Source organism: Pseudomonas sp. NPDC087814, assembly GCF_044742865.1.
GTDB lineage: Bacteria > Pseudomonadota > Gammaproteobacteria > Pseudomonadales > Pseudomonadaceae > Aquipseudomonas.
Genome location: NZ_JBIUVK010000010.1, coordinates 1 through 57671 on the forward strand (window position 1 = coordinate 1; position 57671 = coordinate 57671).

The 57671-nt window shown below is 61.7% G+C and carries 45 protein-coding genes (1 of these 45 running past the window's edge); 17 read left to right on the forward strand and 28 right to left on the reverse strand.

The genetic code is table 11. The features are described 5' to 3' along the window. Window positions 1-357: 357 nt before the first annotated feature. Genes ACIOMR_RS10645 through ACIOMR_RS10670 form a run of 6 tightly spaced genes read right to left on the reverse strand, consistent with a single transcriptional unit; the run spans window position 358 to window position 7618 of the window. Window positions 358-1755 (reverse strand): sigma-54 dependent transcriptional regulator, encoded by a 1398-nt coding sequence (locus tag ACIOMR_RS10645; protein ID WP_003216481.1) that lies wholly within the window; start codon window positions 1753-1755, stop codon window positions 358-360. Then, window positions 1745-3523, reverse strand: coding sequence for a HAMP domain-containing sensor histidine kinase (locus ACIOMR_RS10650; protein WP_177027747.1), 1779 nt, complete (start codon window positions 3521-3523; stop codon window positions 1745-1747). The genes ACIOMR_RS10645 and ACIOMR_RS10650 overlap by 11 nt, the downstream gene beginning before the upstream one ends. Continuing rightward, window positions 3523-4647: a GNAT family N-acetyltransferase gene (locus ACIOMR_RS10655; protein WP_003216477.1), complete on the reverse strand. Its 1125-nt coding sequence runs from the start codon at window positions 4645-4647 to the stop codon at window positions 3523-3525. Before ACIOMR_RS10655 ends, ACIOMR_RS10650 begins: the two co-directional genes overlap by 1 nt. A gap of 16 nt (window positions 4648-4663) precedes the next feature. Further along, a complete protein-coding gene (locus tag ACIOMR_RS10660) occupies window positions 4664-5530 on the reverse strand; it encodes a carboxylesterase (RefSeq protein ID WP_003216475.1) in 867 nt (288 codons plus the stop codon). Then, window positions 5527-6921, reverse strand: coding sequence for an aspartate aminotransferase family protein (locus ACIOMR_RS10665; protein ID WP_003216473.1), 1395 nt, complete (start codon window positions 6919-6921; stop codon window positions 5527-5529). The genes ACIOMR_RS10660 and ACIOMR_RS10665 overlap by 4 nt, the downstream gene beginning before the upstream one ends. After that, on the reverse strand, window positions 6914-7618 hold the full coding sequence (locus ACIOMR_RS10670; protein WP_008435530.1) for an MtnX-like HAD-IB family phosphatase: 705 nt from the start codon (window positions 7616-7618) through the stop codon (window positions 6914-6916). The genes ACIOMR_RS10665 and ACIOMR_RS10670 overlap by 8 nt, the downstream gene beginning before the upstream one ends. Before the next feature lie 229 nt (window positions 7619-7847). On the opposite strand from ACIOMR_RS10670, the gene ACIOMR_RS10675 reads away from it, so the two are divergent. Next, the gene (locus tag ACIOMR_RS10675) at window positions 7848-8618 is read left to right on the forward strand and encodes a MipA/OmpV family protein (RefSeq protein WP_401193965.1); all 771 of its coding nucleotides are present in this window, start codon (window positions 7848-7850) and stop codon (window positions 8616-8618) included. Window positions 8619-8821: 203 nt separating this feature from the next. On the opposite strand, the gene ACIOMR_RS10680 is transcribed toward ACIOMR_RS10675, so the two are convergent. Both ACIOMR_RS10680 and ACIOMR_RS10685 read right to left on the reverse strand, forming a co-directional pair. Next, window positions 8822-9475 (reverse strand): DsbA family oxidoreductase, encoded by a 654-nt coding sequence (locus tag ACIOMR_RS10680; RefSeq protein ID WP_003216466.1) that lies wholly within the window; start codon window positions 9473-9475, stop codon window positions 8822-8824. Between the two features lie 62 nt (window positions 9476-9537). Then, a complete protein-coding gene (locus ACIOMR_RS10685) occupies window positions 9538-10557 on the reverse strand; it encodes an alpha/beta fold hydrolase (RefSeq protein ID WP_032899419.1) in 1020 nt (339 codons plus the stop codon). Window positions 10558-10760: 203 nt separating this feature from the next. On the opposite strand from ACIOMR_RS10685, the gene ACIOMR_RS10690 reads away from it, so the two are divergent. Together ACIOMR_RS10690 and metR are read left to right on the forward strand one after the other, a co-directional pair. Further along, entirely contained in the window at window positions 10761-16337 is a 5577-nt protein-coding gene (locus ACIOMR_RS10690; protein ID WP_401193968.1) for a dermonecrotic toxin domain-containing protein, read from the forward strand. 96 nt (window positions 16338-16433) lie between these two features. After that, window positions 16434-17351 (forward strand): transcriptional regulator MetR, encoded by a 918-nt coding sequence (gene metR, locus ACIOMR_RS10695; protein WP_003216460.1) that lies wholly within the window; start codon window positions 16434-16436, stop codon window positions 17349-17351. Between the two features lie 48 nt (window positions 17352-17399). Here metR and ACIOMR_RS10700 read toward each other — a convergent pair whose 3' ends face one another. The 5 genes from ACIOMR_RS10700 to ACIOMR_RS10720 form a co-directional block, all read right to left on the reverse strand. Further along, complete coding sequence (locus ACIOMR_RS10700) at window positions 17400-17810, reverse strand: NUDIX domain-containing protein (RefSeq protein ID WP_177036176.1); 411 nt, start codon at window positions 17808-17810, stop codon at window positions 17400-17402. Window positions 17811-17858: 48 nt separating this feature from the next. Continuing rightward, window positions 17859-19205 carry an HD domain-containing phosphohydrolase gene (locus ACIOMR_RS10705; RefSeq protein WP_177122513.1) on the reverse strand — a complete coding sequence of 449 codons (1347 nt, stop codon included), beginning with the start codon at window positions 19203-19205 and terminating at the stop codon, window positions 17859-17861. A 182-nt stretch (window positions 19206-19387) separates the two neighbouring features. Then, window positions 19388-19660, reverse strand: coding sequence for a type B 50S ribosomal protein L31 (locus ACIOMR_RS10710; RefSeq protein ID WP_003216453.1), 273 nt, complete (start codon window positions 19658-19660; stop codon window positions 19388-19390). Between the two features lie 100 nt (window positions 19661-19760). Then, complete coding sequence (locus ACIOMR_RS10715; RefSeq protein WP_003216451.1) at window positions 19761-21086, reverse strand: APC family permease; 1326 nt, start codon at window positions 21084-21086, stop codon at window positions 19761-19763. A gap of 228 nt (window positions 21087-21314) precedes the next feature. Beyond that, on the reverse strand, window positions 21315-22136 hold the full coding sequence (locus ACIOMR_RS10720; RefSeq protein WP_003216449.1) for a carbon-nitrogen hydrolase family protein: 822 nt from the start codon (window positions 22134-22136) through the stop codon (window positions 21315-21317). 93 nt (window positions 22137-22229) lie between these two features. On the opposite strand from ACIOMR_RS10720, the gene ACIOMR_RS10725 reads away from it, so the two are divergent. From ACIOMR_RS10725 to ACIOMR_RS10740, 4 genes are all read left to right on the forward strand, one after another. Next, window positions 22230-22994, forward strand: coding sequence for a LuxR C-terminal-related transcriptional regulator (locus ACIOMR_RS10725; RefSeq protein WP_003216446.1), 765 nt, complete (start codon window positions 22230-22232; stop codon window positions 22992-22994). Between the two features lie 144 nt (window positions 22995-23138). Further along, entirely contained in the window at window positions 23139-24758 is a 1620-nt protein-coding gene (locus ACIOMR_RS10730) for an FMN-binding glutamate synthase family protein (protein WP_003216444.1), read from the forward strand. A gap of 66 nt (window positions 24759-24824) precedes the next feature. Next, a complete protein-coding gene (locus ACIOMR_RS10735; RefSeq protein WP_003216439.1) occupies window positions 24825-25121 on the forward strand; it encodes a cupin domain-containing protein in 297 nt (98 codons plus the stop codon). A 143-nt stretch (window positions 25122-25264) separates the two neighbouring features. Beyond that, complete coding sequence (locus ACIOMR_RS10740; protein ID WP_102606052.1) at window positions 25265-26389, forward strand: OpgC family protein; 1125 nt, start codon at window positions 25265-25267, stop codon at window positions 26387-26389. 45 nt (window positions 26390-26434) lie between these two features. On the opposite strand, the gene ACIOMR_RS10745 is transcribed toward ACIOMR_RS10740, so the two are convergent. Further along, window positions 26435-27847 (reverse strand): amino acid permease, encoded by a 1413-nt coding sequence (locus ACIOMR_RS10745; protein ID WP_401193977.1) that lies wholly within the window; start codon window positions 27845-27847, stop codon window positions 26435-26437. 657 nt (window positions 27848-28504) lie between these two features. Between ACIOMR_RS10745 and ACIOMR_RS10750 the strand changes: the two genes are divergently transcribed. The 3 genes from ACIOMR_RS10750 (at window position 28505) to ACIOMR_RS10760 (ending at window position 37550) form a co-directional block, all read left to right on the forward strand. Continuing rightward, complete coding sequence (locus ACIOMR_RS10750; protein ID WP_032899435.1) at window positions 28505-28963, forward strand: REP-associated tyrosine transposase; 459 nt, start codon at window positions 28505-28507, stop codon at window positions 28961-28963. 253 nt (window positions 28964-29216) lie between these two features. After that, window positions 29217-32309: a transglycosylase domain-containing protein gene (locus ACIOMR_RS10755; protein WP_401193980.1), complete on the forward strand. Its 3093-nt coding sequence runs from the start codon at window positions 29217-29219 to the stop codon at window positions 32307-32309. Between the two features lie 135 nt (window positions 32310-32444). Next, window positions 32445-37550 (forward strand): NEL-type E3 ubiquitin ligase domain-containing protein, encoded by a 5106-nt coding sequence (locus ACIOMR_RS10760; RefSeq protein ID WP_401193983.1) that lies wholly within the window; start codon window positions 32445-32447, stop codon window positions 37548-37550. 13 nt (window positions 37551-37563) lie between these two features. Here the strand turns inward: ACIOMR_RS10760 and ACIOMR_RS10765 are convergent, their stop codons facing one another. Genes ACIOMR_RS10765 through ACIOMR_RS10805 form a run of 9 tightly spaced genes read right to left on the reverse strand, consistent with a single transcriptional unit; the run spans window position 37564 to window position 45233 of the window. Then, complete coding sequence (locus tag ACIOMR_RS10765; RefSeq protein ID WP_008435561.1) at window positions 37564-38535, reverse strand: fimbrial protein; 972 nt, start codon at window positions 38533-38535, stop codon at window positions 37564-37566. Between the two features lie 36 nt (window positions 38536-38571). After that, the gene (locus ACIOMR_RS10770; RefSeq protein ID WP_087692798.1) at window positions 38572-39105 is read right to left on the reverse strand and encodes a fimbrial protein; all 534 of its coding nucleotides are present in this window, start codon (window positions 39103-39105) and stop codon (window positions 38572-38574) included. An 11-nt stretch (window positions 39106-39116) separates the two neighbouring features. After that, on the reverse strand, window positions 39117-39596 hold the full coding sequence (locus ACIOMR_RS10775) for a fimbrial protein (RefSeq protein WP_003216426.1): 480 nt from the start codon (window positions 39594-39596) through the stop codon (window positions 39117-39119). Between the two features lie 14 nt (window positions 39597-39610). Further along, a complete protein-coding gene (locus ACIOMR_RS10780; protein ID WP_003216424.1) occupies window positions 39611-40108 on the reverse strand; it encodes a fimbrial protein in 498 nt (165 codons plus the stop codon). A 10-nt stretch (window positions 40109-40118) separates the two neighbouring features. Continuing rightward, the gene (locus tag ACIOMR_RS10785) at window positions 40119-40700 is read right to left on the reverse strand and encodes a fimbrial protein (protein WP_003216422.1); all 582 of its coding nucleotides are present in this window, start codon (window positions 40698-40700) and stop codon (window positions 40119-40121) included. A 21-nt stretch (window positions 40701-40721) separates the two neighbouring features. Continuing rightward, window positions 40722-41474 (reverse strand): fimbria/pilus periplasmic chaperone, encoded by a 753-nt coding sequence (locus ACIOMR_RS10790; protein ID WP_008435565.1) that lies wholly within the window; start codon window positions 41472-41474, stop codon window positions 40722-40724. Next, a complete protein-coding gene (locus ACIOMR_RS10795) occupies window positions 41471-44083 on the reverse strand; it encodes an outer membrane usher protein (protein WP_158244083.1) in 2613 nt (870 codons plus the stop codon). The genes ACIOMR_RS10790 and ACIOMR_RS10795 overlap by 4 nt, the downstream gene beginning before the upstream one ends. A 16-nt stretch (window positions 44084-44099) precedes the next feature. Continuing rightward, window positions 44100-44660 (reverse strand): fimbrial protein, encoded by a 561-nt coding sequence (locus ACIOMR_RS10800; RefSeq protein ID WP_023659209.1) that lies wholly within the window; start codon window positions 44658-44660, stop codon window positions 44100-44102. Window positions 44661-44711: 51 nt separating this feature from the next. Beyond that, entirely contained in the window at window positions 44712-45233 is a 522-nt protein-coding gene (locus ACIOMR_RS10805; RefSeq protein ID WP_401193991.1) for a fimbrial protein, read from the reverse strand. Between the two features lie 540 nt (window positions 45234-45773). Here ACIOMR_RS10805 and ACIOMR_RS10810 point away from each other — a divergent pair. Together ACIOMR_RS10810 and ACIOMR_RS10815 are read left to right on the forward strand one after the other, a co-directional pair. Then, window positions 45774-46322 (forward strand): PadR family transcriptional regulator, encoded by a 549-nt coding sequence (locus ACIOMR_RS10810; protein ID WP_003216412.1) that lies wholly within the window; start codon window positions 45774-45776, stop codon window positions 46320-46322. Further along, complete coding sequence (locus ACIOMR_RS10815; RefSeq protein WP_401193995.1) at window positions 46319-47068, forward strand: siderophore-interacting protein; 750 nt, start codon at window positions 46319-46321, stop codon at window positions 47066-47068. The genes ACIOMR_RS10810 and ACIOMR_RS10815 overlap by 4 nt, the downstream gene beginning before the upstream one ends. Window positions 47069-47139: 71 nt before the next feature. Here ACIOMR_RS10815 and ACIOMR_RS10820 read toward each other — a convergent pair whose 3' ends face one another. Both ACIOMR_RS10820 and ACIOMR_RS10825 read right to left on the reverse strand, forming a co-directional pair. Beyond that, window positions 47140-47781 carry a Pr6Pr family membrane protein gene (locus ACIOMR_RS10820; RefSeq protein ID WP_003216408.1) on the reverse strand — a complete coding sequence of 214 codons (642 nt, stop codon included), beginning with the start codon at window positions 47779-47781 and terminating at the stop codon, window positions 47140-47142. A 1-nt stretch (window position 47782) separates the two neighbouring features. Then, window positions 47783-48019: a VF530 family DNA-binding protein gene (locus ACIOMR_RS10825; RefSeq protein WP_003216406.1), complete on the reverse strand. Its 237-nt coding sequence runs from the start codon at window positions 48017-48019 to the stop codon at window positions 47783-47785. Between the two features lie 378 nt (window positions 48020-48397). Here ACIOMR_RS10825 and ACIOMR_RS10830 point away from each other — a divergent pair, with 378 nt between their 5' ends. Next, entirely contained in the window at window positions 48398-50416 is a 2019-nt protein-coding gene (locus ACIOMR_RS10830; protein ID WP_003216404.1) for a TonB-dependent receptor, read from the forward strand. Window positions 50417-50558: 142 nt separating this feature from the next. On the opposite strand, the gene ACIOMR_RS10835 is transcribed toward ACIOMR_RS10830, so the two are convergent. Further along, entirely contained in the window at window positions 50559-52583 is a 2025-nt protein-coding gene (locus ACIOMR_RS10835) for a c-type cytochrome (protein WP_401194000.1), read from the reverse strand. A gap of 222 nt (window positions 52584-52805) precedes the next feature. Between ACIOMR_RS10835 and ACIOMR_RS10840 the strand changes: the two genes are divergently transcribed. The 4 genes from ACIOMR_RS10840 to ACIOMR_RS10855 all read left to right on the forward strand — a co-directional run bounded on the left by ACIOMR_RS10840 (window position 52806) and on the right by ACIOMR_RS10855 (window position 55468). Beyond that, window positions 52806-54008, forward strand: coding sequence for a pyridoxal phosphate-dependent aminotransferase (locus tag ACIOMR_RS10840; RefSeq protein WP_401194003.1), 1203 nt, complete (start codon window positions 52806-52808; stop codon window positions 54006-54008). 147 nt (window positions 54009-54155) lie between these two features. Then, window positions 54156-54410: a type II toxin-antitoxin system prevent-host-death family antitoxin gene (locus ACIOMR_RS10845; RefSeq protein WP_087692805.1), complete on the forward strand. Its 255-nt coding sequence runs from the start codon at window positions 54156-54158 to the stop codon at window positions 54408-54410. Continuing rightward, window positions 54407-54661 carry a Txe/YoeB family addiction module toxin gene (locus ACIOMR_RS10850; RefSeq protein WP_087692806.1) on the forward strand — a complete coding sequence of 85 codons (255 nt, stop codon included), beginning with the start codon at window positions 54407-54409 and terminating at the stop codon, window positions 54659-54661. The genes ACIOMR_RS10845 and ACIOMR_RS10850 overlap by 4 nt, the downstream gene beginning before the upstream one ends. Window positions 54662-54763: 102 nt before the next feature. Then, window positions 54764-55468 (forward strand): hypothetical protein, encoded by a 705-nt coding sequence (locus ACIOMR_RS10855; RefSeq protein ID WP_003216395.1) that lies wholly within the window; start codon window positions 54764-54766, stop codon window positions 55466-55468. Window positions 55469-55590: 122 nt separating this feature from the next. On the opposite strand, the gene ACIOMR_RS10860 is transcribed toward ACIOMR_RS10855, so the two are convergent. Further along, a complete protein-coding gene (locus ACIOMR_RS10860; protein ID WP_401194008.1) occupies window positions 55591-56676 on the reverse strand; it encodes a pyridoxal phosphate-dependent aminotransferase in 1086 nt (361 codons plus the stop codon). Window positions 56677-56825: 149 nt separating this feature from the next. Continuing rightward, window positions 56826-57671 carry the 3' portion of a c-type cytochrome gene (locus tag ACIOMR_RS10865; protein ID WP_401194011.1) on the reverse strand. 597 nt of this gene lie beyond the right edge of the window, so the window shows 846 of its 1443 coding nt (coding positions 598-1443); its start codon lies beyond the right edge, outside the window; the stop codon is at window positions 56826-56828.

Below are 57671 nucleotides of genomic sequence, written 5' to 3' on the forward strand. Positions count from 1 at the left end.
ACGATGACGCGGGCATTCTGAATGAACGCGGCGCTCTCAGGTTTTTCGCGAGCAAGCCCGCTCCCACAGAAAAGCAGATCTGTTTTCGCTCTGGTTTTTGCTTTTGCTTTTAACACTCAAGCCGGCCGGGAGGCCGCTGTGCTTTTGCTTTTGATCTTAGGCACCCCGTCAACCACGATGGCCGGAGTGCGGGCATGCCGAGCCTAAGCGAGGCACGAGTGGCGGGGCAAAGACCTTTTACTTTTGGCTGGGCCGGCATTCCGGGCGTTTGCCAAAAGTGAGCCGCTGTAAGAGCGGAACCATAAGTCGCCGTTACCTAAATAACGGATATGCCCCCAAGCAACCGCTCAGCGCCCCCTAGCGAACAATCTTGTCCACCTGAATCCCCAGCTTCTTCAACCGATACCAAAAACTGCGCTCGGAAATCCCGATCTTCTGCGCCGCCGCAGCCTGCACCCCGTTGCTCTCCTGCAACGCAGCCATGATGTAAGCCTTCTCTACCTCAGCCAGCGCCGCATCCAGATCCTGCGGCACACCCGGCCCGTTGCTGAGTATCGCGCCCACCCCATCCTCAGCAGGCGTCGAAGCAAACAGATACGCCGGCAAATCAATATCCTCGATCACCGGCGTCGCCGCGACAATGGTCGCCCGCTCCACACAGTTCTGCAGCTCACGAATATTGCCCGGCCAGGAATACGCCGCCATGGCCTGCAACGCCTCGGGGCTGAAACCGGTGATGCGTTTGCCCGCCGTGGCACTCAAGGTCTGGGCAAAGTGCCGGGCCAGCGGCGCGATATCTTCCACCCGCTCACGCAAGGCCGGCAGCGGAATCGGAAATACGTTCAAGCGGTAGTAAAGGTCTTCACGAAACTCTTTGTTCGCCACCGCATCCAGCAAGTTCTTGTTGGTGGCAGCGATCACTCGCACATCCACCTTGCGCTCGCGCGGGTCACCCACCGGCTCGATCACCCGCTCCTGCAAGGCCCGCAGGATTTTCGCCTGCAACGCCAACGGCATGTCACCCACTTCATCGAGAAACAACGTGCCCTTGTCGGCCTGCATGAAGCGCCCGACCCGATCCGCCACGGCGCCAGTGAAGGCGCCCTTGCGGTGGCCGAACATCTCGCTTTCCAGCAAACCTTCGGGGATTGCCGCGCAGTTGACCGCCACAAACGGCTTGTCGGCGCGGTTGCCGTGCTTGTGAATGGCGCGGGCGACCATCTCCTTGCCGGTGCCGCTTTCGCCCGTCAGCAGCACCGTAGCGTTGCTGTCGCGCACCGAGTCCACGGCGTGCAGCACGCGGCGAAACGCCGGGCTGTCGCCCACCAGGCTGTCGAACTGCGCATGTTCATCCAACTCGGCACGCATGCGCGCGTTGTCGCGCATGATGTCGCGAAACTGCAGGGCCTTCGCCACCGTGATGTCCAGCTCGTCGATATCGAAGGGCTTGGCGATATAGTCGTAGGCGCCGTTGCGCATCGACTGCACCGCGTTCTTCACGGTGCTGTAGGCGGTCATCACGATCACCGGCAGTTGCGGGTAGCGCACCTTGATTTCCGCCAGCAGCGCCGGCCCGTCCATGCCGGGCATGCGCCAGTCGCTGATCACCAGGTCGATGTCTTCCTGCTCCAGCACCTTGAGCGCGTGCAGGCCGTTGCCGGCGGTAAACACCTGGATCCCGCTCTGGCTCAAGGCCGACGAAAGCAAGTCACAGAGCTTGGGTTCGTCGTCAACTACCAATACGTTATGCGTCATCACCATCCTCATCATCGCCGTCGTCTGCACCCTGGGCCGGAATGTACAGGCTGAAGGTGGCGCCGGCATCTGTCTCGCTGACACATTCGATGCTGCCGTCATGACTTTCCATGATCGAGAACACTTTGGCCAGACCCAAGCCCGTGCCCGAGGCCTTGGTGGTGACGAATGGTGTGAAGATCCGCTCGATCATGTCCGGCGCAATGCCCTCGCCGGTATCGCCGATGCTGATCACCGTATTGCCGCCCACGCTGTGGATGCCCAGGGTCAGGCGCCCGCCTCCGGGCATGGCGTCGATGGCGTTGAGAATCAGGTTCAGGCACGCCTGCTTGAGCTGCTTGGCATCGGCATAAATCGTCGCGCCGGGAGCCGCATCATCAATTTGCGCGTCGATGTTATGGGTCGCAAGCTCAGGCCCGCAGAAGCCGAGGATCTCCTCCACCACCGGGCGTGCCGCCTGCACGGTGCGCAGCGGTGCACTGGGTTTGGCGAAGTCGAGGAATTCGGTGATCAGGTCGTTGATCCGGCTGACTTCGCTGATCACGTATTCGAGGTGACGCTTGTCGGTTTCCGGCAAATCGGCGCGGCGATGCAGCAACTGGGTGGCCGTCTTGATAATGCCCAGCGGGTTGCGAATTTCATGGGCCAGGCCCATCGCGACTTCGCCCAGTGCATGCAGGCGGTCGCGGCGGCGCAGTTGCGCTTCCAGGTGATGCAACTCACCGAGGCGCTCGGTCATGTGGTTGAAGGTGCTGCTCAGTTGCGCCAACTCGTCGCCGCCGCTGACCGCCACACGGTGCTGATAGTTACCCGAGATCACCGCGCTGACGCCTTCGGACAGATCCCGCAATGGCCGCGTCAGGCGCTGGGACACCAGCATGCCCGCACCAAGGGACAACGCCGAGCTGAGCAGGAAGATCAACACGAACAGATTGCTCTGGTTCACCAGGCCCACCAGGCTGGTATGGCGCAGCAAGCCACTGAAGATCACCCCTTGCAGCTCGCCGGCATCGTTGAAGATCGGCCAGTACAAACCGCTGTAGTTGTTGGTGAATTGTTCGCTGGGTTGCTTGGTGCTGCGCAGCGCGGATTCGATACTCGAAGGAATCCGCGTGGGGTGATCGACGAAGCGCTGGGTGGAGAAAATCTCCGAAAACCCGGTGGGGTTGGCCAGGTACAAACGCAGGTCGAGGGAATGCACATCGGCCACGCTGGTCAGGAAACTGCTGTCCAGATAAGTGGCCACCAGCAGTTGATAATCGACGCCGTCCTCGCTGGTCTCGAAGGTGGACACCACAACCCCGGTGGTCACGCCACCCACTTCGACCGTCTGCAACACCGCATTACTGGCCAGGTTTATTTGCTTGACGATGTCGTCGGCGGCGGTGGTAAACACGATTTTGTGGTCACTGCTGCGGATCAGCGCGACCACGTCGATGTCGGTGGCGGCGGCAATATCAGCGGTCAGCTTGTCGTGTTTCTCGGCCTGGCGCGACGACGGCGGCTTGGTGTAGCGCAGGAACAGTTGGGCGACCCGGGCGTTGTCGTGGAGGATGTCGCCGATCTCGTCCTTGACGATCTTGGTCGACTCCTGCAGCCAGATACGCACGTTACTGTCGAAGATCTGCGACAACGTCGTGGCGGCCAGCTCCGCCGCGATCATCGTCGGAATTACCGTCACCAGCCAGAACGCCAACACCAGCTTGCGCTGGACGCTCCAACGCGAAATGGCAAAGGGGCGGGCTTTTTGGCGGGTCTTGTTGATCATCAGGTTTCGCTTATCGCAGCAGCCATGGCAGGGTCGGATCGATCCGGTCGGAGAAACACTTTTGCAACGAACAGCGCACGGTTGACCAGCCAGTTACGGTGGCGGAAAAACATGCTGTTGCCCTGGAACTCGCAGCCCAGCAGCAACTTGCTGGCATAGCCGGCCTGACCACATTCATATAACGCAATATCGTTGCGAATACAGTAGTCGATGTTGGTTAACCAACTGCGCACCGCCAGGCTGTATTCGCGACTGTAGTCACTGTCTTCGCCGAAAAACTTGTCAATCAGGCGATCCCGGTTAAGCAGGATCAGGTTGAACGCCACCAGTTGCTCGTCCACCCAATAAAGCACACAGACCGCACGTTCCTGCAGCTGTTCAAGGATACCGGTGAAATAGCCTGCCGGCAGTCGCTCGAACTGCAGGTCGGAGCGTTCCAGGGTGGCCTCATACAGCGCCATGATGCGCGGCAGTACGTCGTCGATGTTGCGTCGCCACTCGACACGCGGGCCCGGCGCACGCAGTTTGCGGCGCAGGTCCTTGCGGGTGGCTTTGTCCAGCGAACCGAGGTAGGCGTCCACTGAACCAAAAGGGATCGGCAACAAGGCCGTTGGCAGGCTGGGCATGCTCTGGAAACCCGCGCCAAGGCAGCTGTTTGACCAGCCTTCGTCCCTGGTCGGTGCATCCTTGACCGCCACCAGCCCGACGCCGAACGTATCGGCATCCTGGCGCGCGGCAGCGAGCAATTGCGCAAGCAGAGCCTCGCGCCCTGATTCGGCAACGTGGCTGGCGATGCCCGCATTGCACTGCTCCGCCACCGGCGAGCCGATGGCATACAGGCCCAACTTCAAAACACCCGGCCACAGTCGCTCCAGGCGCTCGGTAAAGCGCTTGCCTACGCCTGACACGGTGGTGTCCAGGCGATACCGCGTGATGAACGCCGGTGCGACCGCCACCAGCCTTGCATCGTCAAACACCGCGAGGTAGCGCCACTGAAAGTCATCAATAGCGGCGTTTTCCACGGCCACGTAATAGTCCCAATCCTCCAGGGCATCGGGAAAACAGTCGTTCCAGGCACTGCGTTCGATGGCCCGAATGGTCGAAAAGGCTTGGGCGGTGATCACGTCAAATCCTTAGGGTTCAAGCCAGCTGTCGATAATCTTCAGGTGCCTCTGTGGCGTGTGCGTGCTGCCCGACAAACTCGGCACTCAACTCGATCACCCGACGGTATTGCAGGTCGACGGTGATCATGTGGTAGCAGTTGTCCAGCAGGATCTTGGTCACGGGGCCGCCGAGATGGCGTTCCACGTAATCGGCGTTCCAACGGCTGGTGATGTCATCCTCGATGGAATGCAGCACCAGGGCCGGGGTCTTGATCGATGGCATGAGCTTCTTCACCACGGCATTCATCCAGTGCAACTCGCGCACCGTGACGCCCTCCATGGTCAAGAGACCCGCCTCGCTGCTCTCCCCTTCCTTCATCTGCCGCTCGACGATCGCCCGCAGGCGCTCGTTCTTGATGCCGTAGGGCGGCTTTTCAGTAAAGCGGAACAGGCGCACACCGAAGGGAATACGGATCAGCAAGGGCGTGATGAACGCCATCTTGTTGATGCTCCAGCCGTCGTACTTCAACGTCGTGGAGTACATCAGCAAGCCGGCAACCTGGCCGGGGAACTGCGACGCCACGTACATCGACATCACCGCGCCCATCGACAAGCCGCCGACGAATACCTGCTCGTGGCGCTGTTTCACCGCGACGAAGGTCTTGCGCACGCCTTCGTACCAGTCCTGCCAGCCAGTGGCTTGCAGGTCGCTGTTGTCCCCGCAGTGGCCGGCCAGGGTCGGCACGTACACCGTGCAGTTACCGACCTTGGCCAACCCCTGGGCCACCCGACGGAGTTCCGTCGGGGTGCCCGTCAGGCCGTGGATCAACAGGATCCCAATCGGACCGCTACCGAGAACGAAGCCGGCATCACCTTCACCGAGGTCGATCTCGTGGCTGCTCACCGTTTGGTCGCTCGCACAAGCAGTTGCTCGAGCAGCTTCAGGCCCAGGTCGATTTCCGGGTAGCTGATTTCCAGCGACGGTGCCAGGGTGATCACGTTCTTGTAGTAGCCGCCCACGTCGAGGATCAGGCCGAGTTTCTGACCGTCAACCACCATGTCGCCCTTCATGCCTTCCTCGACCATGTAGTCCAGGGTCGCCTTGTCCGGAGTGAAGCCGTCCGGGCCGCAGATTTCGCAGCGCAGGGCCAGGCCCAGGCCATCGACGTCGCCGATGATCGGGAAGCGCTTTTGCAGCTCTTGCAGGCCGGCCAGGAAGTATTTGCCCTTGGCCATGACCATTGCGCCGTAGTCGACTTCGCTGGTCATCTTGAACATTTCCAGGCCTACCGCGGTGCCCAACGGGTTGGACGCGAAGGTGGAGTGAGTGGAGCCTGGCGGGAAGATCTTAGGGTTGATCAACTCTTCCTTGGCCCAGATGCCGCCCAGCGGGTTCAGGCCGTTGGTCAATGCCTTGCCGAAGACGATCACGTCCGGCTTGACGTCGAAGTGTTCGATCGACCACAGCTTGCCGGTACGCCAGAAGCCCATCTGGATTTCGTCGACAACCATCAGGATGCCGTGCTGGTCGAGGACCTGCTTGAGCTCGCTGTAGAAGTTCATCGGCGGGATCACGTAGCCGCCGGTGCCCTGGATCGGCTCGACGTAGAAGGCGGCGTATTCGCTCTGGCCGACTTTCGGGTCCCACACACCGTTGTATTCGGTTTCGAACAGACGGGCGAACTGCTGCACGCAGTGGCTGCCGTATTCTTCCTTGGTCATGCCTTTAGGGCCGCGGAAGTGGTACGGGAACGGGATGAAGTTGGCGCGCTCGCCGAAGTGGCCGTAGCGGCGACGGTAGCGGTAGCTCGAAGTGATCGACGAAGCGCCAAGGGTACGGCCGTGGTAGCCGCCTTCGAAGGCGAACATCAGGCTCTTGCCGTTGGTGGCGTTACGCACCACTTTCAGGGAGTCTTCGATGGACTGCGAACCGCCCACGTTGAAGTGCACACGACCGTCGAGGCCGAATTTTTTCTTGGCGTCGACTGCGATCATTTCCGACAGCTCGATCTTGCCTTTGTGCAGGTACTGGCTGGCGATTTGCGGCAGGGTGTCGATCTGCTGTTTCAGCGCGTTGTTCAGGCGCGGGTTGGCGTAACCGAAGTTAACGGCCGAGTACCACATTTGCAGGTCGAGGTAAGCCTGGTCTTCGGTGTCCCACACGTAGGAGCCTTCGCAGCGGCTGAAAATGCGCGGCGGGTCGATGTAGTGAACGGTGTCGCCGTAGGAGCAGTACTTGGCTTCTTTATCCAGAAGAACCTGGTCTTCTGCGGTAGCGATGCGGATATCAGACATGGTGGAAGAGTTCCTGATTGTCGGAAGAGGTGCTGAAGGAGGTGGCGTTGGCGGCGATGCCCTGAGGCAGCTTGGCCAGCAATGCCGGCAGTTCGGCGAAGGTGTCGAACCGCGCGTAAGGGATGTTGTTGGTTTCGCAGTAGTCGGCCAGGCTGGCCTTGGCGAAGACGAAGTCGGCGGTGGAGGCCACGCACATGTCGGACTTGCCGTCGCCGATCACCAGCACGCGCTTGTTGCGCGGCGTGGACTTGCACTTGCAGTTGCCGGAGGCGGCACGGCAGGCGTCGCTGGCATACGGGAAGTCGATGCGCCAGCTGTTCTGGTCGACCTGGCGCAGGCGGTTGGCGAGGATCGGCAGCAAGGTCACGTAGTTGCGCGACAGAATCCGCGCGATGCCTTGTTCGATGCCATCGCTGACCACTTCAATGGAAGCGCCCAGGCCCATGACGTGGTCGACGAAGTCCGGGAAGTCCGGATCGATCTCGACGCTGTCGAAATACGCCAGCAACTCGGCCGGGGTCGCCTTGATCAGCGCCAGTTGACGGCTCAGGCATTCGCGCGAACCGATGTGCCCATCCAGCCATTCCTGCTCGATGGTTTCCCACTCGGGGCCGGCGAAGCGTTGGAGGACGTTGTCGATGACGTCGGTAGGAGTGATAGTCCCGTCGAAGTCACACACGATATGCCAGTGGATCATCTGCATTTACCTATGAAGTAGGAACGCGCTGTTGCGCTTGCAGGGGATAGAGCATGGAGTGTGCCAAGTGCCACCAACCCCTGTTTTCAAAGGGTTTGGCGGGTATCGGCGTGTGGTTGTGTCGGAACTTGCTACAATTTTTGTAGCTTGCTACAACCTAGATGAGTGCTTGCCTAAGGCAGGGCGTTTGCGCGTTCATGCGCGCATGTTCACAAAAGGAAATGGCTCCATGTTCAGGGTTACTTTTGCTGTACTCACCGGTTTGCTGGGGCTGTGGGGCGTTTGCGGCGCTGCGCTGGCGGATGGAATTACCGGTGAAGCCGGCGCAGGCGTCAGCTATCAGCCCCACGATCCCACGGGCAGCCGCTACGAAACGCGGCCGATCCCGTATTTCGACCTGGATTGGGGGAGTGTCAGCCTGGGTACCGACGATGGGCTGACCTGGAGTGCGCTCAATACCAACGGTTTTACCGCGGGGCCCTATATCAATTACCTGCCGGGGCGCACGGCCAATGGCTCGTTGCGTGGGTTACGCGATGTTTCGGACATGGCCGAGATCGGCGGTTTCATCCAATACGCTCCGGCTGAGTTCTGGCGGGTGTATGCACAGGTGGGTCAGGCCGTGGGCGGGGCGCGTGATCAAAGCGGCGTGGTGGGCAAGCTCGGCGGCGAGTTGGGTTATCCGTTGGGGAGCGGCATTATCGGCAGCACCGGCTTGATGGCGCACTTTGCCGATGCCCGCCAGGCGCAGACGTTTTTCGGGGTGGATGCCAATGAGGCTGCGGCCTCGGGGTTTCGGCCGTATAACGCCAGTGCCGGGTTTCAGAACCTGACGTTGACGCAGAGTTTTGAGTTTCCTTTGGATGCGAAGTGGTCGCTGTTGACCAGTGCCAGTTGGATACACCTGGTGGGGTCAGCGGCCAACAGCAGCATCGTCAAGGAGACCGGGGATGTGAATCAGGGGCAGGTGCAGACGGCCATCAGCTATAAGTTTGATTGAAGCAACAGCAAAATCAAAGGCGGGCACGCTCCAAATGTGGGAGCGGGCTTGCTCGCGAAGGTCGTTAACGATGACTCGGGCATCCTGATTCAACGCGGCGCCCTCTGGTTCTTCGCGAGCAAGCCCGCTCCCACATAAAGCGGCTCTGCTTTTGCTTCTAACACTCAGGTCGGCTGCTTTTGATTTTTATCTGACAGCCCCATTCAGCCCTTGGCCTCACTGATAATCTGCCGAATCGCCCCGACAAACGCCTCAGCCGGCTGCCCACCACTCACCGCGTACTGATCGTTGAACACGATGGTAGGCACAGAAGTCACCCCGCGAGACACCCACAACTGCTCCTGCTCCCGCACCTCGGCGGCATATTCGTCCGAAGCCAGAATTTCCTCTGCCCGCACACGGTCCAGCCCAACACCCTCGGCAATCCCCGCCAACGTCCCGTGATCAGACGGATCCTGCTGGTCAGTGAAATACGCCTTGAACAATGCTTCCTTGAGGTTGTACTGCAACCCCTCAAGCCCCGCCCAATGCAACAGACGATGCGCATCAAACGTGTTGTAGATACGACTCTGCCCGTCCGTACGAAACGCAAACCCCAACTCCGCACCCATATCACGAATCCGCGCCCGGTTAGCCTGGGACTGCTCAGCCGTGGAACCGTACTTTTCAGTGATGTGCTCGGTAATGTTCTGCCCTTCGGCAGCCATGTTGGGGTTCAGCTCAAACGGCTGGAAATGAATCTCGGCCTGCACCTCCGGACCCAGTTGGTCCAGGGCCTCGGTCAAGCCACGCAGGCCAATGATGCACCAGGGACACGACACGTCGCTGACGAAATCGATTTTCAGGGGAGTACTCATGACTAGGCAACCTCGCTGGCATTAAACGCCGGAAAGGTCCCACGATACACCCCGTCAAGCCCTTACAAAACCTTCGCAGGCACCACCGGGTCGATCTGCGCCCAATGCGCCGCATCCTGCCGATGCGCTTGCAAGTAGGGCAAGACCGCCGCCAGCAACGGCGCCTTGAACGCCTCCTGGAAACGATGGGCCAGCCCCGGAATCAGCCGCAACTGGCTGCCCTGGATATGCGCCGCCAGGTGCACCCCATGCATCACCGGCAACAACGGATCGGCCGTGCCATGCACCACCAGCGTCGGCACCCGCAGTTGATTGAGCAACGGCACCCGGCTCGGTTCGGCAAGGATCGCCATGATCTGGCGCTTCACACCGTCAGGGTTGAACGCCCGGTCGTACGACTGCGCCGCCTGCTGCAACAGCACCTTGCGATCATCCTTCACATAAGGACTGCCCAGCGCCGCCAGCAGGTCGGCCTGTTGTTCCAGGGCCACTTCACGATTGGGCGCGCTGCGGCGCGACAACAGTTGCACCAGCGCCGCACTCGGTGCCGGCAGGCCTTCGGCGCCGGAGCTGGTCATGATCAGCGTCAGGCTTTCCACCCGTTGCGGCGCCATGGCCGCCAGGTGCTGGGCGATCATGCCGCCCATGCTCGCGCCCAGCACGTGGAACTGCTGAATGTGCAAGCCGTCCATCAAGCCCAGTGCGTCATCCGCCATGTCGGTCAGGGTGTAGGGCGCCGCCACCGGCAGACCGAGCTTGTAGCGCAGCACTTCGAAGGTCAGGTTGGCGCTGGCCGGTGCCTGGCGCCAGGTGGACAGCCCGACATCACGGTTGTCATAACGAATCACCCGAAAGCCCTGCTCACACAGGGCCACCACCACTTCGTCCGGCCAGTGGATCAACTGCCCGCCCAGGCCCATCACCAGCAGCAAGGCCGGGTCGGAGGCACGACCAATGCTCTGGTAGGCCAGGCTCACCTGTTCCAGATCAACCCGTTCAGTCGGGACATTCACATCACATCGAGAAGCCGCAAAGGACGGCAGGCCGAATAACAGAGCGGCCATGAAAAACAACACGCGCATGAAAAACACCGAAACGCAGAACCCCAGTAGAGCGCGAGTCTGATGAACTTTGTACAAGCGCGCTGCCACAGTTCAGTGACAGTTTGATGAAGGGCGCCCAACGGTCATCCGCGTATCTATCTATCACCTCACGCCCTGGCCCCGCCTTTTTAATGGTGCATTCACCGGCAAGCCCGGTCTCACCAGAGCATGAACACACCATCATGAGTGACCTCACCCTACTTCCCCCGTCTGCCACCCTGAGCGACTTCGCCTCACCGTCGCTTCCAGGCCAGGCCCGCCTCCAGGACCAAAGCCTGTCCCTGCAAGCCTCAGCGCGCTGGCGCGAAAGCCAACAGGAGCTGCATCAACTGATTGCCCAGGCACCCGGCGTACGTGACTCCATCGAACAACTGCTCACAGAGCATTGGCAACTGGGCGCCGCACCGGTCGGCCTGGGATTTCTCAAGACCGAAGATCACGACGAGCACTTCGTCAGCCTGGTGGATGCCTGGGGATTTATCTGCCAGTTTCCAGACATCTCCCCCACCCTGGATACGCGCAGCACCGTGGTCGGCCTGGCGTCCCACCGCCTGTCAGCCCTCACGCCCGTGCAATTGCTCAAGCGGCTCCAGGCACTGGGCCTGGGGAAACTGCTCAGCGCCCGCTGGGAAAACTATTGGAGTACCCGGGCGCCGGGTACGCCGTTGTCCCGTCGCGAGCGGGCGGCACAACTGTACTGCCAGCATTTCGAGGCCTGCGGGCAATCGGCCTATGCCCAGGGAAGGCTGGGTGCCCAACAACTGATCTCGTTGCAGACAGTGCTCAACCCGGTCACCACCCCCAATGGCGTACGCCCCGTCGAGACCTGCCAGCTGGCGTTGCTGCTGCCCGACCAGAGCAAGGTCAAATTGGCTGGCGCCTGGGTCATCTCCGTGGGCCAGGAGCCGCTGTTGACACAAACCCTGTACCTGCCCTGCCGGCAACCCGGCGTGATGGTCTTCAGCCAACGCCGCGACATGGAGCAGTGGCTGGTCGCAGCGCATCAGCAACTGATCCCGCCGGACGTCGCGGCTGACGCTGTCACCGTCGAATACAGCTCGCGCACCGAACCCCTGGAGCACGGCATTCTGGACCTGCTGTCGCACCTGCACGCGGCTCAGTTGGAAAGCCTGCGCAACCGTCATCGCAATGGCAGTGACCTGGCCCGTTACGCCAGCCATGCCCTGGATGATGCCGACCGCCTGGACAGCCAGCGCCGGGAAATCCCGATGCTTATCGCACCGCATCAACCGGCAGATACGCCCGGCCCGGACGCTGACGACCTGCCTCCTGCCCTGCCCTTCGGCCACCTCAGCGCCGACATTGCCCTGGGCCAACGCTGGGCCGCGATCAGGCTGCAACGCAGCGCACTGGAGCGCTTCCTGGGCGATGGCCCTGAGCAAACCGCCCGGCTGGCGCAGTTGAAGGGTTTGATGCAAGCGCTGAAAGACGCAGAGCAGGCCGGCAATGATGCCGCCAGCGGCCTGCTGGCAAAAAAAGCCGCCTTTGATCAACTTGAGCTGCGGCAAAAACCCAATCCGGACTATGACGCGCTTTACCAGGCGCGGCTCGCCGCCCTGCGCGCCGAGGGTGCCATCCAGCATGCGCTCCAGCAGATCAGCGATGAAGAACACGGCCTGCTCCTGGCCGTCACGGAACACCCCGCGGCCCCGGAACGCCGCCCGGCTGTCGCGGTGACCCGCCTGATCCTCTCCAGCCGTGACCCAAGGGAAGGTTCCGAGGAGCTGACAGGCCTGTTGCTCATCACCCAGACCAGCGCGCTGACCTCTTCGGCGCCCCACAGCCTGTTGCTGTACTGGCCCGGCAATGCAGGCGGCCTGCAGCGTTTCGAATCCCGCCAAGCCCTGGAACACTCGCTGTTCAAGCTGTCGAGCGAAGCGCAGGACGTCACCCTGCAATTGTCGCTGCTCACCGGCGACCCGATTGAATACTCGTTGCAACAGCAGCTGTACGCCAGCGAACAACAGGCGTATGCGCTGATCTCCCTCTTCCCGGTGCCTCCGTTCGGCCAGGAGCGAACCGAAGGCCTGGACAGACTCAAAGAGCAAACCCTGTTTACCCTGCAAACCCCGGTGTGCCCGGCGCGGGAACTGGCGTACGGACAACTGCTCGAGCAACAACGCAGCAGCACCCTGGCCGGGGCACTGCCTGGGGAGTTGAGCCAGTTGCCGGCAGATGAACGCCTGGCACTCAAGCACCTGATTCAAGCGCAGATCAGCGCCCTGCATCGCTCGCAGCAATTGCTCGAACGCGAGCTGGAACCCTTCGACGACTTCGGCCAGCGCCGCCTGGACCAACGCCTGCGCGAAGACTTCCAGCTTGAACACACCTGGTCGGTGCAACTGGACCTGCCCGATACGGTCAGCCAGGAGCGCGAATACCTGTCCGAATACGCGGGCCCGGGTACACCGTTCAAGTATGTGACGGTGCCCAGTACCCGCCGCAGCACCCTGTCATTGTTGCAACTGGCCCAGCAAAACATCGACCCGACGCTGGCCCAGCGCCTGACCTACATGAAGCTCGATGTCTCCGGCCCCAATGCCCCTGAAACCACCCGGCTGACCACCGGCCTGTCCCTGGAATACCTGAAGACCCTGGTCAAGGAGCTGGACCTCGCCGGGGCCTACGAAAGCTTGATCACCCGCACCTTCCTCGGTGATCCCGCGGCGGCGCCTTTCACCACGCAGCACCGTCGCGAATGCCTGACCGAGCCCCTGCGCCTGATGCTAATGCTGCAAGGCAAACGCGCGCGGGCCCTGGGGCGATTCGACGACAACGATCTGCGGCTGCTGAACATCGCCATCGACGCCGACAACGCGGATGCCTGGCAGGCGCAGGGCAAGAAAATCGCGCTGCTGCCGGCCACACTGAGTGCGGGCGGTGAAGATACCGACTTTGGTCCGACCACCCTGTCAGGGGTCACCTTCATCCAGGAACAAATCTCCGGCACAACCCTGCTGTACCTGCCGAACAGCCCGGACAACCAGGACCTGCGGCGCTACGCGAGCCTGGAACTGGCCCGCAAGGCGCTCTACGACCTCAGCCTGGTCAGCGGCATGAGCGCCTACCTGGCAGGCCTGGCCATCAAGGGCGACACCGCCGCCCACCTAACCCGGATCGCCCAGGCCCAGCAACGGAATTTTGATCCGGTCTTTGCCGTCGGAACCCCGTGGCCGGCCACCACATCGCTGGCCGCCCATTTGCTGAACGCCCATATGGGCCGCGTCATAGAAGCGCATCGCGCGACCTCGCGCTCCAACGCAGCCTTGTTGCTGGAGCAGAATGCGCTGCGCGCCGGGCTGATCTTCAACTACCTGAAAATCGCCCTGGGACTGGTGCCTTTCGTGGGTTCGGTCGTCGCGCTGTATGACGCCTGGTCCAGTGCCAACCTGGCCACTGCCGCGTTCCTGCGCGGGAACGTTGGCCATGGCCTGGCCGAGGTCGAGGCGGTGCTGTTGTCGCTGATCGACTGCGCCATGGATATTCTGCCGGGCAGCCTCGCCCTGCCGGTCAACGCCCGCGCCGCCACGCGCCAGCGTCAATTGCGCCATCTGGCCAGCAGCGCCGCCAGCCTGCACCTGCCCTCGGTCACCCAGGCTCGGCGGGCGGCACAGCGTTTCGCCGGTTATGAATATGAAGGAGTGATCTCGCTGGCCGGGCTGCAACCGCAGACCCACGGTTTTTATCGCAATGTGTACCGGCATACCGAAGGCGACTTCATCATGCGGCGCGGGCGCATCTATCAGGTTGAGCTGGCCGGCGATCCCCTGGACTGGCGCCTGAGCCCGACCCGCAGCAAAACCTACAAGCAGCCGATTGCCCTGGATGAAAACGGCGAATGGGACACTCACTACGGCGTCTACGGCAGCGCATTCAAGGGCGGCCTGGCGGGTGGCGGCAGCGTGCTCGGGCATATGGCCGAAGTGCTTGATCCGATCTGGCCCCAGGCGATTCGTGATTACTTGCCACGCTGGTGGACCGACCGCGCCCTGCGCCGCCAACAGGCGCTGGCCAACAGTATCAACAGCCGCGAAGACCTGATTGCGCTCTCCATTAACCGAACCGAAGAACTGATGGCCCGCACCGACAGCGCAGGCCCGGCGATCCGCAGATCCTTCGAGCAGGACATCGAACTGTACAGCCGCCAGTATCAGGAACTGACGGAGTTCGTGCCCTTTACCAGCGGCAACCGCCAGCGCGCGATCAGAGAGGACATGAGCCGCAATGCGGCGCGCCTGACCCTGACCACCCTGAACCGGGCGCGCTATCACTTCAAGCAGATCGAGGCACGGATCCTGGAGCTTGGAACCCATAACATGACCGCCATCTCCCCCGAGGTTTTCGACACCTTGGCAATCGTTCCCGCCATGCTGGAGATCCTGCGGCAGCGTAAAAGGATCAGCAGCGAGATTCTGCGTGACCTGGACCGGATCGATGCCGACTTTTCCCAGTTCAACCGCTGGTTCGATCAGGTTACCGATGCCGCCCACCGTACCCGGCTAAGCCCGATGCTGGAGCAATTCCGACGTACGCTCAATGACAGCTACCGCACGCACCTGAAATTCTTACACCGCTTCGATACCCTTGAGACTTACCCCGAAGTTGCCGAGCTGTCTTGGTTCTACTTGCGGGCCCAGGCCCGGGACAGCTACGCCAAAGTCAACCGGGCATGGGCTTCGCATTTTGAACTGCCCAACGCCAGCGCCAACATCACACAGCGGCGCAAGGTGCTGGAAGACTGCATACAGGCCTATGAACAATTCCGGCTGACCATCCGCACCTGGAACCTCGGTTACCCCCAGCATTTCGACCAGGCGCAACTCAGTGCGTTTTTCGTCGACATTGACCAGATGATCGAACTCGCCCGCCGGGCCATCAAGGAGTCGCCGGCAAGCCGCCCACCGGCCGGGCAACCCGTGCGGCGGGTATTCGACACCGAGGACAATATTTCCCTGGTGGGCACCGAGAGCATCGACCCACAAACCCAAGCCACCACTTACCAGGTTGAGAGCGCCAGCGGGCGCGTCGAGACCTGGGTGAAGGGCCCCGGCGGCAAGTCCCGGCTCAAGGATATTGCCGCCTCGGAACCCGCGCCGCCGGAGTCCAACGTCAAGCCGTTCGTGGTGAGCGAAGCCAGGGCTCGCCTGGACAACGTCGCGCTGTACGAAAGCCGCGCCACCGCCTACACCGAGCAAAAAATGCTGCCGGTGGACCTGGAGCACCTGCTGGTCAGCGAAGCGGCCGAGTTGAACCTGCGGGCCAATCGCCTGGAACGCCTGGGCCCTACCGAGGACCTCGTGCGCCAACTGCGGGCCAAGGCCATGGAGCTGACCATCAAGGGCCGCAACCTGCGAATCCGCCAGACCCTCGCCAGCAAAACCCCCACCGAAGGCTATCTGGACTACCTTCGCGAACAACGGGTGGTGGAGATTCGCAAGGGCGAACCGGCCCGCAACCTCAATGAAGGCAAGAAAGGACGGGCGGATTATCTTCAGGAATACGTGGTTCAGGACCTGACACAAACGCCGCCCGCCACCCTGTGGTACGCGCACTTTCATTACGACAAGGCCGGGGCGCAGTTCGACGAGTTCATCAAGGCCCACTTGAAGATTCCCGAGCAGCGCAACCTGGGCCTGCAATGGCAAGTCGCCCAGGCGCAAGCCGGGGCCGCGGTGGACCCTATCTGGCGCGGCAATATCGGGCGAGCGCTGGCCACCCGGCACTTTGCCGGGGTGTGAGGAGGCGGGACTTGAGCACGACGGTCGACAGGCCTATCAACATGAGACAAACTCAACCGATCCGAATTTGTCACAAGTTATATTCATGGAGACCCCGTGCTCGAAATCCGCCATCTCAAGACCCTGCACGCCTTGCGCGAAGCCGACAGCCTGGTGGAGGCCGCTGAGCGCCTGCACCTGACGCAATCAGCACTCTCCCACCAGTTCAAGGAACTGGAAGAGCGCATGGGCATGCAGTTATTCGTGCGCAAGACCAAGCCGCTGCGCTTCACCAGCGCCGGCCTGCGCCTGCTGCAACTGGCGGACGCCACCCTGCCCTTGCTGCGCGGTGCCGAACGCGACATCGCGCGCCTGGCCGGCGGCACGGCCGGGCGTTTGCACATGGCCATCGAGTGCCACAGTTGCTTCCAGTGGTTGATGCCGACCATCGACCAGTTCCGCGATGCCTGGCCGGAAGTCGAGCTGGACCTGGCCTCCGGCTTCGCCTTCGCGCCGCTGCCGGCCCTGGCCCGTGGCGACCTGGACCTGGTGGTGACCTCGGATCCGCTGGAGCTGCCGGGCATCACCTATGTACCGCTGTTCACCTACGAAGCCATGCTCGCCGTGGCCAACCAGCACCCGCTGGCGAACAAGCCGTACATCGTGCCCGAAGACCTGATCAGCGAAACCCTGATCACCTACCCGGTGGAGCGGGATCGCCTGGACATCTTCACCCGCTTCCTGGAACCGGCGGATGTAGAACCGGCCCAGGTGCGCACCTCGGAACTGACGGTGATGATGATGCAGTTGGTGGCCAGCGGTCGCGGCGTGTGCGGCATGCCCCATTGGGCGCTGCATGAATACAGCTCCCGGGGGTATGTGAAGGCCAAGCGGCTGGGGGAGAAAGGTTTGTTTGCCACGCTGTACGCCGGGATTCGCGCCGACATGCTGGACGCGCCGTACATGCGTGATTTTCTGCTGACGGCCAAGGACACCTCGTTTTCGACCCTGGACGGCGTCAGCGCCGTTCGCTGACCTGTAGCGGATACCTGTGGCGAGGGAGCTTGCTCCCTCGCCACAAGATCAGGCAGGGATCAGAGAGGCGCGGTAGAACGGCAGAATCAAATCCCGGGTCAGCGGCGCAAGCTGCAAACCGCCGTCGCCCGCCGGGTCGATCCAGCACACCTCTTCAATCTCGGCAGCCGGCATCACCGCCACGTCGATGTGCACCTGGAACAAATCGGCCTGCACCACAAACCCCGGCTCATTCGCCGCCGGCGCCGAGAACTGCCCAAGGTACACAGCCGCCGCCGGATCAACTCGCAGGCCCAGTTCTTCGTGCAGCTCACGGGCCAAAGCCTCTGCGGGTTGCTCGCCGGCATCGATCTTGCCGCCCGGCTGCATGAAGGCCTGGGTGCCGCGCTTGCGTACCAGCAGGGTCTGGCCGTCGCTGCCGATCAGCAGGGCGGCGGCGATGCGAATGGTGGAGGTCATGAAAAGGTCGCCTTGAATACAAAGGCGCAAGGATCCCATGAACCGGTCTCACCCCGAAAGCAGTGCCTCATCCGGCTCCTTGATGAACACGCTGTACTTCGCCCCTTCCATGGCCTCGAACGCAATCAGCTTGTCCACCAGCGGCAGGTTCAACACCTTGCCGGCGTTGAGCAGCAGCATGCCGTTGTCGGCGTTGAGGTTGCGCGCCAGCACCATGCCTTCGGCCAGTTCGCGGGTGGTCAGGACCTTCACCGACGGGTCGCCCAGGGTCACGTCGCTGAGGAACGCGGCGCACGCCTGGACGAAGTCCTCGACCATGTCCGGGTCGTAAAGGCGCCCGGCGTATTTGCGGATGTAGAGCAGCGCTTCGTCGCTGTTCATCTGCCGTTCGAGGATCAAGCCGCGTTGCAGTTCGATGAAGTCCACCGCCAGTTTCAACAGGCGCGAACCTACAGGTATTGCTTCGCCCTTGAGGTGGTCGGGAAAGCCGCTGCCGTCCCAGCGTTCCTGGTGATGGCGGATCAAGCGTGCCGCGTCTTTCATCGGTTCCAGGGTCATCAGCAACGATTCGCTCTGGGCCGGATACGCCCGGTACCGCTCACGGTAGGTGCTGTGCAGCAGGTCGCTGGGAGAGACCATCATGTTGTCGCTCCAACTCAACTTGCCGATGTTGTAGAGCGCGGCGGCCATGGTCAGGTCGCGATTGCTGGCCTCATCCAGGCCGCGGCCGTGGCACCAGGTGCGCACCAGCTCGATGATCTGCCGGTTGGTTTGCTTGGCTCGGGGCAAGCGCAGGTTGGCCAGCAGCGAAAACACTTCGGTGCCGGTGGCGTAGCTGTGTTTGAGTTCTTCGTAGGCCAGGTCGAGCATGTCAGCGGTTTGCTGCAGCTCGCTGGTGCGTGAGGCCACGCGTTTTTCCAGGCTGGCGTTGAGTTGCTTGAGTTCGTCGTTCTGCTGGCGGGTCAATTGCTCCAGGCGCAGGCGCTCACGCTCGGAGTGTTGATGGGCCAGGGATTGCCGCAACGCCAGCAGCAGTTCTTCGTCTTTCCAGGGTTTGCTCAGGTAGCGGTAGATCTGCCCTTCGTTGATGGCCTTGATGATCAGCGTCAGGTCGGTTTCACCGGTCAGCAGGATGCGCACGGTGTGCGGGTAATCATGGTGGATCTGCGCAAGCAGGGTGGCGCCGTCCATGTCCGGCAGGCGCGCGGCACTCATCACCAGGTCGACGGGTTGCTGCGCCAGAATCGCCAGCGCGTGAGCGGCGTCGGTGGCGCTGCATAATTCAAAGGGTTCCAGGCGCAGCAACTGCGTCAGGCGGTCCAGCACGTCCGGGTGTGCGTCAATCAACAGCACCACCGGGCGGTCGGGATTTGCGAAGTTCACTGACTCTCCCATGGGGCACCTCGTATAGCGTCGATGTGCGTGTCCTACGGTCAAGGTAACAGCCTCCTGGCCATTACCCAGCAGTTTAGTCGGTTTTTCTTTGCAGTGATGGCCTTGCGACATCACTTCGTCAGATGGGCATAAAAAAGGGCCACTTCATTGAATGAAGCGGCCCTGAGGTAACGCGCGGTGCATCACGCCTCGGCGGTTTTACCGGCCGAACCAAACGATGCAAATCGCTTGTTGAAGCCGGCGATGCGGCCTTCGGACTGGGTCTTGCGCTGTTGGCCGGTGTACACCGGGTGCGAGGCACTGGACACGTCCAGGAGCACGTAGGGATAGGTGTTGCCGTCGCTGTGTTGTTGCGTACGGTCCGTTTCCACGGTGGAACCGATCAGGAAGAAAACGTCGGCGGCGGTGTCATGGAACAACACGGTGCGGTAGTCGGGGTGGATACCAGGTTTCATAAGGCCTCCGGGGCGTCTGGGTGAACATCAAGTGTTATACAGTAACACAAATGATGCACCCAAACGAGAACCGATTGCAATAAGAATAGACCCCGAGCTTCTATGCGGCTTCCTGGAAGTCCATTTCCGGGGGCTGCCGGGAGAAGCCCCGCGTCAGGAAACCCAGGTACACCAGGCCAATCGCCAACCAGCTCAGGCCCAGGTAAATCGCCAGGTGATCAAGGCTGACCATCAACCACAAATCCGCCACCAGGCCGATGGTCGGGAACACCAGGAACAGCACCAACTCCCGCAAACCGCGCTGCTTGGCACCGATCCAGTAGTGGAAGATCACCGACAGGTTCACCAGGCTGAAAGCCAGGAACGCACCGAAGTTGATGAACGAGGTGGAGGTGGTGACGTCCAGTCTCAACGCCAGTAACGCAACCACCGCGCACAGCAGGATGCTGTTGACCGGCGTACCGAAGCGCGCGTGCAAAGTACCGAAGAACGACTTGGGCAACACCCCGTCGCGCCCCATCGCAAACAGCAACCGCGAACCGCTGGCCTGCGCCGACAGCCCCGAGGCGAACTGGCCGACGATCAGGCCGATCAGGAAGATCGACACAAACAGGTCGCCGCCAATGTTGCGGGCAATCTCGTAGGCGGCAGAATCCACGTCGGTGAACTCGAACGATGGGTGGGCGATCTGCACGAAGTACGACACACCGACGAAGATCAGCCCGCCGATCAGGGTGATCAGCATGATCGCCCGGGGAATCGTGCGGCGCGGGTCGCGGGTTTCTTCGGTCAGGGTGCTGACCGCGTCAAAGCCCAGGAACGAATAGCAGGCGATCGCCGCACCGCTCATGATCAACGGCATTTGCATCTGGCCGTTGAAGAACGGGGTGATGGTCCACAGCGGCTTGCTCGCATCACCGCCGATGTAGTGGATGCACAGCGCGACGAAGGCGACCAGCACCAGGAACTGCACCAGCATCAGCAAGGCGTTGATGCCGTTGGCGAGTTTCAGGCCGATGATGTTGATCACACTGGTGACCCCGATAAACGCCAGTACCCAGACCCATTGCGGCACGGCCGGGAAAGCCGAATGCAGGTAGGCCGCGCCGATCAGCCAGATGGCCATGGGCAGGAACAGGTAGTCGAGCAACACCGCCCAACCGGCGATAAACCCAAGCTTGGGGCTGATGGCCTTGCGCACATAGCTGTAGGCGGACCCGGCCACCGGGAACGCCGAGGCCATGCGGCCGTAGCTCATGGCGGTGAAGAACATCGCCACCAGGGCGGCCAGGTAAGCGGCCGGGACCATGCCGGCGGTGGATTGCGCCAGGATACCGAAGGTGCCCAGGACAATGATCGGTGTCATATAGGCGATGCCAAACAGCACCACCGACCCTAACGACAGGGTGCGTTGCAAACGAGCCATGAGCGATTCTCCGCGCAATTATTAGATTTATGGCAGAACTGAAGTCGGTGCAGCGAACGCAATAATTTTTATGGTTGAAGCAGCTTTTTGGTGAAATGCAGCTTCTGTGGCGAGGGGGCTTGTCCCCCGTTGGGCTGCGAAGCGGCCCCAGAAAAAGCGGGAGCGCTTCGCACTCCAACGGGGGACAAGCCCCCTCGCCACAACAGCATCCTTGCCACGAGACCCGTGTCAGGGTTTGGGGATCAACAATTCCCGCGTCCCGTCCTCGCGCTCAATCACCTCCCCCGGCAATTTCAAGCGCTGGTCATCCAGGTAGCGATAGTCCTGTCGCGCCGCCGCCAGTTGTCCCAGGTCCAGTTCAACGCTGAACTGCCCTTCCCCGCGCCCGGCTTCAAACAGCAAGCTGCCGAACGGATCGACCAGCGCACTGCCACCGGCGAACATCAGGCCGTCGTCGCCCTCTTCCACTCGGTTGACCATCAGCGCGAACGCCTGGTTTTCCTGGGCGCGGGCCATGATCGCAGTGCGGTGGGTGGGGCCGTACGGGTCCATGTTGCCGTTGGTGACGATCAACACTTCAGCGCCCAACTGCGCCAGGGCCCGGGCGGTTTCCGGGAATTCGATGTCGTAGCAGATCAACAGGCCAACTCGCACGCCGTTCCACACGCAGGTGGCGTAGCGGTCACCCGGGGTGAAGACGCCGCGGTCCGAGGCCCACAGGTGGGTCTTGCGATAGCGCAGGGCGATGCCGTCCGGGGTGATCATCAAGGTGGTGTTATAGAATTGGCCCGCGTCGCTCTCGGCCATGCCGATGACCACGGCGATATTGCGCGCGCGGGCGGCCTGGATAATCGCCTGCACGGTCGGGCCGTCCACAGGCTCGGCCACCTCGGCCACGGTGCCGGCGGTCGGGAAGCCCATCAGGTGGGTTTCCGGGAATACGACCAATTGGGTATCCGCCGCACACGCAGCAATTGCCGCCAACGCGCGCTCAAGGTTGTAAGCTGTGCCGTTATCGCGGCCTGCCAGCTGGGCAAATTCGACCTTCATGGTTATTCCTTGTTCTTTATCTGTGGCGCAGTATGCGCAGCCGCGAACACTCGGGAAATCACGCAGCCGGGTTAACCCTATGGGGGTAGATGCATGACATTGTCGCTGGAAGACATCGCCTGGCACCGTTCGGTGGGGCAGATGATAGACGCCCTGGACCAGCCGAATTTCTGGACGCAGCTTGTCCGGTTGCTGGACCAATATGTGCCGTTCGACAGTTGGGTGGTGTTGCTGTTCAGCAGCGAGCACAAACCCCTGGTGTTCGCCGAATGCCCGGGCCAGGACGGCGAACCCGACCATCTGTTCCAGGATTACCTCAACGGTTTATACCTGCTCGATCCCTTCTACATCGCCAGCCGCGAACACTCGCGCACCGGGCTGTTTCGCCTGGCCGAAGTGGCCCCGGAGCATTTCGAGCTGACCGAGTATTACCAGCGCTACTTCCGGCTGAACGTGGTGGCCGATGAAATCCAGTTCAACTGCCAGCAACCGGATGGGCGAACCCTGTGCCTGTCCCTGGGCTCCAAACAGCGCTTTGACCCACAGCAGATTGCCCTGCTGTCGCTGATTCAACCGTGGGTACTGGGCTTGCTGCGCCAGCGCCTGCCCCATGAACTCAACCAGGTGAGCGCTCCGGAGCAGCCTATCCACAACGATGGCTGGGGCGCGCAACTCACCGCGCGCGAGCTGGATGTGGGCCGTTTGATGCTCAGTGGTTGCTCCAGCAAGGAAATCGCTCGTAAGCTGGAAATCTCTGTTGAAACCGTGAAAGTCCATAAGAAACATATGTACAGCAAGCTAGGGATCAAATCCCAGTCGGAGCTGTTCTCGATTTTTCTGCAGGCGCAAAACGCCTGATCGAGCCCTGTAGGAGCGAGCTTGCTCGCGAAAAACGTCAATGCACCGCGGTCATCCAGACAACCGCGCTATCGTTAACGACCTTCGCGAGCAAGAACTAGGCGTCCCCCTCGCTCCTACAGGATAAAAACTAAGGAACCCTGTATGAGCCTGTCCTTGTTAAGCCGTTACGCGTTCTTTGCCGTCTGCGTCATTTTCACCCTCGCCAGCATGCCGTTTATCGAACACGAATGGCTGTGGCCGATCGCCGTGGTCACCGGCATCCTTAGCCTGATCGGCATTTTCGACCTGCTGCAAAGCCCCCACGCGGTGCGCCGCAACTACCCGATCCTGGGCAATATCCGTTACCTGGTGGAAGGCATCCGTCCGGAAATCCGCCAGTACCTGCTGGAATCCGACAGCGACGCCCTGCCCTTCTCCCGGGCCCAGCGCTCGCTGGTCTATTCCCGCGCCAAGAATGAAAGTGCCGACAAACCCTTCGGCACGCTGATCGACGTGTACCAGTCGGGCTTTGAGTTTATCGGCCACTCCATGCGCCCCGCGCCGCTGAGCGACCCCAGCGCGTTTCGCGTGATCGTCGGCGGCCCGCAATGCAAGCAGCCCTACTCGGCCTCGGTGTTCAACATCTCGGCCATGAGCTTCGGTTCGCTGAGCGCCAACGCGATTCGCGCGCTCAACCAGGGGGCCAAGCTCGGCAACTTCGCCCATGACACCGGTGAAGGCAGCATCAGCCCCTATCACCGGGAAAACGGCGGCGACCTGACCTGGGAGCTCGGCAGCGGCTACTTCGGCTGCCGCACCAGCGCCGGCCTTTTCGACCCGGAACGCTTCGCCGTGCAGGCGCAGAACCCGCAAGTGCGGATGATCGAAATCAAGATGAGCCAGGGCGCCAAACCGGGCCACGGCGGGATCCTGCCCAAGCACAAGGTCACCCAGGAAATCGCCGACACCCGCGGCATCATGATGGGCGAGGACTGCATCTCGCCGTCGCGCCACAGCGCGTTTTCCACTCCCATCGAAATGATGCACTTCATCGCCCAGCTGCGTGAACTGTCGGGCGGCAAACCGGTGGGCTTCAAGTTCTGCCTGGGCCACCCGTGGGAATTCATGGGCATCGCCAAGGCCATGCTCGAAACCGGCATCCTCCCGGACTTTATCGTGGTGGACGGCAAGGAAGGCGGCACCGGCGCCGCGCCGGTGGAGTTCACCGACCACATCGGCGTGCCCCTGCGTGAAGGCTTGCTGTTCGTGCACAACACCCTGGTGGGCTTGAACCTGCGGGACAAGATCAAGCTCGGCGCCAGCGGCAAGATCGTCAGCGCGTTCGACATCGCCAGCGTCCTGGCCATCGGTGCCGACTGGGCCAACTCGGCGCGGGGCTTCATGTTCGCCATCGGCTGTATCCAGTCGCAAAGCTGCCACACCAACAAATGCCCCACCGGGGTAGCCACCCAGGACCCGTTGCGCCAGCGCGCACTGGTGGTGCCGGACAAGGCCCAGCGCGTGTTCAACTTCCACCGCAACACGTTGAAGGCCCTGGCAGAAATGCTCGCTGCCGCCGGTCTCGACCACCCTTCACAACTGTCGGCCAAGCACCTGGTGCGGCGCATGTCGGCCACCGAGATCAAGCTGTTCTCGCAGTTGCATGTATTCCTGAAACCTGGCGAATTGCTCACCGGCGAAGTGAACGGCGAGTTTTATTCGCGCATGTGGCAGATGGCACGGGCCGATAGTTTTGAGCCGAATGAAATCGCCGCGGCCTGAGCCCGCACTGAACAACCCCGCTGAACCGGACCACCGAACGGCATCGTTGAAACAAGGAGCTTCACCATGCCGTTACTCGACTTCACCGCCCTTGCCGCCCAACTGCCGGACACCTGGAAATCCACCCGCGTGGGCCAGGTCGGCCCGGCGCGGATCAAGGTGCTGCGCATGGATGCACAGGCTTATGAAGAAGAAACCCACGACTACAACGAAGGGCTGTTGGTGATCGACGGCCTTTTGCGCCTGTCTATTGGCGAGGAGGCCATCGACGTCGGCGCCGGTCAGATGTACCTGGTTGAAGCCGGCATCGCCCACGCGGTACTCGCCGGCAGCCAAGGCACGCTGGTGATCATCGACGTTTAAACAAAGCGATGAGACATTCAGCAAAAAACTCAGCTTTGCAATTGCTTACAAATACCGCCAACCTGCGCCCGCCCGACGTACGGCTCGACTGAAGCCGTCGTCCACTTGTCATTACTAAACCCCTTGTTCAAGAGCCCGCTGCCATGTTGAACGGACGCGACCCGCGCATCGATTTTTTTCGGGGCCTGGCGTTGATCTTTATTTTCTGGGATCACGTGCCCCACAACCCTCTGGGCCAGATCACCTTGCGCAACTTCGGTTTCAGCGACGCGGCGGAAGTCTTCGTGTTCCTGGCCGGTTATGCGGCCGTGCTGGCCTACGGCAAGATCCTGCAGCGCGACGGTTATCTGATCGCCTGCGTGAAGATCTGGCGGCGCACCTGGGTGCTGTACGTGGTGCACATCTTCCTGCTGGCGATGCTGATGGGCATCGTGTTCTTCGCCAACAGCCATGTGGAAACCCGCGACCTCGTTGAAGAGATGGGCCTGACGCACTTCGTCACCCATCCCCAGCAAGCCCTGGTGGATGAACTGTTGCTGCGCTTCAAACCCAACCTGATGGACCCGTTGCCGCTGTACATCGTGCTGCTGGGTTGCCTGCCGCTGGTGTTGCCGTTGCTGTTGCGCAAGACCTGGGCGGTGGTGGCTGTTTCGCTGGCGGTGTACTTGCTGGCGCCGCACCTGGGCTGGAACCTGGCGGCGATTGCCGACGGCGTGTGGTACTTCAACCCGGTGACCTGGCAGTTGCTGTTTGTGCTGGGCGGCGCGGCGGCGATTCATGCCGGGCAACCCCGCCCTGTCGAGACTCGGCGCCTGTTGCGTCAGCCATTGTTCGTCGCTGCGGCGGTGTATGCGCTGGTGGCGGGGGTTCTCACGCTCTCGTGGCGCTGGCCGGAAATCCACGACGCGCTGATGCCGTCGGCGCTCAGTGACCTGCTGTACCCCATCAGCAAGACCGACCTGTCGCCCGTGCGTTTGCTGCACTTCCTGGCCCTGGCCTATGTCACCGCCAAGCTGCTGCCTGGCCGCGAATGGACGCAGAACTGGCTGGCCCGACAAACCTGCCGTATGGGGCGCTACTCCCTGGAAGTGTTCTGCCTGGGGGTGCTGCTGGCGCCACTGGCAGACATGATCAATGCGATCACCGGCGATGCCTTCGCCATGCAGATTTTCACCGCACTGGTAGGCGCCGGGTTGATGGCGTTGCTGGGGGCCTGGCTGGACTTGAACAAGCGGCTCACGCAACCGGCGCGCGTTGCCACCGCCTGAAAAACAAAAAGCCCCGTAAGGGGCTTTTTGTTGAGCGCAGGAAACTCAGCTCGCGGTGCGTGCCGCCGCTTGAGTCGGCTGCAACTTGAACACGTAGAACAACACCGTCAGCAGCACCAGGAACACCGGCCCCACGTAGAGCGCCACACGGGTGTCCGGGAAGTACGCCATCAGGCCCACCACCAGCACCAGGAACGCCAAGGCCAGGTAGGAGCTGACCGGGTACAGCCACATGCGGTATTTAAGGCCGTCACGTTCGGCCTGGGTCAGGCTCTTGCGGAACTTGAGCTGGGCCAGGAGGATCATCAGCCAGGTCCAGATCGCGCCGAAGGTGGCGATGGAAGTGACCCAGACGAAGACTTTTTCCGGGACCATGTAGTTGAGCAGCACGCCCAGCAACAGCACGAAGATCGACAGCAGCAGCGCCTTGCGCGGCACGCCGTTGCTCGAGGTGGTACCGAACGTGGCCGGGGCCTGGCCGTTCTGCGCCAGGCTGTAGAGCATGCGCCCGGTGCTGAAGATACCGCCGTTGCACGACGACAACGCCGCGGTGATCACCACGAAGTTGATGATGCCGGCGGCGGTCTTGATACCCAGGCGCTCGAAGGTCATCACGAACGGGCTGCCCTGGGTGCCGATTTCGTTCCACGGGTAGATCGACAGGATCACGAACAACGCACCGACGTAGAACAGCAGGATGCGCCAGAACACCGAGCCGATGGCACTCGGGATGGTCTTCTGCGGGTTCTTCGCTTCACCGGCGGTGAGGCCGATCATCTCCACGCCCAGGTAGGCGAACATCACCATCTGCAGGGACATCAACACACCCTGCACGCCATTGGGCATAAAGCCGCCGTGGGTCCACAGGTTGGAAATGCCCAGGGCCACGCCATCGTTGCCAAAGCCGAACGCGATGATGCCGACGCCGCAGATCACCATGGCGATGATGGTGACGATCTTGATCAGCGCGAACCAGAACTCGAACTCACCGAAGGCCTTGACCGCGATCAGGTTGATGGTGCCCATGCTGATCAGTGCTGCCAGGGCCCAGATCCAGCGGGGTGTATCGGGGAACCACACGCCCATGTACACGGCGACGGCCGTGATTTCTGCCACGCAGGTCACCAGCCACAGGAACCAATAGTTCCAGCCGGTGAGAAAGCCCGCCAGCGGGCCGAGGTAATCCTGGGCGTAGCGGCTGAACGAACCGGCCACCGGGTTGTGCACGGCCATCTCGCCGAGGGCGCGCATGATCACCAGGATCGCCAGGCCGCCGATGATGTACGACAGCATGATCGCCGGGCCGGCCATTTCAATGGCCTTGGCCGAGCCTAGGAACAGGCCGACGCCGATGCATGCACCGAGGGCCATCAGGCGAATATGCCGTTCGCCGAGTTCGCGTTTCAGCGGACCGCCCTGAGCGGTCTCGCCGTGGGGCAGATGATTGCCAGCTGGCATAGGGATACAACCTCGTCTTGTTATTGGATATGAGCCACCGAGTCCGGGGCGTCATGGCGGGTCTGCCATGGCGTACCGTTGCCGGATCACCTTTTGGGTAAAACGGTCTGGCCGGGCCAGATCAGCGGGGGTGCAGTATAAAAAGCTAAACCCAGGGGTTTTCACTCTATAAACGGCAAGATTCAGCGGGAACTCTCGGTAAAGGCGCCTTTTGCGGAGGAGCATCACCTGGTTAGCGTAGGAATCATCGCCACCAAACGGCGGCGAGTATTGCACGGTAATGGTGCAGCGTCATGCCCCTACCTTTGGCGGGTTTACGGGTGGGGGAGGCTCTAGCTCGACGGTTTGGGGTTATGTGGCGGGGTTATCTGTGACGAGCGGGCTTGACTGTGGCGAGGGGGCTTGTCTGTGGCGAGGGGGCTTGTCCCCCGTTGGGCTGCGTAGCAGCCCCAAAACCTGCCATAAGTTCTATCCGGAAAAATGCGGTGTCTTTACTGGGGCTGCTGCGCAGCCCAACGGGGGACAAGCCCCCTCGCCACGGACAAGCCCGCTCGCCACAAATCTACCTTCGAGAAACACGCCGACACTGAACTGCAAGAGAGCACTCCACAGCAGCTGCTAACGTCAATTGACTACTTCCCCTCAAGGAGCAAAGGAATGCTTCATCAACCCAACTCTCATCTGTTACGCCGTGGTCGACATTCAGAATCTGGCCGTCCTTATCTGATTACCGCCGTGGTTCACAACCGGCAACCCCTGTTCAAAGACTTCCATTTGGGAAGACTACTGGTAGCAGAATTCAGGAAGACCCATGAATTGGGAATGGTCGACTCTCTGGCATGGGTCGTCATGCCTGATCACTTTCATTGGCTATTTGAGCTGCAAGGCACAACGTTGTCGCAGGCTGTGGGACGTACCAAATCCCGCAGCACCCTCACCATTAATCGCGCACGCGGCAGCAAAGAACGATTCTGGCAACTTGGCTACCATGACCGAGCAGTGCGTAGCGATGAAGACCTTCGCAAAATTGCCCGCTACATCATCGCCAATCCTCTGCGAGCGGGCCTGGTCGAACATATTGGTGACTACCCACTATGGGACGCAGCCTGGCTCTGATTTTTCCTGTGTGGAGAGGGCTTGTCTGTGGCGAGGGGGCTTGCCCCCCGTTGGGCTGCGCAGCAGCCCCAGTAAACACACCGCATTTCTTCAGGAAGATCTTCATGGCAGGTTTTGGGGCTGCTGCGCAGCCCAACGGGGGACAAGCCCCCTCGCCACAAACAGCATCACACTCACAAATCCCCCTCACTCGCCCACCACCGTCTAAGCTTCAACCAAGTCCGATCAATCTACGTAAATGGATCAATCGACTATGGGCGCTTTATGGCAAAACGCTTCGACCAAGGCTGCGGTATCCACCGATAGCCCGGATGAACAGCCGTTGCCACAAAGCCCTCCTCCCCGCCGACGGTTGTGGTGGCGGCTGTTCTGGCTGGTGCTGCTGATTGCGCTGATCGCCCTGGGCTTTGCCGCCCTGCGGGAAATGCGCACTTCAAGGTTGCAGGCCAAAACCTTCTCCGACATTGCCTCAACCCTCACCTACCAAATGCATTCGGGCCCCAGCGATGCGCGGGTTTACCCTGGCGCCGGGCCCTTTGACAAGCGCCTGGGCTACAGCGCCCTCGGCGAGTTCCTGCCGCGCTTGATCAAGCGTGACTACCTGATCCAGGCTCAAGCGCGCTTCTCTCCCGACCTGATGGCCTACGCCCAGCGCGGCCTGTTCGTGCCCTACCCGGAAAAGATCCAGGCCGGCCTGACCATCACCGATTGCCGCGCCGCGCCGCTGTATCAGTTCACGTATCCACAACAGTTCTACCCAAGCTTTGCGGCGATCCCGCCGGTGGTGGTCAGCAGCCTGCTGTTTATCGAAGACCGCGACCTGCTGGACCCGAAAAACCCGCAACTCAACCCGGCCGTGGATTGGCCGCGCTTTGCCAAGGCCGCCTGGTCCCAGGTGGCGAAGCTTTTGCACCTGCCCGGCCAGACGGCAGGCGGCAGTACCCTGGCCACGCAGCTGGAAAAATACCGCCACTCGCCCGACGGCCTGACCCTGTCCGGCGGCGAGAAAATCCGCCAGATGATTTCTGCCAGCGTGCGCGCGTATCAGGACGGCCCGCAAACCCTTGCCGCTCGCCAGGACATCGTGCGCGACTACCTCAACAGCGTGCCCCTGTCGGCGGTACCCGGCCATGGCGAAGTGCACGGCATGGCCGAAGGCTTGCGCGTGTGGTACGGCGCCGACTTCAACCAGACAAACGCGCTGCTCATCGGCACCGACCCCAAACAGCTGCCGCAAAAGGGTCTGGCGTTGCGCGAGGTGCTGTCGCTGATGATCGCCCAGCGTCGCCCGTCTCACTATCTGTCCAAGGGCCACAAGGAACTGGCGGACCTCACCGACAGCCACATCCGCCTGCTCGCACAAAACAACGTGATCGACCCGGCGCTGGCCAGCGCAGCCCTCGCCAGCAAAGTCACCTACCGTGACTGGCAGCAACAATCGACGATCCAGCCAATCGAAACCAACAAGGGCATCAGCGTCGCCCGCACTCGCCTGGCCGCCCTGCTCAACCAGCCGCTGTACGACCTCGACCGACTCGATCTCTCTGCCACGAGCACCTTGCAAGCCGACCTGCAAAGCCAGGCCAGCACGTACCTCAAGCAACTCGCCGACCCCGCCTTCGCCGCGCAGATCGGCCTGCTCGGGCCCACGCTGCTGACGCCCGCCAGCACCGCTCAGGTTCGCTACAGTTTCAACCTCTACGAGATGACACCCGACGGTGCCCGCGTGCGCGTGCAAACCGACAGCACCGACCAGCCATTCGACATCAACGAAGGCAGCAAGCTGGAACTGGGTTCAACCGCCAAGCTGCGGGTGATGACCACCTACCTGCAAATCGTCAGCGAGTTGCACGACAAATACGGCGCGATACCCGCTGCCCAACTGCGCAAGATTCCGGTGGACGACCAGGACCGCATCACCCGCTGGGCCCTCGATTACCTGATCCAGAACAGCGACCGCAACCTGCCGGCCATGCTCGACGCCGCCCTCAATCGCCAATACTCGGCCAACACCGGCGAAGGCTTTTTCACCGGCGGCGGCATGCACCACTTCCACAACTTCCGCAGCCAGGACAACGGCCGCAATCCCACCTTGATCGAGGCCCTGCGCGAGTCCATCAACCTGCCGTTCATTCGCTTGATGCGCGACCTGGTGCGCTACACCACCTACCAGGGCCCGAACAACAGCGCCGAGTTGCTCAAGGACGACAACGACCCGCGCCGCCAGGAATACCTGGCCCAGTTTGCCGACCGCGAGGGCACTACGTTCCTGCTCAAGTTCTGGAAAAAGTACCGCAACAAAGATACCCAGGCGCGCCTCGATACTTTCCTCGATGGCATGCACCCCACCGCCATTCGCCTGGCCGCCGTACACCGCTACCTGCTGCCCAACGCCAGCCAGGCGAGTTTCAACAGCTTCGTCCGCTCGCACTTGAGCAGCGTCAAAAGCCCTGAAAAACTCACCGACGAGCGCCTCGAAAAGCTCTACCAGAATTACGGCCCCGGCGCCTACGACCTGCCTGACCAAGGCTATATCGCCAAGGTTCACCCGCTGGACCTGTGGCTGATGGGCTACCTGCTGAACAACCCCGACGCCACCTTCACCCAGGCCACCGCCGCCAGTGAACACGAGCGCCAGGAGGTTTACAGCTGGCTGTTCAAGAGCCGCCACAAGAGTGCCCGCGACAGCCGCATCCGCACCATGCTGGAGATCGAAGCGTTCCTCGATATTCACCAGCGCTGGCAAAAAGTCGGCTACCCCTTCGACCATCTGGTGCCGTCGCTTGCCACGGCCATCGGCAGCTCCGGCGACCGCCCGGCGGCCCTGGCGGAACTGGTGGGGATCATCCTCAACGATGGCGTACGCCAGCCCACCCTGCGTATCGACAGCCTGCGCTTTGCCGCCGACACCCCGTACGAAACCCGCTTGGTCAACGACCCCAATCGCGGCAAGCGCGTGATGCCTTCCGAGGTGGCCACGGCACTCAAGGGGGCGCTGTCCCAGGTGGTGGACGCGGGCACTGCACGACGCGTGTCCGGCAGTTTCAAACTGGCGGACGGTACGCCTTTGGCCATGGGCGGCAAGACCGGTACCGGCGACAACCGGATCGAAGCCATCGGCGCCGGTGGGCGGATCCTCAGCTCCAAGGCGATCAACCGCACGGCGACCTTCGTGTTCTACATCGGCGAGCATCATTTCGGCACGCTGACCGCCTTCGTCCCCGGCGCTTCGGCCCAGGGTTTCAAGTTCACTTCGGCGTTGCCGGTACAGGTACTCAAGGGCATGGCGCCGATTCTTACGCCCTATCTGCAACCGGGCAACAACAGCTTATGCAGCGTGCGCTGATGGGCCTATCCCTGCGCTTTTCACTTGCGGATTACTGAGGGATCCGCCGCGGTTTCCACCCACTATTCAAACTTATCCGCAGCCGTGCCGGTGCATAGACTCAAGCCTTCTTTTTGAGCTCTACAGGTTGCCCCCATGGCCGACATACCCGACCAGTCCCTGCACCACGCGTTTATCGAAAACGCCCTGCCGCACTGGCTGAAAACCACCTCGCCACTCCGCCTGCGCGCACTCAACGACGTCGCCCGCCAAGGCATCCGCCACTATCCCCATGCCAGCGCCAACCAGCATCAAGCGCTCAAGCCCGCGATCGCCGCACACTGGCAGCAGCAGGCTGCGATGGACCAGCGATTCCAGGCATTGACCGACGTGTACGCCTTCGCCGAACCGCTGCTGAAAAATGCCTTGAAGGCCTATGGCGAGATCGACGTCAGAACCACCTGCCTGCGGCTGTATGCCAGCGCCAAAGTTGCCTGGTGGGTGCACGATTTCAATCGTGGGGAGCAAAGCAAAACCCTGTCGCTGCTGGACGTCGCGCTGGCCAACTTTGCCGCCTCGGACACCTTCGTCGACTACGCCTTCCTGTCCGCCGAAGACCCACGCGGGCAGCGGGATACACTGACCTTGCGCCACTCCATCACCGGCGCCGTATTGACCGCTGAACAGTTCAAGCACATCTGCCGCACCCTGGACCTGGGCGCCCGCTACCAGAAAAGCCTGCGCCAGGCCCTGGGGTTCTATGACCCGGCGGTGACCCGGGCCGTGCGCCTGCAGATGATTGCCACAAAGAAGACTGCCCTGAGTACGGCGGCGCACCTGGCCTTGATCAACCGGGACATCGACGCCGATGCTCACGGCGCCGTGCTCGACCTGATCGCCGGCCGCGTCGCACTGCTGGACGGGCAGGCGCTTGAATGCCATACCCTGAGCCTGATGAACACGGCATTGACCGGCATCCTGTTGCTGTTTGTCCCGCAGCCCACCCGGCCCGTCGGCAAGGTGCTGGTGTACATCCCCGCAGACCCCGAACACCCTCTGAAGCAATACCCTTCGCCTGCGGCCTTCCTCAGCCACCTCACGGAAAAACTGCGGGACAGCCAGCGCTACCAGACCTTCTTCAGCCAGTTCATCGACCACGCCAGGCGCGGTGAATTCTTTGCCGGGCTCAATACACGCTTGAGCCGTGTGCGCTGGCATCAAACCGCCCACACCGACCCGCGCCCCAGCTGGCGCGACACTCCGATCACCCAGCCAAACCTGCAATTCAGCGTGCAGGCTATCGGTGACGATCACGTCAATCGCTCAACGCTCGCCGCCGAAAATGACCTGTGGAATTACCAGTACCGCCTCAAGTTGAACAAGATCGTCAACGATGCCCTGGACATCGCCGTGCCCACCGCCACCGCCGACCGCCACGCGCGCTGGGCCTGGTGGGACAACCTGGAAAAAATCCTCGGGGATATCTTCAATGCGGCGCTGCTGGTGCTGACACCCTTCGTGCCGCTGCTGGGGGAAGCGATGCTCGCCTACAGCCTGTACCAGATCACCGAAGAGGTGTTCGAGGGGATTGTCGATTGGGCTCAGGGGCGCGGTGCCGAGGCGGCGGAGCAAGTGGTCGCGGTGGCCGACAGCGTGATCCAGTTTGCCTTGTTCGGTGCTGCCAGCCAGTTGGGCCATGTCGCACGGCTCAAGCTCAGCCCCTTCGTCGAAGGCTTGCGCCCGGTGGTGCGGCCCGACGGCAGCACGCGCCTGTGGCACCCGGATATTGCGCCCTATGCTGTGAAAAACCTCGACCAGCCGCCCATTGTCGACGGCCTGCACACCCATCGGGGCAAGCAGATCCTCGCGCTGCAAGGTACTCACTTCGAAGTGCAGGCAGACCCTGAAACCGGCGACACGCGTATCGCTCACCCGGAGCGCGCCAACGCCTATCAACCCCTGGTGCGGTTCAACGGCGACGGCGCCTTCGTACATGAAGCCGAGCAACCGCGCACCTGGGACAGCGCCACGCTGATGCGCCGCCTGGGGCCGCGCACGGCGCCCTTCAGCAACCAGCAACTGCAGCAGATGCAACGCATCAGCGGTGCCGACGACGGTGTGCTGCGCAACCTTTACGTGCAAAACCGGCCGACCCCGCCGCTGCTGGAAGCGACCCTCAATCGCTATGAAGCCCAGCGCGCTGCCACACAGACCGTGCACACCATTCGCGCCGGCGCACCGCTGCCGCTGGATGCGACGTCCGCCTGGTTCGAGCAGACCATCACCGAGCTGCCGGGCTGGCCCCAAACCAAGGCATTGGAAGTGTTCGTGCGCTCGGACAAGAGCGGTGACTCCCACAAGTACGCCAACCCGCAGGCATCGCCGGCCGACACGCTGCAATTGAGCCTGGCCGAGGTGATGTCCGGCGAGTTGCCGGCGCGGGTGCTGGAGTTTCTCGATGAGCCGTCGATCAGGCACCTGCTGGGCGGCGACGTGCCGCAAGCACTGCGCGTGCAAACCTTGCGCGATCAACTGGCGGACTCGGTGGCGCGCCAGACCGGTGACATCGCCGACTACATCCATCAGGCCCGCCAGGTCAGCGCCGATCCCCATGAACGCCGTTTGCGCGAACAGGTCAGCCCGCTGGACCGGCCGCTGGCCGACACCCTGCTGGCCGGCACAACCCCGGCCGAACGGCAAACCCTGGACCACCACGTACCGCTGCGCCTGCTCAATCAGGCCAGGGAACTGAGCTTCGCCCAGCACAGTGTCCAGGCCTACGCGGGGTTCTTCCCGCCCTGGGCGATCACCGAAGGTACCGAGCGCCTGGTGCTCAATACCCTCAAGCGCTACAGCGATGGCTTTGGCGACCTGCACCTGCAAATCCGCGATCGCCTGGTCAGCGGTACGCTGCGTTGTGAAGCCGGGCCGGCCGATGCCCGCCGGCGCCGGGTGCTGGTGCGCCAGAACGACGTGGGCTACGAACTGTTCGATCAGCAGGGCCAGCGCCTGCATGGGCCGGATACCCTGTATGAATGCCTGTTGCGCGCGCTGTCCGAAGCGCAGCAACGTGAACTGGGCTACCGGCCCGGCCAGGGCGCCGGGCTCAAGCATTGGCTGATGGAAACCCTCGAACCCCTGGCCGAACGGCGCCGGGTGCTGGCCGAGCCACCGCTGCGCAGTACGGCAGATGTGCAGACCACCACCCTGCTCGGCGGCGCGGCCCTCGGCGGGTTGCGCCGCGCCCAGGAGCACCTGGGCCAGGCCCGCGCCCGGGAGGTGCTGGCCAGTCTGTTCCCGACCCTGGAGGAGGAACGCCTGCAGCGGTTCCTCAATGAGATCGGCCCGGGGCTGAACAACGATGTCCTCAATCGCCTGGTCCTGCAGCGGCACAACCTGTACCGGGAGCTGGAGCAATGGAAGCGCCTGCCCGGCCCCCATCCCAAAAACAGCCGCATGGCCCGGGAGGAAAAACTGCGTAAAAATATCATTGCGCACAAACTCTATCGCTGCTGGGAAGACCGCCTCGCCGAGCACCGCGACGACTTGGGCCAGGTGCAGAGCGGCGCGAGCCTGGACCTCAGCGCCCTCGACCTGCCCGGCAGCCTGCCGCTGCTGGGCAATGGTTTCGAGCACGTCACCCAACTGAAGCTGGCCAACTGCATGTTCAACGACAGCCAGTGGCCCTTTCTGCAGGCATTCCCGTCCCTGCGGGAGCTGGACGTCAGTGCGAACGAACTGACGCGGCTGCCCGAGCCCATCGCCAACATGCGCTACCTGCGCGACCTCAACCTGGGGGAAAACCAGATCACGCTGCTCAACGGCGACGTTGCGCGCCTGAAAAACCTCAAGCACCTGCGCAACCTGAACCTGTACCGCAACCCGCTGACGCAGCCACCGAACATCTCGAAAATGCCGCACCTGCGCCGCCTGTTCCTGAGCCGCACCCCCATCACCCAATGGCCCACCGGGCTGTTTGCCCACCCACGGGAGGAGGGTTTCCTGCTGGACCTGAGCCAAACCCGGATTGATCATGTGCCAGCGCTCATGGCCGATAGCGCCGAGGCCCGGACCGTCGCCCATACCCGCCTGGACCGCAACACCCTGCTCAACGACCAGCGCCTGCTGTACGAGCAGTACCGCGAAGCCGCCGGACTGGACCCCAACCGCAGCTATGAACCCCGTGGAGAGAGCGGCCCGTGGCTGGAACGGGTCAGGCCGCCGTTACTGGGCAGGCGCCAGGAGCTGTGGCAAGCGGTGGAGCGCGAGCACGGCTCCCAGGGTTTGTTCGAGGTGATCAAGGCCCTTGAAGCGCCCGACTTCTTCCAGCGGCCCCAGGACATGGACACCTATTGGGACAATCTTGAAACGTTGCGCGAGCGCGTCTGGCGTTTGCTGGAGGCGGCCCACAACGATACGGCGCTGCGTGAAAAGCTGTTCAAGATGGCCAGTTTTCCCGGCCTGTGCGCCGACGGCAGTGCACAGATTTTCAATGACCTGGGCATCGAAGTGCTGGTCAGCGAAGCCCAGCGTTACTCCGCCTCGGCCAGCGAGCGCGAGGGCAAACTGGTGACGCTGGCAAAGGGCAATGCACGGCTCAAGCAATTGAACCGCATCGCCAGCGAGGACATTGCCCATCGGCTCAAACCCGAAGCCGAAGGCGGCCTCGGCCAATGGCTGCGTTCGCAACGACGGGAGGGCGTGATGGGTAACGTGGACGACGTGGAGGTCTACCTGAGCTACCAGACCTCCCTGGCCAAGCGCCTCGACCTGCCCTGGCTGTCGGAACACATGCTGTACCGCGACACCGGTGACGTAAAACCTACGCAGATCGAACAGGCCTACAGCACGGTGCTGGAGCTGGGCGAAGGCGATGGCCTGGTCAACCAGATGTTGCTGGAGCCCTATTGGGAACAGTACCTGCACGACCACCACCCGAACACCCTTGAGGCCAATGCCCGGCATTTCGACGAACAATGCGCACGCCTTGATGAACTGCAGGAAGCCCAGGCCAGGCTGGCCCAGGCCAACGGCTTACCCGCCGAGCAGAAGGAAGCGTTGGGGCTCACGCTGATCGGCCTCGCCGACGCCCTGGGTGTACCGCACCCGCAGGTGCTGACCGGGCAACCCATGACGGACGACAGCTACAACCTGCTGCTCAACGAACTGGGCTACCGCGAAAAACAATGGATGCGCGAGTTGACCCACCAGGCTTTGGAACGCCACAGCCAACAACGTAACCGCGTCACGCGCCAGGTCTGACCGTATGGGTGTGTCATGGCACCCCCATTACCAGTACGCCGCTGCCGTTCAACGGCCCCTCGACAGGCAGGGACCCCGCCTGCTTGACCAGGGCGAACGTTACAACGTCGCTCCCGGAACTGTTGGTGATACGGGTCAGGAACGAGCCATTGACTCGAACCGCAGTCCCCTGACGGACAAGGGCCGTGCCCACGTTCGGATTGCTCATCACCAGCGCATTGGCGTTGAACGAGGACGGCGTGCCTTTGTAGGTAATGGTGATCGGCGTGGTAATCCCCGGGTCCGGGCACCGGTAGGTGAGCGTGCGATCGGTACGAACGGTGGTTGATACGGGGTCGGTGCCTATCGCCCTCTGGTGCACGTTGCCGAAGTTGATTTCGATCGGTTGGTTATTGTTGATCGTGCACGACGACGGGGAGATGGTGAAGTCGTTGTTGGCGATGTACGTAAGCTGCAGGCTCGTGGAAAAGGAATCGTAGTTGTTGGTCTGGTCGAGACGTAACACGCCCAGAGTGTCACCTATTCGAATGTCGATCGGGTTGGTCGGGTTGTTGCGGATCAATATATAAGGGATGACATCGATCGGGATCGGAGACGTATTGTTAGGCATGGTCGCAATCCTGATACCCGCCTGGATAGGCGTGTTCCAATAACTGCCATTGATACGCAAGCCGGTCGTCTGGCTGACGAACTTCGGACCAGGCGACCAGGCCGGGCCGATCCTCGTCCCGGTGGCCCAGTAGTCCTGCCGTCCATCCGGGGTATAGCTGTCCGGTTCAAACCGGCATTCGATCCTCACCCCGGACAGGAGAATGCGCGGCTCATTCACCTCCAGCCGCACATTCACCGGAACCTGCAGGTTCAACGTCCCGCCAATGCTCACCCGTTGCCAATTGCCGCCATTGACCCGGCAATCAGCCGCTTTCACGGTCGTCGTGACGCCAGCCAGGGCAAGCAGCACAACGGCTCCAAATAGTCGTTTCATGTTGTTCTCTTTCATCCCATGCATAACGGTTTAGCGTTACGGATAATCCAGCGTAAACGTCGAAGTCACACGGTAGCTGCCGTGCCCGATGGTCTTGTCCCGCAGGGCATCCGGCTCACCCTGCACATAGGCCTTGAGCAGGATGACGTTGTTGCCGGGGCTCAATTTCTGTTCGTCGCCGACCTTGTTCACCGGCACCGGCTTGTCGCTCAGTGTCTCCAAACCCAGCCCGATACCAGAGGCACCGCTGCCACCGTCCAGCGCAAACAAACCGGGCAGCGCGCGGTTTTCCGCACCGTTGAACAGGATGGTCACCGAGTCGCTGATGGTGGTATTGCAGTCATCCAGGTGCAGGGTGAAACGTTTGCCCACTGAGCGTGTGTTGATGTAGAGGTGCTTGCTGGTCAGGTCCCACAGCTCCAGGGTGATGGCTTCATCGCCCGGGCGGATGGTGCAGGCCTGTTCCACCAGGTTGCCCTTGAACCTCAGGTTGTCCACCGCCTGCGCCGTGGCCGCCAGGCCGAAGGTCAGCAGCAGGACCAGCCCCTTATGAATCATTGCGTGTCGCATACACTCGACTCCTACTGGTATTCAGCCAACAGTGTGGCCACCGCCGTGAACCCTTGGGCCTTCAGGACCGAACCCGGCCGTTTGACCGGCACCACTTCCAAGGTCGGCGGTGCCGCCAGGCTGATGTCCAGCGGCGTGTTGAGGCGAAACGGCGCGTTGTTCTGGTACAGCCGAATGCCCAGGTCAGGCGCAGTGGTCTGCAGGGCCGCGTTATCAAAGCTTGTCTCTGCGCCCTTGACGCTCAACTTCAACAGCCACGGCAGCGTGGAGGCGCCGCAGCGGATGGTGTAGCCGACGGCCCTGCGATATTTCACGCCATCGACACGCTTGGTGCCGACATCCCCGAAATCGACTTCAATCGTGCTGCCCGAATCAATCGTGCAGGGCGGCGGCTCGTTCAGCGTTCCGTTGAACGTCAGGTTGGCCGACGCAGCACTGAAAAAGCCGAAGCAACACAAGCCGAGCAACGTTCGCTGTGGCCAACATTTCATTGATCGTTTCCTCATTATTGGTACTCGATCACGAGGGTGGCGGCGGTCGCAAATGCCCCGCCCGTCAGCGTGCTGCCTGCGCGCTTGACCGGCACCGCCTGCACGGCCGGAAAGGTCGGATGGGTAAACCTGAGCGGCGTGTTCAGCGGCCAGTCCGCCCCATTGGCGAAGAGCTTGACCCCCAGGTCGGTCTTGGGGGTCGAGAGCACTTTGTTATCAAACCCGGCTGCCGCGCCCTTGAGTTCCAGGGTCATCGCGTTGCTGTAAACGGGAGGACTGCAGGTGACGGTATACGGCACGTCCCGTCGATAATTCACGCCATCAATCCGTGACGTCAGCAGGTCATTGCCGAACGGCACATTCAGCGTGCCGCCGCTGTTAATCACGCACGGTGGAGGTGCAATGATGGTCGCGCGGATCGTCAGGTTGGTATCGGCCTGCACGCCCTGGCTGACCGCCCACAGCAGTCCCGCACCGATAAAAATGGCCCACGGGCCGGTTAACCTGGTCATTGTTCTGCCCTTACTCATAATTGAGCCTGAAATCCACCACGGCCCGGAATGCACCGCTGGTCAGGGGTGCCGGGGTGCGCGTGGGCTGGACGTTCCAGGTCTGCGTGTTGCGGCCCAAGGGCAAGAACAATGGCTCCCCCCTTGAACCCAGCTGTACATCGCGCCCCTGGGAATCGGTCAGGCGCAGGCCCATCCCGGTGATGCCTTGCACCTTGACCAGCCGTGAATCATCGGCATCGGCTGGTGCGATGAACGCCACCGAGAGCACCGGTTGATAAGCACTCCATGTCAGGTTCCCCGTGCGTTCACTGGCGATGCGGCCGGCGGTGCGCCGGCAATCCTCGAACAGCAGTTGAAAGGCCACGGAGGTCGCCTGGTCACCCGGCCGTTGCAACTGGCTGGCCGACACCGGGCCCAGGTCGATCGTCTGGTGCAGGGATGCCATCTCCAGGCTGCAGGGGGTTTCATGCATGGACCCGAGAATGTTGAGCATCCCGACCATGCCCTCCACATCCTCGTCATCCGCGGCGTGCGCCGGCCCCATCAGGGCCAGCAACAGACCGCCCAAGACCTTCACTGTGTGCAACTTCATGACGTTCTCCGGCAGCAGGCACTACTGATTGGCCACAGACAGTTGCGTGTTCACCTTGCATGTCTCGCCACTGCAGGTGAACGCCAGCAGCGGACGGCCACCGTAATCATTCACGTAGGACAAATAGGGGGTGGTGCCGAGCTCCTTGGCAGTCGGCCCCAGGGCCTGCGTGCCTTTGGGCGGGACCATCACCGGCTCGAAGCCCGGTATGGTCTTGCCGTCCTTGCTGCTGCGCGCATCCACCAGGGTCACGTAGTAAGGCGTGGGGTTATTCACCTGGTAGTGATCGCCTTGCCGGGTAAGGGTCAGCTTTTCCTGCCATGGGTTGGACAGGTCCTGCTGGGTGGGGGTAATTGCCTGCGGCCGGTAAAACAATTTGATCCGGGTTTGCAGGGCGATTTGCAGGGTGTTGGGCTTGTCGCTGCGCGGCGGAATTTCCCGCAGGTTGAAGTAGTAGACCGTCTCCCGATCCTGGGGCAGCGATTTGGCGGCCGGCAACGCCTGGACTTTTACCTGGCTTTGCTTGCCGGGCTCCAGGCGTTGGACCGGTGGCAGCACGATCAACGGCGAGGTGATCTTGTTGCCCTCTTCATCCTCGATCCAGCCCTGGGCCAGGTACGGCAACTGGGGGTTGTTGTTGGTGATGTTGACGCTGGTTGCGTCTTTGCCACCGTCGAAAATCACGCGGGTACGGTCCAGGCCGACAGCGGCGTTGGCGCTCTGGCTCAAGACCGCCAGCAGCAGTGCGTAGGTAAAACGTATGTGGTGTTTCATGAGGATGGGTTCTCCATAGTGTTTCGCTGGCCGGTCAGGGTGGCTGGCTCGGGTGAGGCTTGATCGACGGCTACCCTCTGGCAGCGCAGTTGCAGGGCATCGGTGAACGCATCCGTTGGCAACTCGACAGGCAGCGTCAGGACACAACGCTCGGTGCCGCCCCAGCTGACGATCATCTGCTCGCCGGCCTGAATGCCGCTCAGGTAGACATCCCCGCCGTCATTCACCACCCCGGTGTCCTGCTGCTTGCGGTTTTTCACCGTGGCGCCGAAGGGCGGTGCGCTGCCATCCGGCAGGCGAAGAACCGCCATGGCCTTCTGGCCGGAAATCACTTCCAGGGATCGGTAGCCAATGGCCCCCTCGGTGAGGGTCAGTTGCGTCACGGATTGAGTGGCCTCGACATCGCTGGGCAATTTCTCCAGGTCAACACTGGCCGCCGTACGCTGGTAGCTGGTGATGTCGGAGATGACCGCCTTGCCGAACGCGTTGCTGCGGGTCGGCGTGCCGTAGCCCCGCACGGGCACATCGGGCACACCGGCGGTATCGACCAGCAGCCGGGTTCCGCCGGTACTGGTGGTTCGATGCAGCGCCCCGCCGTAAGGCGTGAGCGTGCCGCCGCCACGCACGGATGCGCTGAGGGTGCGGTTATTGCCTTGTTGCGTCGTGGCGCTGAGGTCGATGTCGGCCTGGTCACCAATATGGCTCAGGTAGCCGCTGGCCGAGGTGTCGCTGGCACTGACCTGGTAGCTGTTACGTTCATCCAGGCGATCGGCGTAGCGTGTGGTAAAGCTGTTTTTGCCGCCGGCCCTGTTGGCATCCATCGACAGGGTGCCGGTGGGTCCCAATGGCAGGCTGACCGTCAGCGCTGCTCCGTTGTCCTTATATTGGTATTCATGGGTGCGATATAAATTCAGCGACAGGCTCATGTTCCTGACAGAGCCCACGTTGAAGTAACGAGACGCCGACAGGTTCCAGCGCTGGGTGTCCGGCCGGTTCCAATAGGTTTGTTTGTTGTAGCTGGCATACACCGTGGTGTTCAGATCGCGGAACTGTTTGTTCACCGTGACCGTATACAGCGCCTTGTTACCGCCAATGGGTTTCCAGTGTTCAATGAAGTTACCGTCTTCATCGAACACGCCGCGCCCACCCAATTCACCGTTCAACCCATAGTGCCGAGCATCCAGGTATTGGCTCATGCTCAAGTAGTTCTTCTCGGAGAACCGGTAACCGGCGAAGGTGACCTGGCTGTCGTACTCTTCAAAGTTCTTGGAATATTGAAGGCGGTAGGATTTGCCCGAAAGTGTCTGGTTCCACAGGCTGGCGCGAGACTGGGTGACGTCCAGGGAAACGGCCCCGAACGCCAGCAAATCCCGCCCCGCCCCCACCGACAGCGCACGGTAGTTGTTATCCGTTATCGCACCGCCCAGCAGCGACCAACCATTGCTGATTCCCCAGGAAAACTCGCCGGTGCCGAAAAAGTCACCGTGGGAGTGGTACTGCAGGTTGGACGGTCGCCCGGCAGACAGCTTGTAACGAACCTGCCCGGGACGCGTCAGGTAGGGAACGCCTGCCGTATCGAGCTGGAATTTCTGTACCGAACCGTCCTGCTCCTCGACCCGCACATCCAGCGTGCCGGACACGGCGTCGTTAAGGTCCTGGATCCGAAAAGGGCCTGCCGCCACCAGCGTTTCATAGAGCACACGCCCCTGCTGGCTGATGACAACCTTTGCATTGGTCTTGGCCACCCCGACCACTTCCGGTGCATAGCCCCGCAGGTTGGGCGGCAGCTGGCTTTCGTCTGACTTGAGCCCGGCACCGGTAAAGCGGAAGCTGTCGAACAGGTCCGAATACAGGTAGTCCTCGCCCAACACCAGGCGTGCCTTCAGCGCAGGAATGGCGCGATATGCGTAATAGCGACTCCACTCCAGTTTTTGCCGGCTGGCCTGCGCCTCGCGGTCTTTCTCGACACGCCCTTGCCAATCCGCCCGCAGGCGCCAGGCCCCGGCATTGGCCCCGAGTGTGCCGTTACCGCTGAGGTCATTGCGCGTACCGTCACCTTTGCGGTAGCTGGACTGCGCCGTCATGTTGTAGTCGACCAGCAGCCCCGGCACCCCCTCGTCCCAACGTGACGGCGGGTCCCAGTTGATGGCGCTGTATTCCAGGTAGGCCTGGGGAAGGTTGATGTCCAGGGTGGACGTGCCCAGGTCGGCACTGACTTCCATGCCGGGCAAGCCCGTGACATCCAGGCACTGCCCGCCCTTCCACCACTTCAGCTGGTCAGCACCGGACGCCTTGAGGCCCAGTTGCTCGACAAGCTCGCGCGATAAACAGGGCACACTGCCTTTGGGATCATCATCGGGGGCAAAGAACGCCACCGATTGTTCAGATATAGGTTGGGTATTGAGCTGGACCACCATCGAGTAGGTGCCAGGCAAGATAAACCCACTGCGTGCAAACTGAGACAGGTCAATATTGGAGCGATCAATCAGATCAAGAACGTCGGTATTAAACTCAATATCCCCGGCGCCCATTGCAGTTCCAGCCAGTGATATCAACCCGCCAAAGAGGCTGGGGCGCAGCGTATTCATGACTTTCGACGTATTCAACATACACGCAACTCAATCTTCAAAAGTATTCCAACTTGAACCGCACTGCCGCGCGGTGAGCCCCTGCCAACAGCGGCACTCCGTTGCCCACCAGGCGGAGCCTGTAATGAAGTGTCATGTCGCCATCAACCACCGGCAGCAGCGCCATCGGCACTCCCGGCACACTCACCTGGCCAGCGGCGTCCTCAATATGGAAAGCAACCCCCTGCGAGGCCCCAAAGGCCGCAAAGGTGCGCCCGCCCATATCGCTGGGCCCGTCGAACGTCACGCGAAGATGCTCCCAGTCCGGCAGCGTTTCGCCGGGGCGCAGCGGGTCGGGACGCGTCACGGTGCAGTTGACCAGCCGTAGCTGGAACGGCTGCATTTGCCCCGCGCCCTCTCGCAACAGGCGGCCGATGGGTTCGGGAGGCATGTCGATGGTCTGATCGGCAGTGACCGCTTCCAGCCCGCAGGCCGAGTCGATGATCTCGCCTCCCAGCGTGACGAGCCCATCGCCTTGCACACGCGTCTGCGCGGCATCACAAGGGCTGATGAACAACGTCAATGAAGAGGCAATAGCGAGACTTATGAATGTTTTCACCTTGATCTCCCGCCAGTTTTCCCCCGCCACCAGTGGTGGCGGGGGAAACACTTACTGATAAGCCAAGGTGAAGTTGGCGACCGCGCTGAAATCACCAGGAACGATGTCGCCTGTCGCCTGGCCTTGTACGTAGGCGCCGAACTGCAGGGTGTTATTACCGGCAACAATGGCCTGCGGAGTGGTTGGCACGCCCAACTCAATCGCTTTGCCGCCGTGGGTCATCATGATGCCGATGCCGCCCGCGCTGCCGACCGTGCCAATGCCGCCAGGCACAACGCTGGACGGTGCACCGGTGAAGGTAGTGGTCACGGTGTTATCGGTGAGGCCAGACAGGTCGCACCCTTCAAGCTCGATCGCCACGGGGCGGGCGGTGGACTTGCCGCCGGATTGCAACTGATGCTTTGCAATAGCGCCAAGTGCAACTGACTGATCCACAGACTCAGGCTTGATAGAGCAAGCACCCGAATGGACCGAACCGGTAAATGTAATCGTCCCGTCCGCCGCATTAGCAACAGAGATCGAACCCGCCAACAGGCCGACAGTCAACAGCGCAGCTTTTACTTTAGTCTTCATTTGCAGAGGCTCACATGTATTAAAAATCAAAACGAAATCCTGGCTTAGTTGCGCACAGGACTTAATTAACCCAGCGCCAGAACAATTTCCTGAAGCAATGGAAATCGGATGCTTTCCAATTACTTGTATTGCAATTCAGGAGTTCGTTCGAGGCCGGGCAATTATCCATTTCGATTTTGAATATGAAAGCCGGTCGATTCGCTTATTCACGTAGCCTTGTCACACCAAGACACATAGGAAAATTATGGCACTTTGCCAAAACTTTTGAATCAACCGTAAGAAACGGACTACATCAACTTAACGAGAATGATTTAGTGCAGAACAAGTCCGTAAGAATAGGATTACATATTATAAAAAACAACAGTAATTACTGGGGCACGCCAACTAACAAGTTGGCGAATATGTCGAAAGGGTCAGTGCGCTGATCGGCCCGTTTCGAGTCCCGTCTCACAAGACGCGAGATGACCGTTCGTCTGCCGGGGTTGCGGCGGCAATAAGATATATCTTACGTTGTATCTAAACCAAACGAGAGCACCCAAAATGAGAGACCATCATTCACACCGCGACCCCGGTGACAGCCGCGACGGCTTCGACAAACGTCCAGGCCGCGAGCGCGGCGGCCGTGGCCCGCGGGTCTTCGCCCCCGGCGACCTGAAACTGCTGCTGCCGGCGCTGATCGCCGAACAGCCGTGCCATGGCTACGACCTGATTCGCCGGATCGAGACCCTGTTCGACGGCGCCTACAGCCCCAGCCCCGGCGTGATCTACCCCACGCTGACCTTTCTCGAAGAAAGCGAATTGATTACCGGCGACGCCGAAGACGGAAAAAAACGCTACACAATCACCGACGCCGGTCGTCTCTTCTTAAGCGAACAGGCGGTTGCCCTCGAAGGCATTCGCATGCGCATGGATGTGAGCAAACGTTCGCTGCGGGGCCAGGACCGTCCGCCGGAAATCCACGAGGCGGTGCATAACCTGCGCCACGCCTTGCATTCGCACCACGGGCGCTGGAGCCCGGAAGAAATCGTTCGTGTCGCGGCGCTGCTCAACAGCACCGCCCAAGCCATTGCCGACGGGAAAGCTCAATGAATACCCAAGCCATCCACCGCGTGACCCACGAAATCAAACGCCGCCGCCTCGAAGTCCTGCGGGTGGTCGACATCACCCCGCGCATGCGCCGCATCACCCTGGGCGGGCCGGAACTGGCGGGCTTTATCAGCCTGGGCAGTGACGATCACATCAAGCTGCTGTTCCCACAGAACGCCGCCGAACAGGCGGCGCTGGACAGCCCCGACTTCAACCTGCGCGGCGACGGCCCGCAACCCGCCATGCGCGACTACACCCCACGCCGGTACGACCTGGACATCGGCGAGCTGGACATCGACTTCGTGCTGCATGGCGATGGCCCTGCCTCCACCTGGGCCGAGCAGGCCAAGGTCGGCCAGCACCTGCATATCGGTGGGCCGCGTGGCTCGATGATCGTGCCGGATATCTTCGACAGCTACCTGTTGATCGGCGATGAAACCGCGATCCCGGCGATTGCCCGGCGCCTGGACGAATTACCGGCGGGGCGCAAGGTATTGGCGGTGATAGAGATCGCCAATGCGGCGGAACAGCAGCCGCTGGCCAGCGCTGCCGAAGTGGAAGTGATCTGGGTGGTGCGCGGCCAGGATGACCTGCTCGAGACGGTGCAGAACCTGACGCTGCCGGACGGTTCGCTGTACAGCTTTGTCGCCACCGAGAGCAAGCTCTCGCGCCAGGTACGGCGGGTGCTGCTGGACACGCACAACGTCAATGAGGCATTCCTCAAGGCCGTGGGTTACTGGCAACAGTGATCCCTGTAGGAGCGAGCTTGCTCGCGAAGAACCTGAGAGCGCCGCGTTAAACCAGACACACTGCGTTATCGTTAACGTTCTTCGCGAGCAAGCTCGCTCCTACAGATTTTATCCAGCCCCACCACCCCCAGAGCAATCAGTACAAACCCCACCAGAATCCCCCCGGCATTGATGAACACCTGTGGATAACCCAGGGTGTCCACGTTAATGAACGGATACTGATACAGCCCCCACACATACCCGCGCAACAACGCATAGGCGAAGTACACCACCGGGTAAATCACCCACAGCCCGATGTGTTTGAGGCGCAGGCTGCCCTTGGGCACGCACCACCACCAATACGCGACAAACACCAACGGCATCACGTCGTGCAGCAGCTCGTCCGCCACAAACTGCACCCCCGCAGGCTGCCACATGTGGCGCAACAACAGGCTGTAGGCGAGGCTGACCACGACAATGCTCACGGCAATCCCGCTGCTGACTACGGGCCCGAGGAAGAACCGGCTCGCCGCGGTTGGCCGTTGCACCCACGCATGGGTCAACACCACCGCCACCAGGGTGTTGGTGAGCACGGTGAAGAAGCTGAAGAAATTCACCAGGCCCGGCAACAGGCTGGCGCCATCGACCCAGCGGAAGTAGAAAATGATGTACTGCTGCAGCGCCAGGCCGGCCCAACCGCCGAGGGCTGCCAGGCCGATAAGGTGACGTTTCACCTCAGTCCTCGACCGGTCGCTTGGTGCGCATCAACTTCACGTACAGGCCCTCGACCTTCTCCCGCGCCCAGGGTGTCTTGCGCAGGAACGACAGGCTCGACTTGATGCTCGGGTCACTGGAAAAACAACGGATGTTGATGCGTTCGGCCAGGCCTTCCCATTGGTAATGCGCCACCAGCGCGGTGAGGACCTGTTCCAGGGTGACGCCGTGCAGTGGGTCTTTGTTTGTCGCGGTCATGCCGGGCCTTTTGTGCAGAAAAGAAGAAAACGAAGCCGCGCACCTTAGCGGACGGGCCGTGCGGGTGGAAGCGTTGCCTTCACTATAGGCCACTGTTCGATCGTTCCCACGCCCTGCATGGGAATGCCGAATTGGACGCTCTGCGTCCCTCGGTCGACGCAAGTTTTAACCCTGCGCAATGGTGACGCAGAGCGTCACGGCATGCATTTCCACGCAGAGCGTGGGAACGATCAGCGTGGGAGTGATCGAGCGGGGTTTGGGAAAGTTCCCCTTGGCAGGGAAAAAAGTGATGTTATATTGTAACGATAACTATCAAAGGGTATCGAATCCCTTACCGTTTTCAGCCTTCTCTTTTTGCCGTTTGCCAAGGAACGACCGATGTCCCTCTCTTCTCTCTGGCGCCTCACCCCGCTGGCCGCCGCCCTGTTGATCACCTCCCAGGCCAATGCCCTGGAACTGCAACCCCAAGTCATCACCGGCAACCCGCTGGGCAGCGAAACCCTCGCCTCGCCCACCACCGTGCTGGAAGGCGATGACCTGACCCTGCAACAAAAAGGCAGCCTGGGTGAAACCCTGAACAAGCAGCCCGGTGTGTCGTCGTCGTACTTCGGCCCGGGGGCCAGCCGGCCGATCATTCGTGGCCAGGATGGTGACCGCATTCGCCTACTGCGCAACGGAGTCGGCGCGCTGGATGCCTCGTCGTTGTCCTATGACCACGCCGTGCCGCTGGACCCGGTCAACGTCGACCGCATCGAAATCGTGCGTGGCCCGGCCGCCCTGCTCTATGGCGGCAGCGCCATCGGCGGCGTGGTCAATACCTTCGACAACCGCATCCCCACCGAAGCCATCGAAGGCATTCACGGGGCCGGTGAATTGCGCTACGGCGGCGCCGACACCACCCGCAGCAGCGCTGGCAAACTGGAAGCCGGCAACGGCACCTTCGCCTTGCACCTGGACGCCAGCGCGCGGGAATTCAACGACCTGAAAATCCCCGGCTTTGCCCGCAGCCGCCATGCACCGCCAAGCGACGACGGTGAAGGCAAGAACGGTCGCCTCGGCAACAGCGACGGACGCCAGGACGGTGGTGCAGTCGGCGGTTCCTACACTTGGGACGACGGTTACGCCGGGCTGTCCTACAGCAACTACGACAGCAACTACGGCTCCCCGGCCGAGCAGGACGTGCGCATCCGCATGAAGCAGGATCACTACGCCTTTGCGTCCGAAATCCGCAACCTGCAAGGCCCGTTCACCTCGGTCAAACTCGACGCCGGCTATACCGACTACAAGCACATGGAAATCGAAGGCGGCGAGACCGGCACCACCTTCAAGAACAAGGGCTATGAAGCCCGGGTGGAAGCGCGACACTTGCCGATCGGGCCGTTCAACGGCGTGGTGGGCGCCCAAGTCAGTCGTAATGAATTCTCGGCCCTGGGTGAAGAAGCCTTCGTGCCGCAGACCGATACCAACGCCGGCGCGCTGTTTATCCTCGAAGAAATGCAGGCCACCGAGCGCCTCAAGCTGAGCCTCGGCGGGCGCCTGGAACACACTAACGTCGACCCGGACGGCAAAGGCAACGCACGCTTCGCCAATGCCGACAAATCCGCCGACTTCACCGCCGGCAGCCTGTCGTCCGGCGCGGTGTACACCCTCACGCCGATCTGGTCCCTGGCCGCCACCCTCGGCTACACCGAACGTGCCCCGACCTTCTACGAGCTGTATGCCAACGGCGCTCACGTCGCCACCGGCACCTATGAACTGGGCGACGCCAACCTGTCGAAAGAAAAAGCCGTGTCCAGCGACCTGGCACTGCGCTTCGACAACGGCACCCACAAGGGCAGCTTCGGCGTGTTCTACAGCCACTTCTCCAACTACATCGGCCTGCTGGGCAGCGGTCGCACCTTGAATGACGAAGGCGAGGAAGACGCCGGCGGCATCCCTGAGTACAAATATTCCGGTGTGCGTGCGCGTTTCGCAGGCTTTGAAGCCCAGGATCACATCAAGCTGGGGGAAGGTGCCTACGGCAAGTTTGCGCTGGAACTGTCGGGCGACTACACCCGTGCAACCAACCTGGACACGGGTGAAGCGTTGCCCCGCATTGCGCCGTTGCGTTTGAACAGCGGCCTCTTGTGGGAACTGGATCGCTGGCAGGCGCGGATTGACGTTGAACACGCGGCGGGCCAGGGGCGGGTGCCGGATAACGAAAGCGGTACCGACGGCTACACCACGTTGGGCGCCAGCGCCGGCTACCGCTTCAATGTCGGCGGCAGCCAGTGGCTGGCGTTCGTCAACGGCGAGAACCTGACGAACCAGACCGTGCGCTACGCCAGTTCGATCCTGCGGGACATCGCCCCGGCGCCGGGTCGAAGTGTGCAGGTTGGGTTGCGCACCACCTTCTAACTGACTGCACTCGGTTAAAACTGTGAGAGCGGGCTTGCTCGCGAAAGCGCAGTGTCAGTCAATACATGGGTGACTGACTCACCGTCTTCGCGAGCAAGCCCGCTCCCACATTGACTGTGCCCACTTCGAACAGGTTGTGGGGTTAGTACCGCGCATCCACGGGCTTACCCCCCTTCGGCCAGTCCTTCACCTTGTCCGGGAAATCCGGACGAGGTTGTTGGGAGAAGTACGCTGCCACATCCACCGCTTCCTGATCCGACAACCCGCCCTGCCCCAACGGGAATTTCTCGTGGAAGCCAATCGGCATGTTGCGTTTGACGAACGCCGCCGCCGTGTACAGCCGCGCCATCCCCGCCCCGATATTGAACGACTGCTCGCCCCACAACGGCGGGTACACCAACTCGCCATCCGCCCGCGTCAACCCTTGGCCATTGTCGCCATGGCACACCGCGCATTGCCGGGCGTACACCTGCCTGCCATTCTGCATATCCGGCTTGATCGCCGGGTCGACCTTGCCCACCCCGCGCCCGGCGACTTTGTCTTCGGGCCTGGTGTTGTTTTTCATCCAGTCGAAGTACGCCACCATCGCCTGCATATCCGCCGATTCCGGTGGCAACGGTTTGCCATTCATCGAGCGACGGAAGCAGCCGTTGATCCGCTCTTCCAGGCTCACCACCTTGCCCGCACGCGGCGCATAGCTCGGGAAAAATGCCGAGACGCCCACAAACGGCGAACCATCCGCCACGGTGCCGGCGTTGAGATGGCAGCTGGTGCAGTTCAGCGAGTTGCCCACGTTATTGGGCAGCAGTTCCTTGGTCTGCAGGTGCAGGCGCATGCCGCGTACCACCTGATCGGCATTCGGCGCCGCCAACAATTCGGCCAGGCGTGGGGTTTCAAACGCTGACGAATCGGTGGTGACCGGGTTGAGCTGGCCGCGCATTTTCTTCACTTGGGCAGCCGTGACAGGCGTGCCTTCGTTGCCCCAACTGCTGCGCACGAAACTGAGGATTTCAGCGATTTCCTGATCCGCCAACCGCGCAAACCCAGGCATGGTGTAGACCCGTGGATGGGCTGCGGTCTCGGCGGTTTCCCAACCGGTGAGGGTGATGTGCAGCAGTGACGTCGGGTTGTTCGAGGCAACGCTCGGGTTGCCGGCCAACGGCGGGAACAGCCCTTTCACCCCGCCGCCATCGCTGCGGTGGCAGTCACTGCAAAACTGCATGTAACCCAGGCCACCACGGCTGGTGAACAAGTCCTTGGGCGGTGCGGCGGGTTCGTGGGCCACGGCGGGCATCGGCAGATCGTCCTTGCCCGGCGGCAGGGATTTGAGATACGTCGCGATGGCGGTCAAATCGGCATCGGTGAAGTGTTGGGTACTGTGATGAATCACATCCGCCATGTTGCCCGCGACCGTGGCAAAGCGGTTCTGCCCGGTCTTGAGCAATTGCACGGTGTCGTCCACCGTCCACAGGTTGCGCAGGCTCAAGGCGCGCCAGTGCTCGACAGTCTCACCGGCCAGGTAATGCCGGCCACTGCGGCCCGCGTCGCTCATGGCTTTTTCCTGGAAGGCGATGCCGCGCGGGGTGTGGCACGAGCCGCAGTGGCCCAGGCCCTGGACGAGGTAGGCGCCACGGTTAAGCACGTCATCCTTCGCCGGGTCCGGCACGAATGGTTGCTTGTCGAGAAACGCCAAATTCCACAACGCCAGGCCCCAGCGCTGGTTGAACGGGAAGCCCATCTCGGCGTCCAGGTTGGGTTTGTTCACCGCCTCCACGCCCTGCATCAGGTAGGCGAACAAGGCGCGCATGTCGCCTTCGCTCATCTTCGCGTAGGACGGGTAAGGCATCGCCGGGTACAGGTTCTGCCCGGCCGGCGTCACGCCTTCACGCATCACCCGGTCGAACTGCTCGAAGGTGTACTGGCCGATGCCGGTGTCACGGTCCGGGGTGATGTTGCTCGAATAGATCGTGCCCATCGGCGTGCCCAGTTCCAGCCCGCCGGCCATCTGCGCACCTTGCCTGGCGGTGTGGCAGGCGATGCAGTCGCCCAGTTGGGCAACGTATTTGCCCTGTTCGATCAGCGTGGGGTCGGCTTCGTTGGCGTGCAGGGGAAGGGACAGGCACAGCACCACCCCCACAAGGCCCAGACGTGACAGGGGAAAAATCATCGCACTATTCCTTTAATAACCCGGCCTGGGGCGGTCCCCTCGGCGCAGGTTTGCAATCGTTTTTATTGGGTCATCAGGCAGATAACGGGGCATGGCCAGCCCCAGCTTCGTTGTAGCGGATTTTTTGCGCGCGGCCCTTGATGTGGATCAGGCGGCATGTTCTACAGTGGAACTGAAATTGACTAATTGACGCGGGCATCGATGTCGGCGAGGAGAGCAAGGATGCGTTATTCACCCTTTGTGGGGCGCATTGGCGGCGAATCCGTCAGTGCCTGGGATATTCACTACGCCGCCGCCGAAGCCCAACTGCGTGGCGAAGACGTGATTGTGCTCAGTGTCGGCGACCCGGATTTCGCCACACACAGCGCGATCTGTGAAACCGCCGTGGACGCCCTGCGCGCCGGCGACACCCACTACACCCCTGTGCTCGGCCGCCCGAAACTGCGGGAAGCCATCGCGGCCCGGCAGAGCCTGCTGCAAGGGATTGCGGTGCACGCCGACAATATCGCCCTGGTCGCCGGCGCGCAGAATGGCCTGTTCGCGGCCTGCTTGTGCCTGTTCAGCCACGGCGATGAAGTGCTGGTGCCAGAGCCGATGTACCTGACCTACGAGGCCTGTGTCCAAGCCTCGGGGGCACGCATTAGAACCGTCGAACAACCGGCCGCCAACGGCTTTCGCCTGACCCGTACCGCGCTGCAAGCCGCGATTACCGACAAGACCCGGGGCATCGCCCTCGCTACACCGTGCAACCCCACCGGCAATGTCTACTGCCGCGAAGAGCTGGAAGCCGTCGCCGAAGTGGCACGCGCCCACGACCTGTGGGTGATTTGCGATGAAGTGTATGGGCAGCTCATCTATGACGATCAACACCTGAGCATCAGCGCGTTACCCGGCATGGCCGAGCGCACGGTGGTGCTCAACAGCCTGTCGAAGAGCCACGCCATGACTGGCTGGCGGGTAGGCTGGGTGGCAGGCCCGCCCACGTTGATCAGCCATCTGGAGAACTTGCTGCTGTGCATGATTTACGGCCTGCCAGGGTTTATCCAGGCGGCGGCGCTCAAGGCACTGGAACTGGATGAGGCCGTGGTCAGCGATGCCCGCGCGGTGTATCGGCGCCGGCGTGACCTGGTGGTGAACGCGTTGAGTGCGATCAGCGAGCTGGACTGCCGAGTCCCCCAGGCGGGCATGTTCATGCTGGTGGACGTACGCCGCACCGGGCTCACCGGCCGGGAATTCGCCTGGCAACTGTATCGCCAGACCGGCGTATCGGTGCTTGACGCCCAAGCGTTTGGCGCCAGCGCCGAAGGATTTGTGCGGGTTTCGTTTACCGTCGCCGATGACACCCTCAGGGAGGCTTGCCAGCGCATTGCCGGCTTCGTCGAAGGGCTTGGGGCCGACGCCGCGCCTTTACGTGATCGCCGATAACAGGTAGCGGCTGTACCAGGAATTGGGCTACGAAAAACGCGCCTTCGAAATGGGCAAGCGCCTCGGTTAAATCAACCGTTGGTAAGATGCCCCTTGATGACCTGTACGTATTTCTGTACGTTTCAGCCATTAAGCGAGGACTCAATTATGGAAACTATCAACTACACCCATGCACGGGCCCATCTCTCGGACACGATGGATCGGGTAAACGAAGATCGTGCCCCTCTGTTGGTGACCCGGCAAAAAGGTGAACCGGTGGTCATGATCTCTCTCTCAGAGTTCAACGCTCTTGAAGAGACGGCCTATCTGCTGCGCTCTCCCAACAACGCGGAACGCTTGATCAAATCGATCAACAGCCTGCGAGCCGGAAAGGCCAAGCCGAGGCAGTTGATTGAAGAATGAAAATACTCTTTACGCCTGAAGGCTGGGACGACTACCTCTGGTTTCAACAAAACGACAAAGCTGGGCTCAAACGCATCAACTTACTGATCAAATCAATCCAGCGTGATCCTTTTGACGGCGTTGGCAAACCAGAACCACTCAAACATAACCTCAGTGGTTTCTGGTCCAGGCGAATCACAGCGGAACATCGTCTGGTGTACGGGATTGAGGAGGGTGAAATACAGATCCTCATGTGTCGCTATCACTATTGACGCCATTTACCGTCAGGATCCTGCCTTGACCTGATCCCCCTCCCCGCTGAAAATGCGCGACGCTTTTCCCGTCTCCCCGTTTACTGAAGTAGTGAAATTTCAATGTCTGATTCCCGCACCGAAGAATCCGTAGTCGCCTTGCAATCCAAAGCTGAATACGAAAACGCCATCAATCTTTCACAGCACGTGCCGGCGGCCAAGACCATCAGTGAAATGGTGCTGGACGCGTTCCACACCTCCAAGGAAAGCGACCAGATCCGCGAGCTGCGCGTGGCCATCCGCCAGGCCCACGACGCCTTCGACGACGACAAGGCCTACGACCTGATGGGCGAGCTCAAGCAGCTCAAGGACGCCGAAGCCGCCGACAACGCCGCCCTCGAAGACCTGAACAGCAAGTTCTCCATCAGCCGCATCCTGTCCAGCTTCAAGGACGACCCGGAGTTCCAGGAGCTGGTCTACGGCCTGGCCCTCAAGGTGCTGAACCAGACCCACCAGGCCATCAGCAACCCGAGCGCCGGCAAAGGCAAGGCTTCCCGCCCGAAGAAGGAAGTGGAAGTGTTCGCCATCAGCAAGGACGGCATCAGCGTCACCCTGCCGCTGCGTTCGCCGCGATCCAAGCCGAACGTGGACCGTGAGGCGTTTGAATTCCTCGGCTTTACCTTTGTCGGTGAAGGTGACGAGGCGGAACTGGAAGTTGAAACCTTTGTGGATAACTCGGGCGCCGAGCAGCCACTGACGCGTAAAAGCATCATCACCGCGCTGCAGCAGCAGACGGCGTTTGAGGGCTACAGCATCGCCCAGCAGTAACTCGATCTAAATGTGGGAGCGGGCTTGCTCGCGAAGACGGTGGGTCAGTCACGTATGCATTGACTGACACTCCGCTTTCGCGAGCAAGCCCGCTCCCACATTTGACCTGCGTCGCAGCGAATTCAGCCTACGACTTGAGCCGCAAACACCTCGCGAAACCGCTGCATCTCATCAGCGTTGCCCACGGTGACCCGCACCCACTGCGGCCAGTTTTGCCACACGCGCCCTATCTTCACGCCCTGCTCGCCCAGCCGCTCGATGACCTGTTCCGCCGGACGGCGCACATCAATCATGAAGCAGTTGCTGTGAGACGCCGTGCAGGTGAATCCGCGGTTTTTTAGCCAGGCCACCGTCTCATCCCGCAACCGGGTATTGAGCGCCTTGCGCGCCGGCACCAGTTGCGTATCCGCAAGGCTGGCGCGGGCGGCCAGCAGGCTGGCGGCCGCCGGCACGTTGTCCCCGCCAAACACCGCCAGTTGTTCCAGCAACTGCGGGTGACCGATCGCAAGCCCCAGGCGTGCGCCGGCCAGGCCGTAGATTTTCGAGAACGTGCGCAGCACCAGCAAGTCGTCATGGTCCTTGACCCACGCCACACAACTGGGTGCGTCACTGAAGTCGATGTAGGCCTCGTCCACCAGCAAAATGCTGCCCTGGGGTTTGCGCGCCAGTGCCTGTTCGATGGCCTTGGCGGGTGTGAGGGTGCCGGTGGGATTGTTCGGGTTGCAGAGGTAGATCAGGCCGGGCTGGCGGTCAACGGTGAGCATGGCGGGAAGGTCATGGGCGTGATCGGCGGTGAGGTCCACTTCACGCACCCTGGCCTTGCACGACTCGGCTGCCTGGCGCGGAACTTCGTAGGAAGGCGTGGCCATCACCAGGCTGCGGGTTTCGCTGGTAAACGCCAGCACCGCGTAGCGCAACGCAGCCATGGAGCCGGCGAACACCGCCACCTGTTCCTCCAGAATGCCCTGCTGTTTGGCAAACTGTTCGACCAGCGCGTACATGTCCGGGTACGGGTAGCGCCCCGAAACGGCAATACCGCGCTGCATGGCCTGCCGCGCAGCCGGCGAGGGCCCGTAGGGGCTTTCGTTGTAGTTGAGCAGCACCTCGGGCGCCGCCGCGGCGGGGCTTGCCTCAGCCCAGTCCAGGCGACCCAGCAACGGCAAGGCCGCGCCCAGTGCGATCAGGGAACGACGACTCACGTTGACCATGAAGACCTCTCCTTGTCGGCTCGCAGCTTCAGGGGCGGGATTCGCCCCCGTTCCTGCAATTGGGTATGACGAGGAAAACAGCCGGTGATTTACCCAACCAACAAAAAGCCCCGCACTTCATACCGAAGGCGGGGCTTTTGCGTTTCCGGCTAGTTGGAATGAAAACGCCGGTTCAACGCGATCCGCTTGGCCTCCACTGCCCGCAGGTGTTGGTGGTGACGGCGCCACAGCAACAGCACGATGATCAGCACCAGCACCACCAGGCCACCGCCCCACAGCAGGTACGGCATGGCCGTGATCAACAACGGCGCATCCCCACCGCGACGCAGGCTGGTGACTTCTTCGGAACTGACGCTCAGCGCCGGGTTGCCGAAGGTTTGCAGGCTGTAGTTGGCGATGGCGGCGATTTGCGCGTCGTTCAGGTCACCGCCCAGGGCCGGCATGCTCACGGCGCCGTCGGCACCTTTGCGGTCGATGCCCGCGATGATCGCCATCACCAGGTTGTTGGCCTGGTTGCCGTTGAGCGCGGTGTTGAGGCTCAGAGACGGGTAGAACTTGTCAGCCGAGCCCTGGCCATCGCGGCCGTGGCAGCTGGAGCAGGCCGAGTTGTAGAGGCGTGCGCCATCCAGTCCGGTGGCGTCGGCCAGTGAGGCTTGATCGCCCTGGCCGGTTTCCAGGGTGCTCATGTCCACCGGCTTGACGTCACGCACCACCCGCTCGGTTTGCCCGGGATCGCGGATCGGCGGCACACTGTGCAGGTAGGCGGCCATGGCATGCAGGTCGCTGTCGCTGAGGTAGCGGAAGCTGTTTTCCACGGCTTCGGCCATGCCGCCCGCCGCTTGGGCCTTGTCGGCGAGGTGACCGTTTTTCAGGAAATTGACCAGGTCATCTTCGCTCCAGTCCCCCAGCCCGCTGACCTTGTCGGAGGTGATGTTGGGCGCAACCCAGCCCCCCAGTTTCGCGCCGGCCAGGTACTGGCTGTTGTCCTCGGCCAT

Bases quoted from the DNA above. Each gene is read 5' to 3' on its own strand.
- ACIOMR_RS10645 (WP_003216481.1), bottom strand. From the start codon at position 1,755: ATGACGCATAACGTATTGGTAGTTGACGACGAACCCAAGCTCTGTGAC.
- ACIOMR_RS10650 (WP_177027747.1), bottom strand. From the start codon at position 3,523: ATGATCAACAAGACCCGCCAAAAAGCCCGCCCCTTTGCCATTTCGCGT.
- ACIOMR_RS10665 (WP_003216473.1), bottom strand. From the start codon at position 6,921: ATGTCTGATATCCGCATCGCTACCGCAGAAGACCAGGTTCTTCTGGAT.
- ACIOMR_RS10670 (WP_008435530.1), bottom strand. From the start codon at position 7,618: ATGATCCACTGGCATATCGTGTGTGACTTCGACGGGACTATCACTCCT.
- ACIOMR_RS10675 (WP_401193965.1), top strand. From the start codon at position 7,848: ATGTTCAGGGTTACTTTTGCTGTACTCACCGGTTTGCTGGGGCTGTGG.
- ACIOMR_RS10680 (WP_003216466.1), bottom strand. From the start codon at position 9,475: ATGAGTACTCCCCTGAAAATCGATTTCGTCAGCGACGTGTCGTGTCCC.
- ACIOMR_RS10685 (WP_032899419.1), bottom strand. From the start codon at position 10,557: ATGCGCGTGTTGTTTTTCATGGCCGCTCTGTTATTCGGCCTGCCGTCC.
- ACIOMR_RS10690 (WP_401193968.1), top strand. From the start codon at position 10,761: ATGAGTGACCTCACCCTACTTCCCCCGTCTGCCACCCTGAGCGACTTC.
- ACIOMR_RS10700 (WP_177036176.1), bottom strand. From the start codon at position 17,810: ATGACCTCCACCATTCGCATCGCCGCCGCCCTGCTGATCGGCAGCGAC.
- ACIOMR_RS10705 (WP_177122513.1), bottom strand. From the start codon at position 19,205: ATGGGAGAGTCAGTGAACTTCGCAAATCCCGACCGCCCGGTGGTGCTG.
- ACIOMR_RS10710 (WP_003216453.1), bottom strand. From the start codon at position 19,660: ATGAAACCTGGTATCCACCCCGACTACCGCACCGTGTTGTTCCATGAC.
- ACIOMR_RS10715 (WP_003216451.1), bottom strand. From the start codon at position 21,086: ATGGCTCGTTTGCAACGCACCCTGTCGTTAGGGTCGGTGGTGCTGTTT.
- ACIOMR_RS10720 (WP_003216449.1), bottom strand. From the start codon at position 22,136: ATGAAGGTCGAATTTGCCCAGCTGGCAGGCCGCGATAACGGCACAGCT.
- ACIOMR_RS10725 (WP_003216446.1), top strand. From the start codon at position 22,230: ATGACATTGTCGCTGGAAGACATCGCCTGGCACCGTTCGGTGGGGCAG.
- ACIOMR_RS10730 (WP_003216444.1), top strand. From the start codon at position 23,139: ATGAGCCTGTCCTTGTTAAGCCGTTACGCGTTCTTTGCCGTCTGCGTC.
- ACIOMR_RS10735 (WP_003216439.1), top strand. From the start codon at position 24,825: ATGCCGTTACTCGACTTCACCGCCCTTGCCGCCCAACTGCCGGACACC.
- ACIOMR_RS10740 (WP_102606052.1), top strand. From the start codon at position 25,265: ATGTTGAACGGACGCGACCCGCGCATCGATTTTTTTCGGGGCCTGGCG.
- ACIOMR_RS10745 (WP_401193977.1), bottom strand. From the start codon at position 27,847: ATGCCAGCTGGCAATCATCTGCCCCACGGCGAGACCGCTCAGGGCGGT.
- ACIOMR_RS10750 (WP_032899435.1), top strand. From the start codon at position 28,505: ATGCTTCATCAACCCAACTCTCATCTGTTACGCCGTGGTCGACATTCA.
- ACIOMR_RS10755 (WP_401193980.1), top strand. From the start codon at position 29,217: ATGGGCGCTTTATGGCAAAACGCTTCGACCAAGGCTGCGGTATCCACC.
- ACIOMR_RS10760 (WP_401193983.1), top strand. From the start codon at position 32,445: ATGGCCGACATACCCGACCAGTCCCTGCACCACGCGTTTATCGAAAAC.
- ACIOMR_RS10765 (WP_008435561.1), bottom strand. From the start codon at position 38,535: ATGAAACGACTATTTGGAGCCGTTGTGCTGCTTGCCCTGGCTGGCGTC.
- ACIOMR_RS10770 (WP_087692798.1), bottom strand. From the start codon at position 39,105: ATGCGACACGCAATGATTCATAAGGGGCTGGTCCTGCTGCTGACCTTC.
- ACIOMR_RS10775 (WP_003216426.1), bottom strand. From the start codon at position 39,596: ATGAAATGTTGGCCACAGCGAACGTTGCTCGGCTTGTGTTGCTTCGGC.
- ACIOMR_RS10780 (WP_003216424.1), bottom strand. From the start codon at position 40,108: ATGACCAGGTTAACCGGCCCGTGGGCCATTTTTATCGGTGCGGGACTG.
- ACIOMR_RS10785 (WP_003216422.1), bottom strand. From the start codon at position 40,700: ATGAAGTTGCACACAGTGAAGGTCTTGGGCGGTCTGTTGCTGGCCCTG.
- ACIOMR_RS10790 (WP_008435565.1), bottom strand. From the start codon at position 41,474: ATGAAACACCACATACGTTTTACCTACGCACTGCTGCTGGCGGTCTTG.
- ACIOMR_RS10795 (WP_158244083.1), bottom strand. From the start codon at position 44,083: ATGTTGAATACGTCGAAAGTCATGAATACGCTGCGCCCCAGCCTCTTT.
- ACIOMR_RS10805 (WP_401193991.1), bottom strand. From the start codon at position 45,233: ATGAAGACTAAAGTAAAAGCTGCGCTGTTGACTGTCGGCCTGTTGGCG.
- ACIOMR_RS10810 (WP_003216412.1), top strand. From the start codon at position 45,774: ATGAGAGACCATCATTCACACCGCGACCCCGGTGACAGCCGCGACGGC.
- ACIOMR_RS10815 (WP_401193995.1), top strand. From the start codon at position 46,319: ATGAATACCCAAGCCATCCACCGCGTGACCCACGAAATCAAACGCCGC.
- ACIOMR_RS10825 (WP_003216406.1), bottom strand. From the start codon at position 48,019: ATGACCGCGACAAACAAAGACCCACTGCACGGCGTCACCCTGGAACAG.
- ACIOMR_RS10830 (WP_003216404.1), top strand. From the start codon at position 48,398: ATGTCCCTCTCTTCTCTCTGGCGCCTCACCCCGCTGGCCGCCGCCCTG.
- ACIOMR_RS10835 (WP_401194000.1), bottom strand. From the start codon at position 52,583: ATGATTTTTCCCCTGTCACGTCTGGGCCTTGTGGGGGTGGTGCTGTGC.
- ACIOMR_RS10840 (WP_401194003.1), top strand. From the start codon at position 52,806: ATGCGTTATTCACCCTTTGTGGGGCGCATTGGCGGCGAATCCGTCAGT.
- ACIOMR_RS10845 (WP_087692805.1), top strand. From the start codon at position 54,156: ATGGAAACTATCAACTACACCCATGCACGGGCCCATCTCTCGGACACG.
- ACIOMR_RS10850 (WP_087692806.1), top strand. From the start codon at position 54,407: ATGAAAATACTCTTTACGCCTGAAGGCTGGGACGACTACCTCTGGTTT.
- ACIOMR_RS10855 (WP_003216395.1), top strand. From the start codon at position 54,764: ATGTCTGATTCCCGCACCGAAGAATCCGTAGTCGCCTTGCAATCCAAA.
- ACIOMR_RS10860 (WP_401194008.1), bottom strand. From the start codon at position 56,676: ATGGTCAACGTGAGTCGTCGTTCCCTGATCGCACTGGGCGCGGCCTTG.